44 protein-coding genes and 1 pseudogene (2 of these 45 only partly in view) are annotated in these 57,671 nt (G+C 69.3%); 16 read left to right on the top strand and 29 right to left on the bottom strand.

Translation table 11 applies throughout. From position 1 onward, the window contains the following. Nucleotides 1-332 carry the 5' end (the start) of an alpha/beta hydrolase gene (locus tag ACIBAG_RS01250; protein WP_399099585.1) on the bottom strand. The gene continues 643 nt to the left of window position 1, outside the view, so 332 of the gene's 975 nt are visible here — the first part of the coding sequence; its start codon is at nt 330-332; its stop codon lies off the left edge, out of view. Between the two features lie 252 nt (nt 333-584). Between ACIBAG_RS01250 and ACIBAG_RS01245 the strand changes: the two genes are divergently transcribed. Beyond that, entirely contained in the window at nt 585-1,550 is a 966-nt protein-coding gene (locus ACIBAG_RS01245; protein WP_399099583.1) for a TerC family protein, read from the top strand. A 192-nt stretch (nt 1,551-1,742) separates the two neighbouring features. Next, the gene (locus ACIBAG_RS01240; RefSeq protein WP_399099581.1) at nt 1,743-2,624 is read left to right on the top strand and encodes an LLM class F420-dependent oxidoreductase; all 882 of its coding nucleotides are present in this window, start codon (nt 1,743-1,745) and stop codon (nt 2,622-2,624) included. Here ACIBAG_RS01240 and ACIBAG_RS01235 read toward each other — a convergent pair. Beyond that, nucleotides 2,600-2,818 (bottom strand): hypothetical protein, encoded by a 219-nt coding sequence (locus ACIBAG_RS01235; RefSeq protein ID WP_399099579.1) that lies wholly within the window; start codon nt 2,816-2,818, stop codon nt 2,600-2,602. The two genes, ACIBAG_RS01240 and ACIBAG_RS01235, sit on opposite strands and share 25 nt — an antisense overlap. Before the next feature lie 130 nt (nt 2,819-2,948). Between ACIBAG_RS01235 and ACIBAG_RS01230 the strand changes: the two genes are divergently transcribed. Beyond that, nucleotides 2,949-3,854, top strand: coding sequence for a LysR family transcriptional regulator (locus tag ACIBAG_RS01230; RefSeq protein ID WP_399099577.1), 906 nt, complete (start codon nt 2,949-2,951; stop codon nt 3,852-3,854). Between the two features lie 51 nt (nt 3,855-3,905). Here the strand turns inward: ACIBAG_RS01230 and ACIBAG_RS01225 are convergent, their stop codons facing one another. Beyond that, a complete protein-coding gene (locus tag ACIBAG_RS01225) occupies nt 3,906-4,469 on the bottom strand; it encodes an NADPH-dependent FMN reductase (RefSeq protein WP_399099575.1) in 564 nt (187 codons plus the stop codon). A gap of 100 nt (nt 4,470-4,569) precedes the next feature. Here ACIBAG_RS01225 and ACIBAG_RS01220 point away from each other — a divergent pair, with 100 nt between their 5' ends. The 4 genes from ACIBAG_RS01220 to ACIBAG_RS01205 are packed head-to-tail and all read left to right on the top strand — an operon-like array spanning nt 4,570 to nt 9,037. Then, on the top strand, nt 4,570-5,244 hold the full coding sequence (locus ACIBAG_RS01220; RefSeq protein WP_399099573.1) for a TetR/AcrR family transcriptional regulator: 675 nt from the start codon (nt 4,570-4,572) through the stop codon (nt 5,242-5,244). Nucleotides 5,245-5,302: 58 nt separating this feature from the next. Continuing rightward, nucleotides 5,303-6,337: a LacI family DNA-binding transcriptional regulator gene (locus ACIBAG_RS01215; protein ID WP_399099571.1), complete on the top strand. Its 1,035-nt coding sequence runs from the start codon at nt 5,303-5,305 to the stop codon at nt 6,335-6,337. A 54-nt stretch (nt 6,338-6,391) separates the two neighbouring features. Further along, nucleotides 6,392-7,570: a 4-hydroxybenzoate 3-monooxygenase gene (locus ACIBAG_RS01210; protein ID WP_399099569.1), complete on the top strand. Its 1,179-nt coding sequence runs from the start codon at nt 6,392-6,394 to the stop codon at nt 7,568-7,570. A 30-nt stretch (nt 7,571-7,600) separates the two neighbouring features. Then, the gene (locus ACIBAG_RS01205) at nt 7,601-9,037 is read left to right on the top strand and encodes an aldehyde dehydrogenase family protein (RefSeq protein ID WP_399099567.1); all 1,437 of its coding nucleotides are present in this window, start codon (nt 7,601-7,603) and stop codon (nt 9,035-9,037) included. Between the two features lie 44 nt (nt 9,038-9,081). On the opposite strand, the gene trxA is transcribed toward ACIBAG_RS01205, so the two are convergent. Beyond that, on the bottom strand, nt 9,082-9,468 hold the full coding sequence (gene trxA, locus ACIBAG_RS01200; protein ID WP_031482176.1) for a thioredoxin: 387 nt from the start codon (nt 9,466-9,468) through the stop codon (nt 9,082-9,084). Nucleotides 9,469-9,600: 132 nt separating this feature from the next. Between trxA and ACIBAG_RS01195 the strand changes: the two genes are divergently transcribed. Then, nucleotides 9,601-11,034: a dihydrolipoyl dehydrogenase family protein gene (locus ACIBAG_RS01195; protein ID WP_399099564.1), complete on the top strand. Its 1,434-nt coding sequence runs from the start codon at nt 9,601-9,603 to the stop codon at nt 11,032-11,034. A gap of 23 nt (nt 11,035-11,057) precedes the next feature. Here ACIBAG_RS01195 and ACIBAG_RS01190 read toward each other — a convergent pair whose 3' ends face one another. Further along, a complete protein-coding gene (locus tag ACIBAG_RS01190) occupies nt 11,058-11,705 on the bottom strand; it encodes a peptide deformylase (protein WP_399099562.1) in 648 nt (215 codons plus the stop codon). Between the two features lie 162 nt (nt 11,706-11,867). Between ACIBAG_RS01190 and ACIBAG_RS01185 the strand changes: the two genes are divergently transcribed. Beyond that, nucleotides 11,868-13,268 (top strand): PepSY-associated TM helix domain-containing protein, encoded by a 1,401-nt coding sequence (locus ACIBAG_RS01185; protein WP_399099560.1) that lies wholly within the window; start codon nt 11,868-11,870, stop codon nt 13,266-13,268. Between the two features lie 60 nt (nt 13,269-13,328). Here ACIBAG_RS01185 and ACIBAG_RS01180 read toward each other — a convergent pair whose 3' ends face one another. The 3 genes from ACIBAG_RS01180 to ACIBAG_RS01170 all read right to left on the bottom strand — a co-directional run bounded on the left by ACIBAG_RS01180 (nt 13,329) and on the right by ACIBAG_RS01170 (nt 14,795). Continuing rightward, nucleotides 13,329-13,676: a tetratricopeptide repeat protein gene (locus tag ACIBAG_RS01180; protein ID WP_399099557.1), complete on the bottom strand. Its 348-nt coding sequence runs from the start codon at nt 13,674-13,676 to the stop codon at nt 13,329-13,331. Between the two features lie 64 nt (nt 13,677-13,740). Next, nucleotides 13,741-14,223 (bottom strand): MarR family transcriptional regulator, encoded by a 483-nt coding sequence (locus ACIBAG_RS01175; protein WP_399099555.1) that lies wholly within the window; start codon nt 14,221-14,223, stop codon nt 13,741-13,743. An 80-nt stretch (nt 14,224-14,303) separates the two neighbouring features. Then, nucleotides 14,304-14,795 carry a MarR family winged helix-turn-helix transcriptional regulator gene (locus ACIBAG_RS01170; RefSeq protein WP_399099553.1) on the bottom strand — a complete coding sequence of 164 codons (492 nt, stop codon included), beginning with the start codon at nt 14,793-14,795 and terminating at the stop codon, nt 14,304-14,306. A 113-nt stretch (nt 14,796-14,908) separates the two neighbouring features. On the opposite strand from ACIBAG_RS01170, the gene ACIBAG_RS01165 reads away from it, so the two are divergent. Beyond that, the gene (locus tag ACIBAG_RS01165) at nt 14,909-15,874 is read left to right on the top strand and encodes a pirin family protein (protein ID WP_399099551.1); all 966 of its coding nucleotides are present in this window, start codon (nt 14,909-14,911) and stop codon (nt 15,872-15,874) included. A 778-nt stretch (nt 15,875-16,652) separates the two neighbouring features. Here ACIBAG_RS01165 and ACIBAG_RS01160 read toward each other — a convergent pair. The 9 genes and pseudogenes from ACIBAG_RS01160 to ACIBAG_RS01120 all read right to left on the bottom strand — a co-directional run bounded on the left by ACIBAG_RS01160 (nt 16,653) and on the right by ACIBAG_RS01120 (nt 28,293). After that, nucleotides 16,653-19,757, bottom strand: coding sequence for an RICIN domain-containing protein (locus ACIBAG_RS01160; RefSeq protein ID WP_399099549.1), 3,105 nt, complete (start codon nt 19,755-19,757; stop codon nt 16,653-16,655). A gap of 235 nt (nt 19,758-19,992) precedes the next feature. Continuing rightward, nucleotides 19,993-20,991: an aldo/keto reductase gene (locus ACIBAG_RS01155; RefSeq protein WP_399100537.1), complete on the bottom strand. Its 999-nt coding sequence runs from the start codon at nt 20,989-20,991 to the stop codon at nt 19,993-19,995. A 59-nt stretch (nt 20,992-21,050) separates the two neighbouring features. After that, nucleotides 21,051-21,518: pseudogene (locus ACIBAG_RS01150) on the bottom strand (SDR family oxidoreductase); the annotation flags it as partial. Between the two features lie 167 nt (nt 21,519-21,685). Further along, complete coding sequence (locus tag ACIBAG_RS01145) at nt 21,686-22,576, bottom strand: amidohydrolase family protein (protein WP_399099547.1); 891 nt, start codon at nt 22,574-22,576, stop codon at nt 21,686-21,688. Nucleotides 22,577-22,613: 37 nt separating this feature from the next. Further along, nucleotides 22,614-22,961 carry an L-rhamnose mutarotase gene (locus ACIBAG_RS01140; protein ID WP_399099545.1) on the bottom strand — a complete coding sequence of 116 codons (348 nt, stop codon included), beginning with the start codon at nt 22,959-22,961 and terminating at the stop codon, nt 22,614-22,616. Continuing rightward, nucleotides 22,958-24,970: a hypothetical protein gene (locus tag ACIBAG_RS01135; protein WP_399099543.1), complete on the bottom strand. Its 2,013-nt coding sequence runs from the start codon at nt 24,968-24,970 to the stop codon at nt 22,958-22,960. The genes ACIBAG_RS01140 and ACIBAG_RS01135 overlap by 4 nt, the downstream gene beginning before the upstream one ends. An 83-nt stretch (nt 24,971-25,053) precedes the next feature. Then, a complete protein-coding gene (locus ACIBAG_RS01130; protein WP_399099541.1) occupies nt 25,054-25,908 on the bottom strand; it encodes a carbohydrate ABC transporter permease in 855 nt (284 codons plus the stop codon). A gap of 112 nt (nt 25,909-26,020) precedes the next feature. Then, a complete protein-coding gene (locus ACIBAG_RS01125) occupies nt 26,021-26,935 on the bottom strand; it encodes a carbohydrate ABC transporter permease (RefSeq protein ID WP_399099539.1) in 915 nt (304 codons plus the stop codon). After that, nucleotides 26,932-28,293 (bottom strand): ABC transporter substrate-binding protein, encoded by a 1,362-nt coding sequence (locus ACIBAG_RS01120; RefSeq protein WP_399099537.1) that lies wholly within the window; start codon nt 28,291-28,293, stop codon nt 26,932-26,934. The genes ACIBAG_RS01125 and ACIBAG_RS01120 overlap by 4 nt, the downstream gene beginning before the upstream one ends. A gap of 396 nt (nt 28,294-28,689) precedes the next feature. On the opposite strand from ACIBAG_RS01120, the gene ACIBAG_RS01115 reads away from it, so the two are divergent. Next, the gene (locus ACIBAG_RS01115) at nt 28,690-29,487 is read left to right on the top strand and encodes a FadR/GntR family transcriptional regulator (RefSeq protein ID WP_399099535.1); all 798 of its coding nucleotides are present in this window, start codon (nt 28,690-28,692) and stop codon (nt 29,485-29,487) included. A 408-nt stretch (nt 29,488-29,895) separates the two neighbouring features. After that, nucleotides 29,896-31,947, top strand: coding sequence for a family 43 glycosylhydrolase (locus tag ACIBAG_RS01110; RefSeq protein ID WP_399099533.1), 2,052 nt, complete (start codon nt 29,896-29,898; stop codon nt 31,945-31,947). A 386-nt stretch (nt 31,948-32,333) separates the two neighbouring features. Here ACIBAG_RS01110 and ACIBAG_RS01105 read toward each other — a convergent pair whose 3' ends face one another. The 3 genes from ACIBAG_RS01105 to ACIBAG_RS01095 all read right to left on the bottom strand — a co-directional run bounded on the left by ACIBAG_RS01105 (nt 32,334) and on the right by ACIBAG_RS01095 (nt 35,679). Further along, nucleotides 32,334-32,507 carry a hypothetical protein gene (locus ACIBAG_RS01105; RefSeq protein ID WP_399099531.1) on the bottom strand — a complete coding sequence of 58 codons (174 nt, stop codon included), beginning with the start codon at nt 32,505-32,507 and terminating at the stop codon, nt 32,334-32,336. A gap of 112 nt (nt 32,508-32,619) precedes the next feature. Next, a complete protein-coding gene (locus ACIBAG_RS01100) occupies nt 32,620-33,996 on the bottom strand; it encodes a glycoside hydrolase family 43 protein (RefSeq protein WP_399099529.1) in 1,377 nt (458 codons plus the stop codon). Between the two features lie 255 nt (nt 33,997-34,251). After that, nucleotides 34,252-35,679 carry a glycoside hydrolase family 43 protein gene (locus ACIBAG_RS01095; protein ID WP_399099527.1) on the bottom strand — a complete coding sequence of 476 codons (1,428 nt, stop codon included), beginning with the start codon at nt 35,677-35,679 and terminating at the stop codon, nt 34,252-34,254. A gap of 789 nt (nt 35,680-36,468) precedes the next feature. Here ACIBAG_RS01095 and ACIBAG_RS01090 point away from each other — a divergent pair. Together ACIBAG_RS01090 and ACIBAG_RS01085 are read left to right on the top strand one after the other, a co-directional pair. Then, nucleotides 36,469-36,915 (top strand): HEAT repeat domain-containing protein, encoded by a 447-nt coding sequence (locus ACIBAG_RS01090; protein ID WP_399099525.1) that lies wholly within the window; start codon nt 36,469-36,471, stop codon nt 36,913-36,915. 298 nt (nt 36,916-37,213) lie between these two features. Further along, a complete protein-coding gene (locus ACIBAG_RS01085) occupies nt 37,214-38,701 on the top strand; it encodes an alginate lyase family protein (RefSeq protein WP_399099523.1) in 1,488 nt (495 codons plus the stop codon). Nucleotides 38,702-38,998: 297 nt separating this feature from the next. Here the strand turns inward: ACIBAG_RS01085 and ACIBAG_RS01080 are convergent, their stop codons facing one another. From ACIBAG_RS01080 to ACIBAG_RS01050, 7 genes are all read right to left on the bottom strand, one after another. After that, nucleotides 38,999-39,472, bottom strand: a complete 474-nt coding sequence (locus ACIBAG_RS01080; protein WP_399099521.1) for a hypothetical protein — start codon at nt 39,470-39,472, stop codon at nt 38,999-39,001. Nucleotides 39,473-39,493: 21 nt separating this feature from the next. After that, a complete protein-coding gene (locus ACIBAG_RS01075; protein ID WP_399099519.1) occupies nt 39,494-40,993 on the bottom strand; it encodes an alpha-N-arabinofuranosidase in 1,500 nt (499 codons plus the stop codon). Between the two features lie 47 nt (nt 40,994-41,040). Next, nucleotides 41,041-41,919, bottom strand: a complete 879-nt coding sequence (locus ACIBAG_RS01070) for a carbohydrate ABC transporter permease (protein WP_399099517.1) — start codon at nt 41,917-41,919, stop codon at nt 41,041-41,043. Continuing rightward, nucleotides 41,916-42,896 (bottom strand): carbohydrate ABC transporter permease, encoded by a 981-nt coding sequence (locus ACIBAG_RS01065; RefSeq protein ID WP_399099515.1) that lies wholly within the window; start codon nt 42,894-42,896, stop codon nt 41,916-41,918. Before ACIBAG_RS01065 ends, ACIBAG_RS01070 begins: the two co-directional genes overlap by 4 nt. 99 nt (nt 42,897-42,995) lie before the next feature. Continuing rightward, a complete protein-coding gene (locus ACIBAG_RS01060) occupies nt 42,996-44,303 on the bottom strand; it encodes an ABC transporter substrate-binding protein (RefSeq protein WP_399099513.1) in 1,308 nt (435 codons plus the stop codon). Between the two features lie 67 nt (nt 44,304-44,370). After that, nucleotides 44,371-47,352 (bottom strand): glycoside hydrolase family 2 TIM barrel-domain containing protein, encoded by a 2,982-nt coding sequence (locus tag ACIBAG_RS01055; RefSeq protein WP_399099511.1) that lies wholly within the window; start codon nt 47,350-47,352, stop codon nt 44,371-44,373. A 109-nt stretch (nt 47,353-47,461) separates the two neighbouring features. Next, nucleotides 47,462-48,457, bottom strand: a complete 996-nt coding sequence (locus ACIBAG_RS01050; RefSeq protein WP_399100535.1) for a LacI family DNA-binding transcriptional regulator — start codon at nt 48,455-48,457, stop codon at nt 47,462-47,464. A 347-nt stretch (nt 48,458-48,804) separates the two neighbouring features. Between ACIBAG_RS01050 and ACIBAG_RS01045 the strand changes: the two genes are divergently transcribed. Next, entirely contained in the window at nt 48,805-51,612 is a 2,808-nt protein-coding gene (locus ACIBAG_RS01045) for a DNRLRE domain-containing protein (protein WP_399099509.1), read from the top strand. Nucleotides 51,613-51,796: 184 nt separating this feature from the next. After that, entirely contained in the window at nt 51,797-54,694 is a 2,898-nt protein-coding gene (locus ACIBAG_RS01040; protein WP_399099507.1) for a glycosyl hydrolase family 95 catalytic domain-containing protein, read from the top strand. 605 nt (nt 54,695-55,299) lie between these two features. On the opposite strand, the gene solA is transcribed toward ACIBAG_RS01040, so the two are convergent. Both solA and ACIBAG_RS01030 read right to left on the bottom strand, forming a co-directional pair. After that, entirely contained in the window at nt 55,300-56,445 is a 1,146-nt protein-coding gene (solA, locus tag ACIBAG_RS01035) for an N-methyl-L-tryptophan oxidase (RefSeq protein WP_399099505.1), read from the bottom strand. A 20-nt stretch (nt 56,446-56,465) separates the two neighbouring features. Continuing rightward, a protein-coding gene (locus ACIBAG_RS01030) for an NAD(P)/FAD-dependent oxidoreductase (protein WP_399099503.1) crosses the window boundary here: on the bottom strand, nt 56,466-57,671 show its 3' portion. It continues 198 nt past the right edge of the window; 1,206 of the gene's 1,404 nt are visible here — the last part of the coding sequence; its start codon lies beyond the right edge, outside the window; its stop codon occupies nt 56,466-56,468.

Genomic DNA, 57,671 nt, shown 5'->3' with positions numbered 1-57,671 from the left:
AGCGGCATGTCCACGCCGACCCGGTTGTTGCCGATGACCAGGCCGCCGCCGTGGACGTGGTAGATCACCGGCCGCGGAGCCGAGCTCGCCGGGGCGGCCGGCCGGCAGATCAGCAGGGAGATCTCGGGCGCGCCCTCGGGGCCGGGCACCGTCCGGTCCTCGACCTCGAAGAAGCCGTCCATGGTCAGGTCCAGATCGGCCAGCATCTGGATGCCCGGACCCTGGCGGACCTCGGCTATCTCGTCCATCGTCAGGCCGGGCGAGATCATGTCCTTGATGAGCTCCAGGGCGGCGGCGAGCTCGGGATCGAACGGGGGCGGGACCTGGGGCATGGCTTCTCCTCACACGGGGGTCACACAGGGGCACGCGTGCCCGGCGGCTCTGCGACTGTGCGGCCATGATCCGCGCACGCGCCCCGGCCGGAGCGCCGCCGTTCGGCGGAACCTGCCCGCCGTACGGCGGGTGGCTCCCCCGCGTCCGGGAGATTGCCACGCCATGACTCTTTGTTCACCTGCCGTCGGTGGAAGGCACCGCAGGTCGGCGATCACGCTGTCAGGGCCCCACCTGCACCGGGAGTAACACCTGTGAACGTTTCCCCCACCGTCTGGCTGCTGACCATCCTGGCCCTGTGCGCGCTGGTCGCCGTGGACTTCTTCATCGGTCGCAAACCCCATGACGTTTCGATCAGGGAAGCGGGAACCTGGACGATCGTCTGGGTCGTGCTGGCCTGTCTGTTCGGCCTCGGCCTCTTCTCCTACGGCGGCGCCCGGCCCACGGGTGAGTTCTTCGCCGGGTACATCACGGAGAAGTCGCTCAGCGTCGACAACCTCTTCGTCTTCGTCCTGATCATGGCGAAGTTCGCGGTGCCCTCGCAGTACCAGCAGCGCGTCCTGATGATAGGCGTGATCATGGCCCTGGTGCTGCGCGCCGCCTTCATCGCGGCCGGCGCGGCGATCATCTCCACGTTCTCCTGGGTTTTCTACCTCTTCGGCGCCTTCCTGATCTGGACCGCCTGGAAGCTGGTCCAGGACGCCCGCAAGGAGGAGCACGAGGAGGAGTACCAGGAGAACAAGCTGCTGAAGATGGCGGAGCAGCGTTTCGGCGTGGCCGACCGCTACCACGGCACCAAGCTGTTCATCACGGAGAACGGCAAGCGGATCATGACTCCGATGCTGGTCGTGATGCTGGCGATCGGTTCCACCGACGTTCTGTTCGCCCTCGACTCCATCCCCGCGATCTACGGACTGACCCAGGACCCGTACATCGTCTTCACCGCCAACGCCTTCGCGCTGATGGGCCTCAGGCAGCTCTACTTCCTGATCGGCGGCCTGCTGAAGAAGCTCGTCCACCTCAGCTACGGCCTGTCGATCATCCTCGGCTTCATCGGCGTCAAGCTCGTCCTGCACGCGCTGCACGAGTCCGGCGTCCACGTCCCCGAGATCAGCATCCCCTTCTCGCTCGGCTTCATCGTGCTCGTTCTCGCGGTGACGACGGTGACCAGTCTGCGCGCTTCGAAGAAGCAGGAGCAGGCGCAGGCGACACGCGGGTGAACAGCTGCCGGGTCGGCGCCTGAGGGTGCTGCACGCCACGGGACTCGTCACCCGGACCCGGGTCGGATGGAGAGTGCTGTCCGGGCGCACCCCTTCGGGCGACCGACTCGCCGGGCGGCCTTGACTTCGAGAGCGCTCGAAGAACTAGCGTCGTCCGGGTCGGTGAACGGTCCGGGTGAACGGAGACAGGCCATGCGGGTCGGGGTGCACATCAACCGTTTCGACCATTCCGGTGGAGGCCCCGCGCTCGGTGCCGAACTCGCCGCCGCGGGCACCGCCGCCGAGGCGGCCGGTGTGAGCTGGCTGTCAGTGATGGACCACTACTTCCAGATGGAGTTCAACGACCGCGCCGAGGACCCCATGCTGGAGGCCTACACGACCCTCGGCTACCTCGCCGCCCACACCTCCAGGGTCCGTCTCGGCGCCCTGGTGACCGGCGTGACCTACCGTCATCCCGGCCTGCTGGCCAAGATCGCCACCACCCTCGACGTGCTGTCCGGCGGCCGGGCCACCCTCGGGATCGGCGCCGCCTGGTACGGCCGCGAGCACGAAGGTCTCGGCGTGCCGTTCCCGTCCGTCGCCGAGCGCTTCGAGCGGCTCGAGGAGACCCTGCGGATCTGCCTCCAGATGTGGGACCCGGAGACCGACGGCCCCTTCGAGGGCAAGCACTACCGGCTGGCCGAGACCCTCTGCGTACCGGCACCTATCAGCACTCCGCACCCCGAGATCATGATCGGCGGGGGCGGGGAGAGGAAGACGCTCCGGCTGGTGGCCCGGTACGGCGACGCGTGCAACCTGTTCACCACCTCGCCGGAGGAGGTCAGGCACAAGCTCGATGTGCTGCGCCGCCACTGCGAGACCGAGGGCCGTGACTACGACGGGATCCGCAAGACCGTCGCCTACGGCGGGGACCCGGCCACCCGGGGCGACCTCGACGCGTTCACCCGGGAGATCACGGGCTACACCGAGCTCGGGATCGACACCGTGATCCTCTCCCCGCGCCTGGGCGAGACCGCCGCCTGGATGGAGAGCTTCGTGGCTCCGGCCGTTCAGCGGCTGGCTGAACTCGACTGAGCCTCGGCGGGACGGCTGCGGGAGACGACACGCGTCCCGCGGCCGTCGACGACCCGCATCTGCAGCGATCCGCAGCCGCAGCGCGTCCAGAGCGTGTGGCCGGCGGCGGTGCCGTGCCGGGAGAGCACCTGGAAGGGCTCGGCGCCGTCGGGCCAACCGCAGTGCGGGCAGACGGTGGCGGTCGGGCTGGTCATGGCGACTCCTCGTACCTCGTGGCTGGTCGGCCGTGTGGCTGGTTGACCGTCGCGACACCACCAAGGGTGCGATGCGCGTTCATACACGTCCAGGTTGACTTTCCGGACCTCACCTTGAAGCGTGGGCTTCATGATTGACCTGCGCCGACTGCACGTACTGAGGGCCGTGGCGCACTACGGCACGGTCACCGCCGCCGCCAACGCCCTGCACTTCACCCCCTCCGCCGCCTCCCAGCAGATCCGCCAGCTCGCCCGCGACCTGGGCGTCGACCTGCTCGAACCGCAGGGCCGAGGGGTCCGCCTCACCGCGGCCGCCGAGAGCCTGCTCGCCCACGCCGACGCGATCGCGGCGCGCTGGGAGGAGGCCGAGTTCGACCTGCGCGCCGAACACAGTGCCCCCGCCGGACAGCTGCGGGTCTGCGGTTTCTCCACGGCCGTGTCGGTGCTGCTGGCGCCGATGGCCGTACGGCTGCGGGAGAGGCACCCGAGGCTGACCGTGCGCATCCAGGAGACCGGCGTCCCGGCGAGCTTCGACCTGCTCTTCGCGGGTGAGATCGAACTGGCGGTGGTGGAGGTGACCCCGCACAACCCGCCGCTGGGCGACGCCCGCTTCGACCAGCAGCCGCTGCTCGACGAGCCGTACGACCTGGTCGTTGAGCAGGATCATCCGCTGGCCCGGCACCAACAGGTGGACCTGGCGGAGGCCGCGCACGAGGACTGGATCGCGCCGGTGCCGGACAGCCCCTGCCGTCCCCATGTGATGTCGGCGTGCGGGGCCGCCGGCTTCACCCCGAACGTGATCCATCACGCCGTGGACTGGAACGTCACCGCCCACCTGATCGCCCACCGCCTCGGTGTCGCCCTGATCCCACGGCTGGCCCAGTTGCCCCCGCACCTGCCGATCACCCGGATCCGCTGCGCCCGCGAGCCGCGCCGCAGGCTGCTCACCTGCACCCGCCGGGGCGGCCGGGAACGCCCGGCGGTGGCCGCGGCGCTGGGCGTGCTGCGGGAGCTGGCGCCCACGGCGGTGGCCTGACACGAGGAGAGGCCGGAGCCCAGGGGGCGCCGGCCTCTGTCAGGGAACCGATCAGGCGGCGACGGGCTCGCCCGCGTTGCCGTGGACGCGCGCGATGACCTCGGTCAGCTGCGCGGCGACCTCGGCGTCGTCGACGGGGTGCGTCTCGGCGAAGCGGACCACGGAGCCGGGGATGGACAGCTTGACGTCCTCCAGAACCTTGCCGCCGGCGATGCCCACGGCCTTGCGGGTCTCGTCCTGCGCCCACACACCGCCGTACTGGCCGAAGGCGGTGCCGACCACGGCGACCGGCTTGCCGCCGAAGGCGCCGGCGCCGTACGGGCGGGACAGCCAGTCGATGGCGTTCTTCAGCACGGCCGGGATGGTGCCGTTGTACTCGGGGGAGAAGAGCAGGAACGCGTCGGAGGCCTGCGCGGCCTCGCGCAGCTTGGTGGCGGCGGCCGGGACGCTGCCCTCGACGTCGATGTCCTCGTTGTAGAACGGGATGTCGGCCAGGCCCTCGAAGAGCACGACCTCGGCGCCCTCGGGAGCGAGCTTGACGGCCGCCTCGGCCAGCTGACGGTTGTGCGAACCGGCACGAAGGCTGCCGACGAGCGCGAGGATGCGAACAGACATGCGAACTCCCAGGGATGCTGAAACACTGCCGTTACGATCCGGACCGAGGTCCGTTTTCTTTCTAGCACCTCAAGCGGACCGCGGTCCAGTTTCATTCCCGATGCTCTACGCTGGCTTCATGCCCGCCGACCTGCCGTCCTTCCCGCAGCCTCAGGAGCCCCTCGACACACCCCAGTTGCTCGAGGTCGGCTCCGACCTCGACGAGCCCTGCCTGCGCGCCGACGCGGCCCGCAACCGCGCCAGGCTGCTGGAGGCGGCCGCCGAGCTGATCGCGGAGCACGGCGCGGCCGGGGTCACGATGGAGGCGGTGGCCGCGGCGGCCGGCGTGGGCAAGGGCACGGTCTTCCGCCGCTTCGGCGACCGCACCGGCCTGCTGACGGCGCTGCTGGACCACTCCGCGCGCAAGCTGCAGGCCGACTTCCTCGGCGGCCCGCCGCCGCTGGGCCCGGGGGCACCGCCGGTCGACCGGCTGCGCGCGTTCGGCGTGGCGGTGCTGTACCGCACGGCCGAGCAACTGGACCTGCACCTGGCCGCCCAGCCGGAGCCGACCCGGCGCTTCAGCCACCCGGCGCGCCGGGGGCTGCACACCCACGTCACGGTGCTGCTGCGGCAGATCATGCCCGACGCCGACTGCGATCTCCTCGCCCAGACGCTCATGGCGTATCTGGACCCCGCCCTGATCAACCACCTGAACAGGCAGTGCGGAATGCCGATGGAGCGGCTGGAGAAGGGCTGGACCGACCTCGTCGCCCGCGTGACGAGCACGGGGACGTGAACGGGCGGGGGCCCTGAGCTGAGCCTCGCTCAGAGCTTCTGCAAGGATGCGCTACGTCATGGTGCAGATACCGAAAACGCCCGCGCCCGCCTCCCCCGCACCGCGCTCGGTACCCACGAGCGCCGATGTGGCCCGCCTGGCCGGCGTCTCGCGCGCGACCGTCTCCTACGTCCTCAACAACACCAGCGCCGTCCGGATCAGCGAGCCCACCCGTCGCCGCGTCCACGAAGCCGCGAAGGAACTGGGGTACGTCCCGCACGCGGCCGCCCGGAGTCTGCGCGCCGGGCACAGCCGCATGGTCCTGATGCCCGCCCCGAGCTTTTCCGGCGGCCCGCTCTACAGTCGGTTCCTGGGTGACCTCCAGGCCGCGCTGGGCCGCCTCGACTACACCGTCGTACAGCACGCAAGCGTCGGTCTGCACGGCGACGAGGCCGCCCGCGCGTGGGCCGAGCTGCGTCCGGTCGCCGTCCTGGTGCCGGGCTCCGGGCTCTGCCCCAAGGGTGTGACCGTGCTCAAGCGGTCCGGCGCGCGGGCCGTCGTCACCATCGGCCCCGAGTCCGTCGAGGGCGCCCACGCGCTGTTGATGGACTACGAGGCTGTCGGCCACTGCGCGGGACGCCACCTCTACGACCGCGGCCGGCGGCGTATCGGCGTGGTCGTGCCCGAGGAGGAAAGGCTGCAGTCCTTCTCCGCGCCCCGTCTCGAAGGCGTACGCCGCGCCCTGAACGGCACGGACGCCACCGTGACCCCGCTGTCCCTCGCCTACGACGAGGAGTCGGCGGCGCGCCTCGCCGCCCGCTGGCGCGACCTCGGCCTCGACGCCGTGTTCGCCTACAACGACGAGTACGCGATGCTGCTGATGCGCGCCCTGCAGGACGAGGGCCTGCGCATCCCCGCCGACACGGCCGTCATCGGCGCCGACGACCTGATGCTCGGACGGCTGCTGCGGCCTAGGCTGAGCACCGTCCACATAGAGCTGCCGTCCGGCCGCGACCTCGCGGAACTGGTCGACCGCGCGGTGCAGAGCCCCGGCGCCGCGCCCCAGACGCACAAGGTGCTGGGGGCGTCGGTGGTGCACCGCGAGTCCAGCTGAGTTACCGCGGGTCCGGCCGGCGCGGGAGGCACCGCCGAGGCAGGGAGACGTGGCATGCGCACCAGGGTCGGCATCATCGGCGGCGGCCCCGCCGGCCTGCTGCTCGCCCGCCTGCTGCACCGTGCCGGCATCGACTGCGTGGTCCTGGAGAGCCGGACGCGGGAGTACGTCGAGCAGCGCCAGCGGGCCGGGATGCTGGAGCAGGGCACGGTCCACGCGCTGCAGGAAGCCGGCGCCGCCGAGCGGCTGCAGGCCGAGGGGCTGGTGCACCAGGGCATCGAGCTGCGCTTCGCCCGCGAACGCCACCACATCGACTTCCCGGCCCTCACCGGTGGCCGTACCGTGACGATCTACGCCCAGACCGAGATCGTGAAGGACCTCGTCGCCCTCCAACTCGCCGACGGGCCACCGCTGTTGTTCGAGGCCGAGGCCCTCGCGGTCGAGAAAGCGGAGAGCGACGCACCCGTCGTCCGGTTCCGGCACGAGGGTCGCGAGCAGACGCTGACCTGCGACTGGGTCGCCGGCTGCGACGGCTTCCACGGCATCTCCCGCGAAGCCATCCCGGCCGGGGCCGGGCGGTCGTACGCGCACGACTACCCGTACTCGTGGCTCGGCGTGCTGGCCGAAGTGCCGCCTTCCTGCGACGAGTTGATCTACGCGCGCGGTGAACGCGGGTTCGCCCTGCACAGCATGCGCTCACCGTCCGTGTCCCGGCTCTACCTCCAGGTCCCCAACGGCACCGACCCCGACGACTGGCCCGACGACCGCGCCTGGGACGAACTCGCCGCCCGCTTCGCCGTCGACGGCGACTGGACGCTGCACCGCGGCCCCATCACCAGCAAGTCCGTGACGACCATGCGCAGTTACGTCCACGAGCCGATGCGCCACGGCCGGCTCCTGCTCGCCGGGGACGCCGCCCACATCGTCCCGCCGACCGGAGCCAAGGGCCTCAACCTCGCGGTGTCGGACGTACGGGTCCTGGCCCGAGCCCTCACCGCCCTGTACCGCACAGGGAGCGCGCAACTTCTCGACAGCTACTCCGCGTTGTGTCTGCAACGTGTGTGGCAGGCCACCCGTTTCTCGGACGACATGACTAGGATGTTGCATGCTCAACCAAATGGGGATGCGTTCGACGACCGGATGCAGCTCGCAAGGCTGCGCCGGATCACCGCATCCCGTCACGCGGCCGCCGAACTGGCGGCGAACTACTCGGGACTTCCGCTCCCCGTGTGAGTCCCGCCGGTGATCGAACGGAGAGTCGCAATGCCGTTGCTCGACCCCAAGACCTGGCAGTCCAGCTCCCTGTCGGGAGACGAGTACGCCGTCACCGAGCCCGCCACCGGCGACACCCTCGGCACCGTCACCCTGGCCACCGCCGAGGACGTCGGTACGGCCGCCCAGGCCGCGCGTGCCGCCCAGTCCGAGTGGGCGCGCGTGCCGCACTTCGTGCGCGCCGGTGTACTGCGCAAGGCCGGAGACCTGTTCGCCGCGCACGCCGAGGAACTGCGCGACTGGATCGTCCGCGAGTCGGGGTCGATCCCCGGCAAGGCCGACTTCGAGCTGCACGTTGCTGCCCAGGAGTGCTACGAGGCCGCTGCCCTCGCCTCCCGTCCGGCGGGTCAGATCCTGCCCAGCGAGGCACCTCGCCTGTCGTACACGCGCCGGGTCCCGGTCGGCGTCGTCGGTGTGATCTCGCCGTTCAACGCCCCGCTGATCCTGTCCATCCGCTCGGTCGCCCCGGCCCTCGCGCTCGGCAACGCGGTGGTGCTGAAGCCGGACCCGCGCACCGCGGTCTGCGGCGGGCTGTCGCTGGCCGCGGTCTTCGCCGAGGCGGGTCTCCCGGAGGGGCTGCTGCACATCCTGCCGGGCGGCCCCGAGGCGGGCCAGGCTCTGGTGGCCGACCCGCGGGTGCCCGTGATCTCCTTCACCGGGTCCACGGCCGCGGGCCGCGCCGTCGGCGAGGCCGCCGGGCGGCATCTCAAGCGCGCGCACCTGGAGCTCGGCGGCAACTCCGCGCTGATCGTGCTGGAGGACGCCGACATCGACGCGGTGATCTCCACGGCGGCCTGGGGATCCTTCTTCCACCAGGGCCAGATCTGCATGACGACCGGCCGCCACCTGGTCCACCAGTCCCTGTACGCGGAGTACGTCGAGCGGCTCGCCGCCAAGGCCGACTCCCTCGCCGTCGGCGACCCGCACCGCGCCCAGGTCCACCTCGGCCCCCTCATCGACGCCGGCCAGCTGGGCAAGGTGCACGGACTGGTGGAGGCCAGCACCTCACGGGGCGCCAAGCTGGCGGCGGGCGGCACCCACGAGGAGCTCTTCTACCGGCCGACCGTGCTCGCGGGCGTCGACGACGACACCCCCGCGTACGCCGAGGAGGTCTTCGGCCCCGTCGCGCCCGTTCGCCCCTTCAGCACCGCCGACGAGGCCGCCGCGCTCGCCGCCGCGAGCTCCTACGGTCTCTCCCTGGGCATCGTCACCGGGGACGCCGCCCGCGGCCTCGACCTGGCCGAGCGCATCCCGACCGGCATCGTGCACATCAACGACCAGACCGTGAACGACGAGGCCGTCGCCCCCTTCGGCGGCATCGCCGCCTCCGGCACCGGCGCCCGGTTCGGCGGCGAGGCCAACCTGGAGGCGTTCACCGACGTGCGCTGGACGACGGTGCGCGGGGACGTGGCGGCGTACCCCTTCTAAACGGGTCCGGACGGGGTTCCTGCCGGTCCTCCGGACCCTGGGCCCTACTGGCCGTTCTGCTCCGCCTGCTCCTGCTGGGCGGCAACGGCCTTGCGGACCTCGTCCATGTCCAGCTTCCGGGCCTGCCCGATGACGTCCGTGAGGGCGGCCTCGGGCAGGGCACCAGGCTGCGCGAACACGGCGACACGGTCACGGACGATCATCAGCGTCGGAATCGACTGGATACCGAAGGCGGCGGCCAGCTCCGGCTGCGCCTCGGTGTCCACCTTGCCGAACACCAGGTCCGGGTTGTCCTCGGCGGCCTTCTCGTAGACCGGCGCGAACTGACGGCACGGCCCGCACCAGGATGCCCAGAAGTCGATCAGGACGAACTCGTTGTCCGTGACCGTCTGGTCGAAGTTCTCCTTGGTGAGCTCCACGGTGCTGCTCATGGCGATATCCCTCTTCCTGGTATCGGGGCGAAGCCGTCGGCGACAACACGGCCGTACGGTTGCGTATTCCGCTGGGTATTCGGCGCGCGTACCCGTGTGGCCACGCCGCACACCACCCGCAAGACTGACCCCATGACGGAAACGGATTCCATCGCGTACGACGTCGTGGTCCTCGGGGCCGGGCCCGTGGGGGAGAACGTGGCCGACCGCACCCGTGCGGCCGGACTGACCACCGCGGTCGTGGAGAGCGAACTGGTCGGCGGCGAGTGCTCGTACTGGGCGTGCATGCCCAGCAAGGCCCTGCTGCGCCCGGTCATCGCCCAGGCCGACGCCCGCCGCCTGCCCGGCCTCAGCCAGGCCGTGCAGGGCCCCCTCGACTCGGCCGCCGTCTTCGCCCGGCGCAACGAGTACACCTCGAACTGGCACGACGACGGCCAGGTCGGCTGGCTGAACGGCATCGGCGCCGACCTCTACCGCGGCCACGGCCGCCTCACCGGACCCCGCACCCTGGAGGTGACCGGCCCGGACGGTGCCCGGCACGTCCTGACCGCCCGCCACGCCGTCGCCGTGTGCACCGGCAGCCGGGCCGTGGTGCCGGACCTGCCCGCACTCGCCGACGTCAAGCCGTGGACCAGCCGCGAGGCCACCGGCGCCCAGGACGTGCCCGGGCGGCTGGTCGTGGTCGGCGGGGGAGTGGTCGCCACCGAGATGGCCACGGCCTATCAGGCGCTCGGCTCCCGGGTCACGCTCCTCGTCCGCGGCAAGGGACTGCTGAACCGCATGGAGCCCTTCGCCGGCGAACTCGTCGCCGACGCGCTCACCGAGGCCGGCGCCGACGTCCGCACCGGGACCTCGGCCGAGTCGGTGACCAGGGAGAACGGCACCGTCGTGGTCGTCACCGACCATGGCGACCGGATCGAGGCCGACGAAATCCTCTTCGCGACCGGGCGCGCCCCGCGCACCGACGACATCGGCCTGGACACGGTCGGCCTGGAGCCCGGCTCCTGGCTGGAGGTCGACGACACCCTGCGGGTCACCGGCAGCGAGTGGCTCTATGCGGTGGGCGACGTCAACCACCGGGCGCTCCTCACCCACCAGGGCAAGTACCAGGCCCGCATCGCGGGCGCGGCCATCGCCGCCCGCGCCTCCGGCGTCCCCCTGCTGGAGTCCGACCCCTGGAGCGCCCACGCGGCCACCGCCGACCACGCCGCCGTCCCCCAGGTCGTCTTCACCGATCCCGAGGCCGCCGCCGTGGGCCTGTCCCTGGCGGAGGCGGAACAGGCCGGCCACCGCGTCCGCGCCGTGGACTACGACCTCGCCTCGGTATCCGGGGCGTCGCTGTACGGCGACGGCTACCGCGGGCGCGCCCGCATGGTCGTCGACCTGGAGCGCGAGGTCCTGCTCGGCGTGACCTTCGTCGGCCCCGGCGTCGGCGAACTCATCCACTCGGCGACCATCGCGGTCGCCGGGCAGGTGCCGATAAGCAGGCTGTGGCACGCGGTCCCGTCGTACCCGACGATCAGCGAGGTGTGGCTGCGGCTGCTGGAGTCGTACCGCGACAACTGACGTACCGCCGCCGACCGGCGTACTCACTCGGGCAGTTGGAAACCCAAGGCCTTCGCCGCCTCGCCCGGGGCCGGCTGCGCCCAGTACTCGGCCACCGCCTGGTTCGAGGACAGTGAACGCAGCTCGGCCCGGTCCAGGTAGAGCAGGCCGTCGAGGTGGTCCGTCTCGTGCTGCACGATCCGGGCGGGCCACCCCGTGAACACCTCGTCGACCGCGCGCCCGCGTTCGTCCTGGCAGGTCAGCCGTACCTCGGCGGGCCGTGCCACCACCGCCTGATAGCCCGGGACGCTCAGACAGCCCTCGAAGAACGCGGCGCGGGCGGAACCCACGGGTTCGTACGCCGGGTTCACCAGCACCCGGAACGGCTGCGGCACTCTCCCGCGCGTCAGCCGCACCTCCTCCGGCACCGGGGCCGGGTCCTCGATCACCGCGATCCGCAGCGGCACACCGACCTGCGGTGCCGCGAGGCCGACGCCCGGCGCCGCGTGCATGGTGATCCGCAGGGCCTCGACGAAGCGGCCCAGCAGCGCCGGATCCAGTTGGCCGTCGAAGTGCTCGGTGGGACGCCGCAGCACCGGATCGCCGGCCGCCACGATGGGCAACGGGCCCTCGGATGCGAGGAGTTGCTCGATCTGCTCGGCCAGGGGTGCGCGGTCGCTCGGAGGTGCCATCGCGCCAGCATGCCATGGCTCCTGTGGAACCGGCCGATTCTCGTGTGACGCAGGCCACTTAACGCGTCCGGAACTCGAGGGACCTCTCATCCGACTACTGGACCGCTACAGCAGAGAGAAGAACGTCCCCGCTCCCCGTCCCACGCCCCGGAGATGCCGCCGATGTCCACCGCTCCCTCGACCGCCACGGAGGAGGCGTCGCAACCCGACGCCCCGGCGTCGCCGCCCAGCAGATGGGCACCGCTGCGTCCGCTGATCCTGCGACTGCACTTCTACGCCGGAGTGCTCGTCGCGCCCTTCCTGCTCGTCGCCGCGGCCACCGGCTTCCTGTACGCCGGAGCGTTCCAGGCCGAGAAGCTCGTGTACTCCCACGAGATGACCGTCCCCGTCGGTGACGCGAAACTGCCGATATTCGAGCAGGTCGCCGCCGCGCGCAAGGCCCATCCCGAGGGCACGGTCTCGGCGGTGCGGCCCTCGCCTGCGGACGACGCCTCCACCAGGGTCCTGCTGTCCGGTGTCCAGGGCGTCAACCCCGACCACACACTCGCCGTGTTCGTCGACCCGTACACCGCCGAGGTGCGCGGCGCCCTCGAACAGTACGGTTCGACCGGCGCGCTGCCCCTGCGCACCTGGATCGACGAGTTCCACCGCGACCTCCACCTCGGCGGGACCGGCCGCCTCTACAGCGAGTTGGCGGCGAGCTGGCTGTGGGTGATCGCGGCCGGCGGCCTGGTGCTGTGGTTCACCCGCCGCCGCGCCCTGCGCAAGGTGCGGGGCACCAGCGGCCGCCGCCGTACGCTCGGCCTGCACGGCACCGTCGGCGTCTGGGCCGCGATCGGGTTCCTCTTCCTGTCGGCGACCGGCCTGACCTGGTCGGCGTACGCCGGTGCCAACATCGACGAACTGCGCACCTCGCTCGGCCAGGCCACCCCGTCCGTCTCGGCCTCGACGGGCGGCGACCACGGGGGTCACGGCGCCGCCGCCGGCACCGGCGGGAGCGGCGAGCACGGTGTCGGCCTCGACAAGGTCCTGGCCGCCGCGCGCGCCGAGGGTCTGGGTGATCCCGTGGAGATCGTGCCGCCCGCCGACGACTCGTCCGCGTACGTGGTGAAGCAGGTGCAGCGCAGCTGGCCGACGAAGCAGGACTCGGTCGCGATCGACCCGGCCACCGGCGAGGTCACCGACGTACTGCGCTTCGCCGACTACCCCGTGCTCGCCAAGCTGACCCGCTGGGGCATCGACCTGCACACCGGGGTCCTGTTCGGGCTGGTCAACCAGATCGCTCTGATGCTGCTGGCGCTGTCGCTGATCCTGCTGATCGCGTGGGGCTACCGCATGTGGTGGCAGCGCGGTCGCGGCTCCGCCTTCGGGCGGCCCGTCCCGCGCGGCGCCTGGCAGCAGGTGCCTCCGCTGATCCTGGTCCCGCTGGTGGCGGTGGTCGCCGTGATCGGCTACTTCGTGCCGCTCCTCGGCATCTCGCTGGCCGCCTTCATCGTCGTGGACGTCGTGCTGGGCGAGGTGGCCCATCGGCGGGGGAAACGGACGCCCGCGGCAGCGAAGTAGGGCAGGGAACCAGAAGACTTGGGGCCCGGTTTCCGGGGGGATCCGGGCCCCTCGCCATGCTCAGAGCTGCTCGAAGTCGCCGGCCAGCGCCGAGGCGAGGCGCATGTGCGGCTCCGCCTCCGCGTGCTGTCCCTGCCGTTGCAGGGTGCGGCCCAGCATCAGCCGGGCGTACTGCTCGACGGGGTCGCGCTCGATGACGACGCGCAACTCGCGCTCCGCGCGCCGCAGTTGGGCCGAGTGGTAGTAGGCGCGCGCCAGCAGCAGCCGCGGTCCGGTCTGCTCGGGCGCCTCCTCGACCAGCTTTCCGAGGACGCGCGCGGCGGCGGCGTAGTCCTTGGCGTCGAAGAACATCTGCGCGCGCTCCCAGCGCTCGGCCGGTGTTCCGTGGTCGTAGTACGTCGTGTCCACTCGTGACCTCCTTCGACTTCGACGCCGTCAACGGAGGGCGATAGTTCAATATTCCATCACTGGTTCAGTGGGTCATGGCGGCGAGTTCGGCGTCGGCCCGCTCGGTGATGAGGGCCAGTACGCGTCCGGCGGCGGCAAGATCCTCGGTCGGGATGCCGGCGTAGATCCGGGCGGTGATGGGTGCGGTCTCGGCGGAAGTGCTGTCATGGAGCTCCCGTCCGGCGTCCGTGATCCGTACCCGGGACCCCTCCTGAGGGGCCAGCAGCTCCGCGGTGGTCAGTTCGTCGATCACGGAGCGAGCCTCTGCTGCGTCGATCTTGAGTGCGCCCACGACACCGTCGACGAGGTGGTCGCGCTCGACCGGTCCGTCCGCGACGGCGACGAGCCGGAGGGTGACGGACTGCTGGAATGTCGCGCCGTGGCGGGCCAGGACACGCTCGAGGAGCGCGCGGCCGGCGTAGTGGGCCAGGGCTATTACTCGGGGGCCGAGCAGGGGAGTGGTGGACATCGGGGGGTTGGTGCCGGCCGAGGCATTGGCGGTGGTCATGGCTGCTCCTTGTCGAACTCGTCGAACTCATCGAACTTGTGGAAGTCGTCGAACTCGTCGAACTTGTTGAACATGCCGAACTATCGGGACTGTTCGGCTGACTCGGTGTCGAGGGCGAGCGGGTCGAGAGGTGCGTCGAGCAGGAGCGCCAGGTCGTGCGTGAACTCCCTGGTGCGCGCGCTGTCCAGTCCCCCGAGCGGCGCCAGCAATTGCTCCAGCAGCCCCTGGACGACCTTGATCGCCTGCCGGGTCCGCTCACGGCCCTGCTCGGTCAGTGCCAGCTGCACCGCACGCGGGTCGCGGGGATCCCGCGTGCGTTCGAGGAGGCCGGCGCTCTCCAGTGATCGCGCCAACTTGGAGACGTAGAGCGGTTCCAGCCCGGTGTGGTCGGCGAGACGCCGCTGGCTGGGGCGTTCCCCGCGGCGCTGCATGCCGTACAGCGAGGCCACCAGCGCGTACTGCGCATGGGTGAGTCCCAGCGGGGTCACGGCCCGGTCGACCGCGACCCGCCACTTCGTCGACAGACGCCACACCAGGAAACCGGGAGTGGCCTTCTCGGAACTCTTGCTCATGGGCGATACAGTACATGGCTACTATATCCATGGCTACTATTTTCTGAACCGCATCGAGACAGCGCCGGGTGACGGACTGACGCGGCGGCCCCGGCGGGGCTAGTTTGGGCGCCATGAGCAATCTTGATCGCGAGGCGGTGCCCGCCATCTGCGGCGGCCGTGGTTTCGTTGTGGCGGAGCCCGTACGCGAACTTCTCAGCCCTCGCCACGTCAAGCTCGGCGAGTCCACCGAAGTGCGTCGGCTGCTGCCCAACCTGGGCCGGCGTATGGTCGGCGCCTGGTGTTTCGTCGATCACTACGGCCCCGACGACATCGCCGACGAGCCCGGCATGCAGGTGCCGCCGCACCCGCACATGGGTCTGCAGACGGTCAGCTGGCTGCACGAGGGTGAGGTCCTGCACCGCGACTCGACCGGCAGCCTGCAGACCATCCGCCCGCGGGAACTGGGCCTGATGACCTCGGGCCGGGCGATCAGCCACTCCGAGGAGAGCCCCAGGTCGCACGCCCGTTTCCTGCACGGCGCGCAGCTCTGGGTCGCCCTCCCGGACGGCCACCGGCACACCGACCCGCACTTCGAACACCACGCCGAACTGCCCGTCGTCACGGCACCGGGCCTGCGGGCCACGTTGATCCTCGGCGACCTCGACGGCGCGAGCTCGCCCGGCACGGCGTACACCCCGATCGTCGGCGCCGACCTGACCCTGGCGCGCGGCGCGGACGTACGCCTCCCCCTGGAACCGGACTTCGAGTACGCCGTCCTGTCCATGTCCGGCGAGGCCCATGTGGACGGCGTACCGGTACTGCCCGGCTCCATGCTCTACCTCGGCTGCGGCCGCACCGAACTCCCGGTGCGCGCCGAGTCGGACGCGGGTCTCATGCTCCTCGGCGGTGAGCCGTTCGAGGAGGAGCTGGTCATGTTCTGGAACTGGATCGGACGGTCGCAGGAGGAGATCGTCCAGGCCCGTCAGGACTGGATGGAAGGGTCGAGATTCGGGGTGGTGAAGGGGTATGACGGGGATCCGCTGCCTGCCCCCGAACTGCCGCCGACGCCTTTGAAGCCGCGAGGAAGGGTGCGTTGACCTGCGGAAATGGCGGATTGGTGGCGATGGGTGGGTGACGTACCGTCGGGGCTCCGCGCCCGCCCATCGATCACGCGGGGGAGGGTGGCTGGGGCTGTCGCAGGTCCGATGCGGGGTGCCGAGTGATTCCAGGGTCTGATTGTCTGTGGGCAGCTGTGGCAGGACTCTTGCCAACCCAATGCCAACTTTCCTGACGCTTCGTCAGGTGGCCTTGGGGCTCCATGCCGCAGCTTCGTTGCTCGTAGTGGTGTTTCCGGGGTGGGCCATGGCTGGGTGGATGTTGACCTGGCGGCCACTTCGGTCGCACGTTGGCGGGGGAGGTCGGTGCTCTGCCTGGCGCCTTGTAGAAGGTCGACAAGTCTCGGCGCGATAGGGTCGCCGCTGGAAGTCCCGAGGAGATCGTTGTGCGCGGGCACGCCATCTGCTGACGCAGACCCCGCCGCGGACACGGGCTCCATGGCGAACCACCGGGTGACCTAAGCGGACGGCAAGCGGATCAACACCATCCTGAGCAACACTTACTGCCGCTCAACCGGCTCCGGCGTCTGACAGGACGGGGCAGAGCTGTGGGCTGGAGCGGGGCCGGGGATCGGGGTACGTGTCTTCGCCGTTGACGTTCTCGGCTGGTGAGCGCGCCGGCGGTGCCCAACGGAGACGAACGGTCGTGATCGACTGGGGCCGACAGACGGTGAACCCGGGGAGGTGCCGTGACGAGGCGTCCACCAACGGCCCCGGACCCGCGGCGCATCGCACGCCGCGGGTCGCGGTGGCTGGGGGATCAGTCCACGATCACCGCTCGCCACAGCTGGCCGTCGGCGTTCGTGTCCGTCGTCTGCACGAGTTGCGTGCCCGCCGTCGAGTTGGACGCCGAGAGCAGCTTGCCGCTGTTCACGTTCTTGATCTTGTAGTAGCCGTTTCCGTCGGCGACCGGCGTCCAGTGCTGACTCGCACCGTTGTCGTCGGCCTGCTGGACGATGGTCGCGCCGTCCGCGCCCGACCCGCCGGTGACGCCCAGCAGCAGACCGCTTTTCTGGTTGACGATCTCGTAGCTGCCGTCACCCACCGCGACCCACCGCCAGAGCTGGTTCGGCGCTCCGGTGTCGTTCCACTGGATGACGTTCGCCCCGGCGGAGGTCGATCCGCCCGAGACGTCGATCGCCTTGCCGCCGTTCTTGTTGAGGACCTTGTAGAAGGCGCTCTTCGCGGGGAAGGCGATGGAGGCGAACGCGTCCAGCGCGCAGACGGTGTTGGAGGCCGACGCGTTCTTCGTTCCGGTGCACACGACCTTGATCGTGTGGGGTCCCGCGGCGAGGTCCGTCTTCTCGAACAGCACCACCTGCTTCGTGACGGTCGGGGCGTACGCGTCGATGCCCGCCTGTGCCAGGGTGCCGTCGATGTAGACGTCGACCTTGCCCATGTTGGGCTGCTTCATGCTGAGATACCGGATGGCCGACCCGGTGAACGAGTACTGGACGGAGTCGCCCGCCCTGCTCGCGAACTTCTCGGACCCATTGAAGTCTTTCGAGTCGTTCCAGTTCGACCAGCCCGAGGAGTAGGTGACGGAGGAGTCCTTGTCGTCGACGTAGGCCCAGAGCTGCCGTACGAGCGACTTCGACGCGGGCGAGGCGTTCCCCTGGGCGTCCACGACGTAGAGGCGGTAGTCGCCGACCGTCGGCGGGACACTGATGGCCGTCGCGGTGCCGGCGGCCTTCGTCATGGTGGGGCCGACGGCGAACGTCGTCGTACCGGAGGGAGCGAGCCACAGAGTCCTGGTCCCGTCACCGACGGTGCGGACGGGGACGGACGACACGCCCTTGCCGGCGAACGTGCTCGCGGGCAGCGCGTAGTCCTGCAGGGCCACTCTGCTGCTGGGGACGAGGTCCTTGTAGGCGTCTTCCAGGCCCGCGTTCACGGCGATGGCGTACGCCTGCGACGGCCACACGTTGTCCGCGTAGGCGCGCACGTCCTGGATGGTGCTGTTCGGGACGTTCTTGTCCCAGATCTTGTTGACGGTGCCGTAGGTGTTGGTGATGCTCAGGTCGTGCTGGCGGCCCCATGTGCCGGAGTGGATGACGGACCTGAGGTCCTTGTCCACGTCGAACACGTTGTCGTGGTAGTTGATGAAGGCGGAGCCCTCGTCGGGGTGGAGTCCGTACTTGTGGCCGGCCGGAACGCCCTGGATGTAGTTGTCGCTTATCTCGGTTCCCGGCTGCGCTCCCAGGGTGTAGATGCCGCCGGAGTCGCCGAGCGTCTGCATCGGGTCGAGGATCTGGTTGTGGCGGATGGTGTTGTTCTTCGCCGTGGTGGTCGGGTTCCCGGGATTGACGGAGTTCGTCGAACCGTCGAAGTTCCACCATCCCCAGCCGAGCGTGATGCCGGCCCACGGGGACTTCTCGATCCGGTTGTGCTCCACGGACAGGGAGTCCACGAAGTACGCCGACACGGGGCTGGAGGCCTCGAACAACACCCCGCTGTCGTAGAGGTAGTTGTTCGTGATCGAGATGTTCTTGCAGACTCCCTCGACGTTCACCGGGTACTTCTCGTTGTTGGTCGAGGTGTAGTCCCCGATGTACACGTGCTGGGGGTGCCCTGCGGTGATCGCGGAGCCGGCTATGTCATTCGTGACGTTGCCGATGAGCTGCGAGTCGGTCACGTCGTTGACCATGTTGATTCCGTCGGCGCCCGTGTGCTGCACCGTGTTGCCTCGCAGGGTGATGCCGTCGGCGTTCTCGATCTGGATGATGCCCGGCGGCAGGTCGACGTTGCGGTAGGTGTACGCGTGGAAGTTCTTCCTCGCGTACACGGTCGAGATGGTGTTGCCCTGCTGGCTCTGCCGGAAGACGGAGGCCGCCACGTCGGTCAGGTTCCAGTCGGAGTGCTCGACCGTGAGCCCGGAGAACGTGATGTTCCGCGCGTGGTCGGTCCTCGACGTGCCGGCGATCTTGAGGAGGGTGGACACGTTGTTCGGCGCGAAGACCTTCGCCGTGGTCATGTTCTCGGAGCCGGACTTGTAGTAGTACAGCGTGTGGGTCGTCTTGTTGAAGTAGAACTCGCCCGGCTTGTCCAGGAACTCGTATGCGTTCATGAACGTGTGACTGCCGTCGGCCTTGAACGGGCCGTACGGCGCTGCCTGGGCGATGGCCGCACCCGGCTGCTGGAACTGGGCCACGCGGTTGGCGCCGTCCGAGCTCGTGGTGATCTGCCGGACGCCCACGATGGCCGTGGTCCAGGTCGTGGCCGACTTGATCTCGACGTCGTCCTGGTTGGCGGCGATGGCGGGCAGGTCGGAGAGGCTGTACTTGGCCCCGTCGCACTGCGAACCCGACTCCCAGGCCCAGGGGGCCTGGCCGGCCGTGACGGTGTAGGTCCCGTGGCATCCGGCCGAGTTGATCGTCTTCGAGGCCATCTGGGCGCGCTTGCCGTTGACGTAGAGCGCGCGGAGCTTGTCGTCGCGGTCCAGCGACGCCTTCCAGATGTTCCCGCTGTGCTGGGTCCAGCCGGTCACCGGCACGCCACCGTTCAGCACCGGCTTCTCGTTCTGGTACGCGGCGTACACGACACGGTGGCCGTTCGTCCCCGAATCGGCCGACGTGAAGTCGATGGTGCTGCTCACGGGGTAGTTGCCGCCGCGCAGATAGACGTTGATGTCGCCGGTCATGTCGTCGTTGACCGTGCGTACGACGTCCCGTGCGTGCCGCAGGGTCTTGAACGGCGCGGAGATCGTCCCGGCGTTGGTGTCGCTGCCGTTGGGGGCGACGTAGTAGGTGGCCTGGACCGCGGCCGAGGCCGGGGTCGACAGCGTGAGGGAGGTCAGCGGCGTCGCGCAGAGGGCCATGGCCAGCACTGCCGACAGCCTGCGGACGGTGGAGGGGAAGGGCTTCATCGTCTGCCCCTCCTGCTGGATCGGTCGGTCGGGAAAGCGTTCATGTGGCGGCTCCGGGGCGTTGTCGGTGCGGCTTCGCGGACGGGGGCGACTTCCTCAGTGCTTCCTCAGTGCTTCCTCAGTGGCAGAAGCGGTACGGGTTTCCCTGGCGACGGACGCGGAGTGGCCCGGGTAGTCGGTCGGGTCGGTGGAGGGCGAGCGACCGGACGTGGTGCGCCCTCGCCCCTCAGCGGCATCAAGGGAGGCCGGCGGCAGGGACGGGGACGTCCTGCCTGATCAGCCCTCGATCGCGGAGGTCGTCCCAGAGCCCCCGGGGTACGGCGCTCCGCTGGAGCGCCACGTTCTGCGTCACCTGTGCGCGGTCACGCATGCCCAGCGTGACGTTGACGGTGCTGGGATGGGTGGTCGGGAAGGCGATGGCGGCGGTGGGAAGGCTGGTGCCGTGCTCCTCGCAGACCTCCGCGATCGCCCGTGCGCGGGCGACCAGTTCCGGTGGGGCGGCCCGGTAGTCGTACTTCATGCCTTCGGCGGGCCGTGGACGCGAGAGCAGCCCGGAGTTGAAGACACCGGCCGCGACGACGCTCTTGCCCGCTTCCCGCGCGGCGGGCAGCACGTCGTCCAGCGCCGACTGGTCGAGGAGGGTGTAGCGCCCGGCGAGCATGACCACGTCGGCGGCGGTCTCCCGCAGGAAACGGGCGAGCATGGCCGACTGGTTCATGCCGGCGCCGATGGCCCCGACGACCCCTTGGTCGCGCAGCTCCGCCAGCGCGGGCATGGCCTCGTCGGCGGCCTGCCGCCAGTGGTCGTCGGGGTCGTGCACGTAGACGATGTCGAGCCGGTCCAGGCCGGTGCGGCGCAGGGAGTCCTCGATGGAGCGGAGCACGCCGTCGCGGCTGAAGTCCCACTGCCGGCGCAGGTCGTCCCGGACGACGAAGCCCTCACTGTCGACGCCCTGGGGACGCTCGTTGGGGACGAGGAGCCGGCCCACCTTGGAGGAGACGACGTACTCGTCCCGAGGACGCTGCCGCAGGGCAGCCCCGAGGCGCTGTTCGGAGAGCCCGAGGCCGTAGTGCGGCGCGGTGTCGAAGTACCGGATGCCCGCGTCCCAGGCCGCGTCGACGGCGGCCGACGCGTCGGCCGCAGAGGTGGTGCGGTACAGGTTGCCGATCACCGCCGCGCCGAACCCGAGGGCGGTGAGTTCGACGGACGTGCGGGCGACGCTCCGGCGTCGCATGACGTCCTCCTCGTGGACGCGGACGTCGACGTGGACCGGCACGGAGTCGGTGCCGCCGCTCATCGGCCGAGCCATCCGCCGTCGACGGGCAGGGTGGTGCCGTGGATGTAGGCGGCGGCGTCGGAGGCGAGGAAGACGGTGGCGCCGGCCAGGTCGTCGGCGCTGCCCCAGCGTCCGGCGGGGATGCGGTCCAGGATCGCCTTGCTGCGGACGGGGTCGTCCTGGAGGGCCTGGGTGTTGTCGGTGGCGATGCAGCCGGGCGCGATGGCGTTGACGTTGACGCCGTGCAGTGCCCATTCGTTGGCGAGGGCTTTGGTGAGTCCGGTGATGCCGTGTTTGGCGGCGACGTGTTGGTGACCGGCGCGGCAGGCCGGGCAGGTGCCGTCCCAGCGCAGCGGCATCACGGTCACCTCGTCCCCGACCTGCCAGCCTTCCACTTCGGGGCCGACGCCGACGATCCGGCCGGACATCTCGTGCCCGAGGACGGCGGGCGTGGCGACGCGGGCGTCCATGTCGCCGTGGAAGATGTGCAGGTCGGTGCCGCAGATACCGACGTAGGCGCGGGCGAGCTCCACCTCGCCGGGGCCCGGCTCCACACTCGGTGCGGGAGCGGTGCCCAGGGTGCGGGCGGCCGTGTAGTGGACGGCGAGTGTCATCGTTTTCTCCAAAGTCCTCTCGGCACGGGCGCTGTACGTCAGCCGCGGGCGGGGAGGCGGTAGAAGGCGGTCGCGGTGCCGGCGAGGAGCGCGTGGATCTCGCTCTCCGCGCAGTCGGTGAGCAGTTCGTCCACGGTGGCGGCCCAGCGGTTCCAGCCGCCCGCGAGGTTGGCGACCGGCCAGTCGGAGCCGAACATCAGCCGGTCCGGGCCGAAGGACGTGAGCAGGACGTCCCAGACCGGACGGATGTCGGAGGTGGTCCAACTGTCGTGGTCGGCCTCGGTGATGAGTCCCGACAGCTTGCAGACCACGTGCTCGTGCGCGGCCAGCCGTCGCACCTGCTCTCGCCACGTTGCGAGTTCGCGTCCGGCGATGTCCGGCTTGCCCGCGTGGTTCAGCACCTGGGGCAGGTCGGGGAAGCGTTCGGCCAGCCGGATCGCCTGGTCGAACTGGTGGTTGCGGATCAGGACGTCGTAGGTGAGCCCGCGGTCCCTCGCCGCCGCCAACCCCCGTTCGACATCGGGGCGTTGCAGCCAGGCCGGTTCCGTCTCGCCCTGGACGAGGTGGCGCAGGGAACGCAGATAGCGGCCGCCCGGTCCGGCGAGCAGCCGGTCGAGCGTCTCGCCGATCACCGGCGACGTGAGGTCCGCCCAGCCGACCACCGCCTCGATCAGCGGCTCCCGCTCCGCGAGGGCGAGCAGGTCCTCCGTCTCGGGCACCTCCGGCACGCACTGCACGGCCACCGTTCCGTGGAGGTGACGGCCCGCGACGGGGCGGGTCGCGGTGGAGCGCAGGTCGTCTGGCGTGAAGGTGCGGCGGATCGACGTCAGGCCGGGGTCGTCGAGCCAGGGCTGCGGACGCTGGTCGAGGTCCCACAGATGGTGGTGCGCGTCGATGAGAACGGCGGCGGGGGAGGGGGCGGAGGTCATGGCGGTTCCAAGTCGGGTCGGTCCGGCGCGGTCCGTGTCAGACGGTGGCGTCCTCACCGGGCGGGTCGAGGTGCCAGATCTCGGTCAGTTCCGTCCACTGGCGGGAGTCGCCCCGGTCGGGCCAGGGCTCCTGGCAGGGGTCGGTGAGCTTCCACCACTCCTGGGTCTCGGGGTCGGCTTCCAGGGCGGCCATGTCGGCCTCGAAGTCGTCGCCGTGGTACTCGAAGAAGGCGAACAGCACGTCGCCGTGGAGGAAGATGCTGTAGTTGCGGATGTTCGCCCGGTGCAGGGCGGCCTCCACGCCGGGCCAGACCGCCGCGTGGAGTCGCAGGTACTCCTCCCGGTGCTCGGGGCGGAGCCTTATGGTCTGCGCGATGCGCTTCATGCGCGTTCTCCTTCCGTGCCCTGGGAGGGCGGGCCCGCCGGGGTGTCGAACGGGGTGCGGTAGCTGGGGGTGCGGGAGCGCAGCTGGAGGCGCAGAGTGAGCCGGATACGGGTGGACGCGGGCAGCCGTACGGCCAGGAAGGCGCCGGCGCAGTCCTGCTCCGCCTCGGTGACGACCGGCTCGGTGTGGCCGTAGTCGTACATGTCGCCGATCCAGCCGTCGTCCGTGCAGGTGGTGTACCGGACAGCCGTGATGGTGTGCTCGGCGAAGGCGCCTGCCTGGACGATCACCGTGCGGTCCGTCTCGGGGGCGAGGTTGACCAGCTCGACCGTGGTGGCCTCGGGGTCGATGGAGGTGACCAGTGCGGCCACGTCCGGCGGCAGGCCGGCGCGGCGGGCCTCGGCGTCGTGGTAGCGCAGCCGGGCCTGCTGGAGGCCGCCGTTGTAGAGCACCTGGGGGCCGCCCCAGGTCAGCTGGACAAGGGCTTCGGTGACGACGGGGTTGGACTGCTGCCAGACGTGGATGTCGGCCTCGGGCACGTCCAGGTCGCGGTAGCGGTCGATGCGGCGCAGGCGGTGGCGGATCTGGGCCTGGGCGGTGGCGAGGATGCGTTCGGGGTAGCCGGGGTCGTCGCCGGCGAGGAAGGCGAACCATGCCTTCTCGTGGCCGGACTCCTCCTTGGCGCGGAACGGCCGCAGGGTGCGCCAGTCGATCGCCTCGGCCTCGCGCAGGTCCTCCAGCCGCTCGCGGTCGTGGTCCGAGGCCGAGTGGTGCCACAGGGCCACCGGTACGGGCGGGGTGGTCGGGTTGTAGTCGAACCAGCCGGTGTCGTTGTGCCGGAACGGCACGTGGAGCGTGGGGATGTCGGCGTCCGGGCCGAGTTCGACCGCCCACTTGGCGGGCAGGCTGGAGTCCGCCTCGGTGTGGGGCATCACCTTGCCGCGGGCGATGAGCGAGTCGAGCGTGGTGCGGACCATGGACAGGAAGTCGTCGTCCCCGGTGACCGTCGCCGCCGCGAGCGCCGCCACGCAGGCCGCGGTTCCGATGCTGTGCCAGCCGTGGGGCCAGGACCAGCCGTAGTGGCCGCCGTACCAGCGGCCCTCGAGGAGGCCGCCGACGACTCCTTCCGGGCTGACGTTGTCGGGGATGACACCGTCGTTCGCCTCGGTTCGCTCCCGCCATGCGCCGACGTACTCGACGATCCAGTCGCGGTAGCGCTCGTCGCCGGTCAGGATCCAGGCGTTGAGGACGAGACCGGTGGCGCCGAGGTTGAGCGCGGTGTCTCCGACGCCCATCCGGTCGCGCATCTGCGCGCCGAGACGCGGGTCGGAGGAGAGCGGGAACGGGCCGCCCTGCGCCTCGGGGATCCACTCGAGCGGGTACCCGTAGGTGTCGGCCTCCTTCTGGAGCCAGGGGTAGACGTCGCCGTCGAACAGGCCCGTGCGGTCGGGGTCGCTGCCGTTGTGCGGGCGGGTGATGATGCGGTGCTCGGGGTCGTAGTTGCCGTGGGCCGGGTCGACGTACAAGTCGGCGAAGCGCAGGGCGCGCTCACGCCAGCGGTCGGGGGCGGCCATGCACAGGAAGTAGAGCAGCAGCAGGCTCTCGCCCTGGTGAAACCAGTCGTAGCCGCGCTCGAACTCGTCGCGCAGCATGCCCAGTTCGGTGAGCTGCCGGGTGACGCCTTCCCAGTGTTTCTCGCTGGCGGGCAGCAGGTCGTCGGCGCCGCCGAGGAGGTAGAGCTGGGGCCAGTTGAAGAACACCTCGTAGAAGTCGTCCACGCCGTCGCGGGTGGTGAGCGGGCCGGAGTAGTTCAGGCGTCCGTCGGGGCCGGTGAAGTCGCGGGCGAAGCGCCGCCAGGCGTGGTCGAGGAGGTCGAACAGGGACCGCTGGGCCACCGCCCAGCCGGGTGGTTCGAGCAGCGGCACCCCCGCCTCGATGTGGGGTGGCGGGGCCGGCTGGTCGCAGGGGGCGGCCTCGGCCGAAGAAGGGTCGGCGGAGCTTTCGGGCATGGAGGATCTCCGTTCGGGGTGGGCGGCGGGGCGGCGCACGCCGGGGACGACGGCCAGGCGGACGGGCCGCTATTCCTTGGCGCCTATTCCTTGGTGGCGCCGGCGAGCATCCCGCTGACCAGGAAGCGCTGGGCGAAGAGGAAGACGATCAGTACGGGAGTGATGGCCACGAGCGTCGCCAGAGCCAGCTGCGGCCGTTCGATCGCGAGGGAGCCGGCGGCCGGGTTGAAGGACGGCACGTTGCTGAGCAGGGTGCCGACGCCCACCTGGATGGGCATCTGGCTGCTCTCGGGGAGCATGACGTAGGGCAGGAAGTAGTTGGTCCAGTTGGCGACGAAGCTGAAGAAGCCCACGAGTGCGATGACCGGCGTCGCCAGCGGGAGCGCGATGTGCCAGAAGACGCGCAGTTCGGAGCAGCCGTCCATCCGTGCCGCGGCCAGCAGGTCCTTGGGTACGGCGGTGGTGAAGTAGATGTACGTCAGGTACACGCCGAAGGGGTAGAACGAGTACGGCAGGATGATCGACCACATGGTGCCGATCAGATGCACCGCGTTGATCTCCAGGAACAGCGGGACCACCAGGGTGGCGTTCGGCATGAGCATCACGACCAGGGTCGCGATCAGCAGGCTGTGCCGGCCGCGGAACTCGGTCATGGCCAGGGCGTATCCCGCGGGAATGGCGACGGCGAGTGTGATGACCAGCGAGATCACCGCGTAGAGGGCGGAGTTGCCCAGCCACTGCATGACGGCGTTGTCCTGGAAGGCCGTCAGCGCGTCCCAGTTGGCCTTGAACGCGTGCCACGAGCCGAAGGAGAGCGGGTTGTCGTGGACGAGTTGCTGGTCGGTCTTGGTCGCCGCGAGGACGAGCCACAGCACCGGCAGTACGAAGAAGGCGAGGAACGCGGCCAGTACGGATCCGGTGAGCAGCCGGGATGCCATGTGCCCCACGGGCCTGCGGCGGTGCGGCGGCCGGTGCTGGTGAGACCGGCTCGTTCGGGGCGCTTCCCGTTCCCGGCTCGCCGTGGTGGTGGCGACTCGGCCACCGGGGGTTTTAGTCGGCATCGAAGAACCCTGACCGTGCGACGAAGAGGGCGGCGGCCGACACACTGACGACCAGGAGCTCCACCGAGACCGCGGCGGCGCCGTTGATGTTGTTCATCTGGAAGGCGAAGTCGAAGGTGAGCTGGTTGAGGGAGTAGTCGCGTCCGGCCGTGCCGACGCTGGCCAGGGAGAGCAGTTGCGGCTCGACGAAGAGCTGGGCGCCGCCCGCGAACGCCAGGATCACCATGTAGACGATCCACTTGCGGAGCATCGGGATCTGCACGTGCCAGGCGGTCTGCCAGGCGTTCGCGCCGTCGATGCGGGCGGCTTCCATGACGTCCGTGGGGATGTTGTTGAGTGCGCCGTACATGACGACGATCCAGCCGCCCGCGCCGGTCCAGAACGCGATGATCGTGAACAGCACCGGCAGGTTGCCGGGCGCGATCACCTCTCCGAAGGTGTCAAAGCCCAGCGCTTCGAGCAGTGAACTGACCGGGCTGACCGTCGGGTCGAGCATGAACAGCCACACCAGCACACTCGCCGCGCCGGCGAGCGCTCCCGGGATGTAGTAGAGGAAACGCAGCGTCCTGCTGGTGGAACCCGAGGACAGGCGGTGCAGCAGCAGCGCCAGGGCCACCACGAACACCACCAGGGACAGCAGCCAGAAGACGAGGTAGAGGGCGACATGGCCCACCGCGTCCAGGAAGCGGAAGTCCTGCGCCGTGGTGACGAAGTTGGAGAAGCCGGTGAACGTGCCCCCGGCGTCGGTGAAGGCGAAGTAGATGGCGTAGCCGGTCGGAAGGACACCGAAGGCGATCAGCAGGACGACGTAGGCGGCGACGAAGGCCATGCCGGCCCGGCTCTGCCGGGCGGCGCCGCGAGGGCGCCGGGTGGCAGAGCCGGCCGGGGAGTGGGTGAGGGTCACTGGGAGACCTTGTATCCGTTGGACTGGGCGTACTTGACGATGGAGTCCTGCCAGGCCGGCAGCAGCGATTCGATGGTCTTGCCCTGGGTCAGGCCGGGCTTGACGGTGGCGGCCCAGATCGCCTCCTGGCTGAACTGGCCCGACCCCCAGCCCTTCCAGACCTGCGAGGAGGCGTCCTTGAGGGCGCTCAGGTCGGTGGCGAAGTAGCCGGCCGCGTCCTGGCCCTTCAGCCAGGCCTCGGCCGCCGGCGCGTAGGCGGGGAAGCCCGGCGCCTGCTCGCCCTGGTAGGCGTTGTCGGTGGTGACCCACTTCAGGAAGTCGGTGGCGGCCTTGATGTGCGTGGAGTGCTGGGACAGCAGCCAGGTGCCGCCGCCGACGTTGCCGGTGGACGGCGAGGTCTCGCCCTGCCACTGCGGCATGGGCGCCGCGCCGATCTGCTTGGCCGGGGTCTTGAAGGTGTCCCTGAACACCGCGCCGCCATACCAGGCCGGGCCGGGCATGAGCAGGACCTTGTCGGCGAGGTTTTTGCCGAAGTCGGTGCTGAAGACCCCGCTGATGGACATCGACTTGTTCTTGATCAGTACGTCCATGAGCCTGGCCATCTTGGTGCAGGCCTCGCTGGTGGTGTTCACCGACACGGACTTGGGGCCGGTGATGTCGTTGGCGCCGCACTTGCTCGCCCACAGGTAGATCTCGGGGGTGAAGGAGTCACCGGCGTCGCCCACGAGATAGCCGGGGTGCTCCTTGGCGACCTTCTCGCCGAGCGCCTGGTACTCCTCCCAGGTCGTCGGGACCGTGTAACCGAACTTCTTCAGCAGCGGCGCGTTGTACCAGAGCACCGTCTGGGAGAGGTCGTTGCGCAGACAGTAGACGGTGCCGTTCACCGTGCAGACGTCATTGGCGCCCTTCGCGAACCGTCCCAGGGTCGACTCGGGGATCAGGCCCTTGTTCAGCGGAGCGGCGAACTTCGCGTCGACGGCCCAGGTCACCTCGTTGTTCTGGGAGCTGAAGACGACGTCCGGCCAGCCCTTGCCGGTGCGGTTGAACAACTGGACCTTCGTCTGAAGGTAGTTGGACCCGTTGGCGTTGCCGTCGTAGGTGACGATGTCCAGCTTCACGTCCGGGTGCAGCTTCTGGTACAGCTTCGCGGCCTCCACGCGGGTCGCGTCCACCCAGACGGTCAACGCCCCGTCCTTCTGCGGCGCCTGGGCGAAGCCGTCCTTGGTGGTCCTACCGGCGGTGCCGCCGCCACAGGCCGTCACGGTCAGCAGCACCGTGACCGCGCACCCTGCCAGCGATGCCGCTCGCTTCCTGCCGAAGGCTCTCTTCGGGCTGGACGAGGACTGGTTGACGGTCATGAGTCACTCCACTGGGTGTGCGGGTGCCCCGAGCAGATGGGGGGCAGGCGGCTCGAGCGGGTGGGCGAGTGGCGCGAGCCGGGACGACGCTGGGCGGCCCGGAGACGCGACGGAAACGGAAGAGGCGGCTGCGCTGCGATCGGTGTGGAAGAAATTAGCCGCCTTATCGAGTGGTACGTCAAGGGTGCGTGCAGCGTTCCATTGCTGAATTTCCGGCGATGGGCGAGCAGTTGCGCTATCTGTGCCCGATAAAGGTTACTTCCGCACTCGGATGGTCATGGCTCTCGTCATGGATCTTGGTCGGAATGAGTACGACTTATATCTCCTGTGCGCTACGATGATGCGGCTCCACCGCGATCAGTCGCGTGAGCAGAAGTCACCCGGGAGGCAGCGCAGATGGACGACATGCCAGCGATCGAAGCGGCCTTGCCGGCTCAAGTCCCTGCTGCCGCGCCCGCGGGGGTGGACGGCTCGGACGGGCGGCGTGACTACCGTCCCGGGTACGAGATCGTGGCGGAGCGGATCCTCGCGTACATCGCCGAGGAGCGACTGGTGCCGGGTGACCGGCTGCCCACGGAGATCGACCTCGCCCGGACGCTGGACACCAGTAGAGCGGTGGTGCGGGAAGCCGTCAAGATCCTTTCGGCGCTGGGTCGGGTACGGGCGCACAAGGGGCGGGGTCTGTTCGTCGCGGACGACGAAGGCATGCTCGTCACCAGCCGGTGGGGAGGCTTCTTCCGCCCCGTCGACCTCGACCACGTGCTGATGCTGTTCGAGTTCCGCAGGGTCCAGGAGATGGCCGCCAGCAGCCTGGCGGCCACCCGCGCCACCCCCTCGGAGCTGCGCACCATCGAAGTCGCCATGGAGCAGTGCCGGCACGGGTTCGTCCACGGTCAGGTCGACGTGTTCAACCAGGCGGACGAGGACTTCCACACGGCAGTGTCGGTGGCCTCGCACAACACGTTCCTCGTCAGCGCCGTGCGGGACGCGCGACGCCTGCAGCGCCAGTCCAGCGCCATCGGTATCCACGACTCGTTCGGGGAGAACACCGAGGCGGCCATCGAGGAGCACGGGGCGATCTACCGGGCCATCCGTGACGGCCGCCCCGAGGAAGCGGCGCAGGCCACCGCGGCACACCTCGACCGGACCCTGGAGGACTACCGGCGCGAGATCCAGCGCCGTCTGTTCGGCTGACGCCGTCTGTTCTGTTCGGCCGACGCCGCCCGTCGGCGTGCCGTGCGTGCACTGTCCCTGCCGACGCACGTCTCGGAAAAACGCGCACGATCCGTTGACTTCTGTGCGGCCGGGACTCTAACTTCGGCGTCGATCGGTTCGGGAAGTCGTTAGCCGTTCGATATATCGACCAGTCGTCATTCCGTCCTCGGTCGCCGTGTGTCCCAAAGGACCCGTTGCCCAGGCGTCCTGGGATGTGCCTTCGTCATGCCGCCACCCCGCACAGCGCGGGTGAGGGGCGTCAGCCCGCCGGGACGCGGCACGCACGACGCGAAGGCCGTGTCCCTTCCACGTTCTCCCTCCCGCGTTCTCCTCGCGGTGTCCACCCATCGCTCCCGCACCTGATGACCTCCAGCCAAGGACTGCATCGTGGACCTCACCAGAAGACAACTCGGCCGGCTCGCCGCGGTCGGTACCGGCGCCCTCCTCCTGCCGGGCCTGCTCCCGTCGAGCGTGGCGGCGGCAGACTCGTTTCCGGCCGGCACCTGGGGTGACCAGGGCGACGGCACCTACGCCAACCCGATCGTCCCGGCCGACCTCAGCGACTGGGACTGCATCCGGGTCGGCTCCGACTACTACGGCATCACCAGCACGTTCGGGTACTCGCCCGGCATGGCCGTCCTGCACTCGAAGGACCTGCTCAACTGGCGGACGCTCGGCGGTTCGGTCGGCGATGTCACCCGTATCGGACCGGAGTTGAACTGGGACCGGATGAACCGCTACGGCCGGGGTGTGTGGGCCGGGGCCATCCGCTTCCACGCGGGGCGGTACTGGGTGTACTTCAACACGCCCGACGAGGGCTTCTTCATGACGTCGGCCCCGTCGCCGACCGGGCCGTGGGAGCCGTTGCACTCGATGTGGCGGACCTCCGGCTGGAACGACGTGTGCCCGTTCTGGGACGACGACGGCCAGGGCTACCTGGTCACCACGCACTACTCGGACAACTACAAGATCCACCTGTACAAGCTGTCCGCGGACGGCAAGTCGCTGGTCGGCCCGGCCCCGGTGATCCACCAGTCGTCGCGCAGCGAGGCCAGCAAGCTGTACAAGATCGACGGTGTCTACTACCACCTGTTCAGCGAGGTGAAGCCCGAGGGCCGGGTCCTCATGATGAACCGCGGCTCCAGCATCTACGGCCCCTTCGAGACCCGGCAGTTGCTGCACGTCAACACCTCGGTGGACCGCGAGCCCAACCAGGGCGGGCTGGTGCAGACCCCGGGCGGCGACTGGTACTTCGTGACCCACCACGGCCACGGCGGCTGGGAGGGGCGCGTGCTGTCCCTGCTGCCGGTGACCTGGGTGGACGGCTGGCCGATCATCGGCACGGTGGGCTCGGACGGCATCGGCACCATGGCGTGGACGGGCCGGTTGCCCGACACCGGCACCCCCGGCCTCCCCGTCGACGCGCTGCCCGCCGTCGTGACCAGCGACTCGTTCACCGACACCCGCCTCAAGCCGCAGTGGGAGTGGTACTACCAACCCCGCTCGGGCTACTGGTCGTTGACCGAACGCCCCGGCTATCTGCGGCTGAAGGCGTTCGCACCGCTGGCCGGGGACAACCTGACGAAGGTGGGCAACACCCTCACCCAACGCGTGCTGCGCACCGCGGGCGGCGCCACGGTGACCGTCCGCCTCGAACTGGCCGGCCTCGCCGACGGCCAGCACGCCGGGTTGTGCCACTACGCCGCCACCTACGCCGGACTGGGTGTCCGACGCTCCGGGACCACCACCACGATCGAGCACAACGCAGGCTCCACCCTGACCAGCGGCGCGGCCATCACGCAGAACGCCGTGTGGCTGCGCACCACGTGGGACGTGAACGGGGTCAGCCGCTTCTCCTACAGCCTCGACGGGAACACGTTCACCCAGGTAGGTGGCACCTACCAGCTCACGTGGGGCGGCTACCGCGGCGACCGGATCGGCCTCTACACCTACAACCCGAACGGCACCGGCCACGTCGACGTCGACTCGGTGCAGTACACCATCGCACCCACCCGGGCCTACAAGTGCGTCAGCGTGCGCAGCGGCAAGGTGGCCGAAGTCTCCGGTGGGTCCGGCGCGGACGGCGCCGCCGTGATCCAGTGGACCGACAACGGTGCGACGAACCAGCAGTGGGCCTTCCAGTCCACGGCCGACGGCTACCACACCATCACCTGCGTCCGCAGCGGCAAGGTGCTCGACGTGGCCGGATCCTCCACGGCGGACGGCGCGCGGGTCGTACAGGCGACCCCCGACGGCAGGGCCAGCCAGCAGTGGCAGCTGCGCCCGCTGTCCGGCGGTGTGTTCCAGGTGGTCAACCGCAACAGCGGCAAGGTGCTCGACGTCAGCTCCGGCAGCACGGCCGACGGCGCCGCGCTGATCCAGTATGCCGACAGGGGCAGCACCAACCAGCAGTGGACGTTCCGCCGGGTCACCGGCTAGACGGACATCGATCCCGCCCGCCGGCTGATACGAGCGGGCGCGGTCACGGCCCGGCCCGACGGCTCCTTCGCCGTGCGGCCGGGCCGTCATGCATGGGGCGCGGTGTCCGGTGGCTCCGCGCACCCCGTCCCCGCGACCCGACCACGGCACCAGGGGCTGTCGTCAAACTCCTGTCGTCGCCCGGAGGGCGGCCCTGCGGCGTCCGGTGGGTGCTCTCGGCGCGCAGGGCCGAAGTCCTCGTACTGGGCGTACTCGAGCTTTCGCCCGGCGTGGCGAGTGGGGGTATCCCCTGCTCGAAGAGCTTGGGGGAGCGTGCCGGGCGCCGCGGGGCTGGGGGCACCTCCCACGCCTTTAGGGCAGTGGGGGAGGGAGTTTCCCGACAGCCCCTAGAACGCCGCGAACCACAGCAGGGCGAGAACCCCCGCCCCGGCCGCCGTCATCAGCATGGTGCTGCGCTTGTGCCCCAGCCAGAGCAGGAGCACCGCGGCGGCGACCGCGAGCACCCGCACCTCACCGTTGAACACGAGCAGCACCCCGAGAATCGCCGACGCCACCCACATGAGTCCCCCTCCCCCGACCTGCCGGCCTCCCTCCCCGAGAGCTGCTCACGCCAAGAGATCGACATCCCCCGAACCGCCACGAGCCGGGCGCACTCGGAGCGTGCGCGCCGCCTCAGTACCAGACGGAGAACGTGGCGTCGGCTCTGCCGGTGGCGGTGGAGATCGGGTCGATGCGCAGCGCGTAGTTGAAGTGCCGGATGTAGCGGTCCGGGTGGCTGTGAGAGCGGAACGACGACCAGGACGGGTCGGCGAGCCCGGCGGTCCTGTGGAAGGTGGCGTCCTGGGCGAACCTCGTGGTGCCGTCGTTGGCGTCCAGACGCAGCTGGTAGTAGGAGTGCCGCAGGTAGCGGGTCGGCTGGTTGAGGGACTGGAAGGAGACGCCGGAGGGGTCGGCCAGCCCCGGCACCAGCTTCCATTGGGAGTCGGTGTAGGGGTCGAACGGGTACGGGTCGATGCGGCCGAGGAAATCGACGTGCCGCCAGTATCTGTCCGGGAAGTTGTAGGACTTCAGCCGGTTCCAGGCAGGCTTTCCCCACTTGGCGACCATGTTGTCGTACACCGTCTGGGGGATCGGCTTGATGTCGGCGTGCTTGGAGTTCAGCGGCTGGGTGTAGACGCGCCGGTCGGTGGAGGTCCAGGTGCCGGCGGAGAGGTCGTTGGTCTGCCAGGTGTAGAAGAGCGCGTTGGCATCGCCCCACAGGTACCAGGTGCCGGAGGCCTCGGCGAGGATCGGGCCCTCGATGCCTCCCTGCGGCGCCAGGCCCGAGGTGAACTGGGTGAATCTGCCGGGGGCGAGGGAGGTGGACCTCGCCCCCACCAGGCTGTTGCGGCCCTTGTAGTACAGGTAGTTGACGCCGTTCACATCCTTGGCCAGGGTGCCGTCGATGATGTCGTAGCCCGGGTCGAAGAAGACCTGCGGCGCCGTCACTGTCCCGAAGTCCGTGGTGTAGTTCACCATGATCACGTTGTGTCCGCTGCTGTTGACGGCCGAGTAGATGAGGGCGTACTGGCCGCGGGAGGGGTCCCAGAAGGCTTCGGGCGCCCAGGTGTGGGTGTCCATGTCGTGCAGTTTCAGCAGACGGTAGTTGTCGAAGGAGCGCAGGTCGGCGGAGTCCCAGACGTGGATGTACGGGGTCTTCTTGGTCCAGTCGGTGCCCTTCAGATTGGTCGCCATGACGACGAAGGTGCCGTCCTGCTTGGGCAGGATGAAGGGGTCGCGCAGACCGCCGTCGCCCGCGGTCGGGGTCACGACGGGGTTGTTCTGGTTCAGCGGCATCCATTGCAGTGCGTCGGTGCTGACCGCGAGGTGCAGGCCGTAGTCCGTGCCGAGGTTTCTCGGTGACTGGGTGAAGTAGGCCATGACGAACGGGGAGGTCGTCGCGGCGCTCGCGGACCGGCTGCCGAGGGTGAGCACGCCGGTGGTGGACAGCGGCATGGCCGCGGCCATGCCGAGGAAGAGCCGGCGCGACGGGAGGGATGCTGCACTCATCTGGTGCCTCCGGGGCGTAGGAAAGGTGCGGGCGGATCCAGAACCTGTGGGCGGCCCCGGCCTGGAGCCGCCCACAGGTTCGATCCCTCGTCAGCTCCAGGGAGCCGCGGTGAGCCAATTGGTGCCTGGGCCAACGCTCTCGTGCTGTCCCAGGCCGCCTTGGTGCCGCCATGAGGGCCATGCGGACGTGGGGGTTGGGGTGACGCATCCGTGCCGGCGCCGGCCTGGAGGCGCCGGCGCTCCTGGCGATGCGGGTCAGTTCGTCACACGGAAGGTGGCGTCACTGCGCCCCGTCGCGGTGGTGATCGGGTCGAGGCGCAGCTGGTAGGCGTAGTGGCGGATGTAGCGGTCGGGGAAGTTGTACGACTGGAACGACGACCAGGTGGAGTCGGCGAGCCCGGCGACCTTCCGGAAGGTGGCGTCCGCGGCGAACTGGCTGCTGCCGTCGTTGAGGGCGAGCTGGAAGTCGTACCTTGCGTGGCGCAGGAAGTAGCCGGGGTAGTTCACCGACTCGAAGGAGACGGTGCCGGTGCCCGCCAGGCCGGGCCTGATCCGGAACTGGGAGTCCTCGACAGGGCTGACGTTCGGGTCGATGCGCACGTCGAAGTCGATCTGGCGCACGTACCGGTCCTGGAAGTTGTACGACTGGAGCCGCTGCGCCGGGGTGTTGGGCCAGCGGGCGAGCACGCGGCTCTCCTCGGCGGCCGTGAGGGTCATGATCGCGCCGTGGCGCTTGGCGGTGCCGCCCATGTCGTAGCTGGTCGTCGGCTGCAGCCGGTAGGTGCTGACGTCGAACGGGTTTGTCGTCAGGATCGGCCTGTACTCGCGTACGCCCTGCGCGTTGTTGTGGTCGATGTAGAGGGCCCACTCGTCGCGGTCCCTGAACTTCATCCAGACCGGGCCTTCGACCACGTTGCCGGTGAGGCCGATGCTGGAGAGGTTGCCGAGGTTGGTCCACGTCCCCAGGATCGAGTTGCTGCCCTCGACGTTGTTCTGGCCGTCGCCGGAGACCCTCAGGTAGCGGTAGGGGCCGGTACCTGCGGGCACCTCGGTCATCTGGGTGTCGACGACCGGGGTGCTGCCGGGCGGGTCGATCCAGATCTGCGGGGTGGTGATGGTGCGGAAGTCCTTGGTGCGGGCGGAGTAGATGCGGTACTTGAAGACGCCGTTGACCGTGGCGTTCGTCGACCAGTACAGGACGTAGTCGTTGGTCTCGGGGTTCCAGATCGCCTCCGGCGCCCACGCGTTCTTTCCGCCGGGGACCAGTGAGGCGGCGGCGAGCAGCCACGGCTTGGACCAGGTCACCAGGTCGGTCGACTCCCACACCACGAAGTTGGGGCTGCCGTTGGTGTACGTCGAGCCGCAGCGGACGCACAGATCGGTCGCGATGATCCAGTACTTGCTGCCGTCGGGGGAGCGCACCAGCGCGGGGTCGCGCACTCCCTTCGTGCCGATCTTCGAGTTGAGGATCGGCGCTCCGCCGTTGAGGTCGTTCCAGTGCAGGCCGTCCGTGCTGTGCGCGAGGTACAGCATCTGACCGGTCGCGGAGTCGGCGGTGAAGTGCACCATCAGGTAGCCGGGGTCGGCGGCGGCCGCCCGCTGGGGTGTGGTGAGGGCTTGGCCCGTGAAGAGGAGGCAGACGGCGAGCAATATCACCGTCAGCCGGGCGCGGAGCGCAGACATCGGATCTCCTGTCGGGTGCGGGTGCCACCGCCGGGCGAAGGGGGAGCCGGGTGGCGGGGGCAACTTGGTCTCGGAACGGGCGGGACAGGACCCGGACACCGCGCGGGCCGGAAGGGGGGATCCGAACGACGGTGTTTCACCGCTTCGCCCAGGGCGCCGTGGTGACGGCGGGTCAGGGCGCGTGAGCACGTACGTCCGCCCAGGTGGGGCGGTTGTGGCGCGGGCCGGGTGGCTGTGCTTCTCAGCGTCCGTGACGACGTTTCAGGTGGGCGGAGCTTCGGCCGGAAGCCTTCATCACCAACTCACTGTCCAATCAGGGACGTTGAACGATATATCGAACGCTGTTCGTGAAATCGGGCAGAGGTTAGATCCGGAAAAGAGAGCGCGTCAATACATCCGACACATCCGATTGATCGAACGCACAAATGAGCGATCCGGCACTCACCCGGCCCCCTGGGCGTGGCGCGCGACGGGAGACGCGACGCGGCACATCCGATCACGACCGACGGCCCCGTCGCCGCACAGGACCGACCGCGACTACCGGCGATCGACATCCCCCGAGCCCCCCGAGCCCCCACGAGCCGGACGCGAACGAGGGCGCGACAGCGCGGAGAAATCCCTGGCACACCGGCGGGACCGGCGACGAGACTGCTCGATGAGCGCCTCCCCCTCGTCCTGCCCCTGCCTCTGCCGCTGCCGCGGGCATCGCGTGCTGGAAGCGATGCCCGGCTCGTACGAGATCCGCCCCGTCTGCTGGTGGCTCCCCACGCCCTGGCGCCGGGACCACCCATGACCACGCACATCGAGAGACTCGTCCAGCAGCTCGACGACGCGACCGGCCCGTCGTACGACGCCCGCGCGGAACTGATCGACATGGGCGCCGACGCCCTCCCCGCCCTCATCGACGGGTTGCCCTCCCTCGGCGGCTTCGGGCAGCTGACCGCCATCGAGGTCTTCGAGGAGGTGGGCGACCCCCGCTGCGGTCCCGCCCTCATCGGGCTGCTGAACAGCGACAACCCGACCGTCCGCGAATGGGCGGCCATGGCCTTGGCGAGCCTGGACGTCGAGGGTGCGGTCGAGCCCCTGCGCCGCGCCCACCGCGCGTGTCCGGAACGTGCGACTCCGCCCGACTGGACCGAGCCGGGCGGCATTCGCTGGGCCCTGACCGAACTGGGCGCACTGCCCGCGAAGTGCCCGGAATGTGGACCGCCCCTGGCAGATGGCCCTGTGGATTGAGACCGTAGCTCGTGCCGTTTGCCCCGGTGACGGTGGAGCGCCTCTGCGTTCCGTGTCGCGGATGACATCGAGGCCGTGTGTCTTCACCTGGAGTTGCCGGCCCACGGGGGAGTTCCTGGGAGCGTCCGCCATCGGCGACCTGCCTGTCCAGATGCGTCCGGGTGACGCTGAGTCCCATGACGGAGGACGTCAAGACCACTGCCTTTCATCGGTGGTGCCCACTTTTTTGTTATCGCCCGCTCCGTATCACGTCTCCCTACGTAGGCACTGTCCCCACGAGAGCCCGAGGAACGACGCAGTGACTCATCGGATCAGCCGACGCAGCATGCTCAAGGCCGCGGGAGCGGCGACCGGCGCGGTCGGTATCGGTATCGGCGCGGGCGTGGCAGCCTCCCCCGCGACGGCGGCGCGCACGTCCTTCGCGCACCCCGGGATGCTCCACACCCGGGCCGATCTCGAGCGCATGGCCGCCAAGGTGAAGGCGGGCGCCGCCCCCTACACGGCGGGTTTCGCCAGGCTCACCGCCAACCGTCACTCGCAGAGCACATGGCGGCCCAACCCGCTGGCGACCCCGACCCGGGGCGGGGGCGGCCCCCAGAACTACGGGGCCCTCTACCACGACGTCCACGCCGCCTACCAGAACGCGCTGCGCTGGAAGATCACCGGCGACACCGCACACGCCGACACCGCACGGGACATCTGCAACGCCTGGTCGGGGACGCTGAAGGTCATCGGCGGAGGCTCCGAAGTCGTGCTGCTGGCGGGCATCTACGGGTACCAGTTCGCCAACGTCGGCGAGCTCTTGCGCGGCTACCCCGGCTTCGACCTGGCCCGTTTCCAGGACATGCTGGTCAAGCACTTCTATCCGATGAACCGCCACATGATGTACCGCGAGACCAATTGCATCGGCCACTACTGGGCGAACTGGGACCTGTGCACCATGGCCTCGATCATGGCCATCGGCATCCTCTGCGACGACCGGGCCAAGTTCGACGAGACGGTGGACTACTTCTACAACGGCGAAGGCAACGGCTCGCTGGCCAAGGCGATCCCCTACGTCTACAACGACGTGGGCCTGGCCCAGTGGCAGGAGAGCGGGCGCGACCAGGCCCACAGCATGATGGGTATCGGCCTGATGGGCACCATCTGCGAGATGGCCTGGAACCAGGGCGTCGACCTCTACGGCGCGGAGGACTCCAAGTTCCGCAAGGCGTGCGAGTACGTCGCCCGGTACAACCTCGGCTACAAGGTGCCCTACACCTCCTACACCTGGACAAACGGCGTGCATTGCTTGAATACGGAGGAGAAGGTCATCTCCGAAGGCGGCCGTGGCGGTGGGCGCCCGGTCTGGGAGCGGGTCTACAACCACTACGTCAACAGGCGCGGCATGGCCATGCCGAACACCCGCGAGATGCTGGCCCGCAGCGGGCCCGAGGGAGGCGGCGGCGACTACGGCCCGAACAGCGGAGGATTCGACGAACTCGGCTTCGGCACACTGGCGTACACCCGGGACAAGGCCACCGCAGCCGAGGTGGCGGCCTCACCGTCCCCGTCGAAGTCGACGGCCGCCAAGTCCGGTACCTCCGGGTCATCCGGTTCGTCCAAGTCCCCGGCCGGGCAGTCCTCCGGGGACGTCAGCACCCAGGGCGGAAAGAGCGGCGAGGACCTGGCCGCCACCGGCGCCTCGGACCTCGCTCTGTGGACGGCGGCGACCGGCGTCACCGCGGTAGCCGGCGGCCTCCTGCTGCTCCGCCGCCGCGGCCAGGCCCGCCGCGACGCGGAGTAACACCCGCGGTGACACAAAAAATCCGGTGACTGACCGCAGTCGGGCTCCCTGCGCGCGGTGTGCGCCACCGCACGCGGTTCGGGTTCGGGCCTCCTCCGGGACGGTCGACCCCGCCGCTTCCGGGGCGCTGGAGAGCCCGCCGAACGTCCCCCACGTCGAAGTGTCCGTTGCGGAAGACGGCTCTGCCCGTCTGGTCAACGGCCACCTCGCTGTCAAGGCCCTGCCGGACGGCCGGCTGAGGTTCCTGCACTCCGCCTCGGGCCGTGAACTCCTCGCCGACAAGTCCCCGTACACCCATCATCCCGGCCCCCGCGTCCATGCGGCCGCGCCCAGCAGCAGCGCGGTGCGCGGGTCGGTGGTGCGCAGCGCGTCTGCCACGTCGGCGACCTGGCGGGCCGCTTCCTGGGTGCGCCGGCGCGCGTTGTCGGCGTAGGCCTGCCAGATGGCGAGGGCCGTCAGCAGCGCCACCGCCAGGACGGCGGACAGCCACACGGCCAGGATGCGGTGCCTGCGGCTGATCCGGGCCGCGACCCGCCGCTCCGCCGCCCGGGCGTCCGGCGCGGCGGACAGGAAGTCCCGCTCCGGCAGCGTCAGCGCGGGGTCGGCCGCGTGGTCCGGAGAACAACTCCTCGGCGCGGGCCGGCCGGTTGCCCCGGTGCAGGTCGCCCTGGTCATCGCCGAGCGGGCCGAACTGGCCCAGACGAGACTGATCGTGGAGAACCGTTCACGCAGCAGCGCCAGCAGTCGGTGAGCGCCGTCTCGGTCTTGCATGCCGGCAGCGGTGACAGTCACTCAGCCCAGCGCAATTGCGGTCCACGACACCGGCGGCAGCTCGATGCTGAGCAGCCCGTCGGACAGGATCGCGCTCGGGTTCGCGTGCGGGGTCACGCGGTTCTGCTCGGTGAGTGTGTTCTTCGCGTACGCATCCTTGTCGGCGAGTGTGACCGCCTCCAGAATCCGCGAGGAGCCGAGGCTGCGCACGTCGACCGTGACCTGAGTGGCCTGTGTAAGCTCGCGGTTGACGAGGAAGACCGCGGCCCGGTCCTCGTCGACGGTCGCGACGGCGTCGACGACGGACGCCTCGCCATGGCGTGCCGTCGTGTACGTCGGCGCCTCGACAACGGGCCGGATCACCTCACCGGCGGCAAGCCGGCTGGTGATCGAGAACGGGTAGAAGGTCGTCTGCCGCCAGGCAGGGCCGCCGGGCTCGGTCATGATCGGTGCGATCACATTGACCAGTTGCGCGAGCGAGGCCGAGGTGACGCGGTCGCTGTGCTTGAGCAGCGTCATCAGCAGGTTGCCGACGACCACGGCGTCCGCCACCGAGTAGACGTCCTCCAGCTGCCGCGGAGCGTGCCGCCACTCGTCGTTGACCTCGTCGGACTCGTGGAACTCCTTCTGGTACCAGACGTTCCACTCGTCGAACGAGATGTTGATCTTCTTCTTGGAGCGCTTCTTGTACCCCACGTGGTCGGCGGTCGCGACGACGGTGTCGATGAAGTAGTCCATGTCGGTCGCCGAGGCGAGGAAGGAGCCCAGGTCGCCGTCGAGCTCCTGGTAGTAGGCGTGGCAGGAGACGTAGTCGACGTGGTCGTAGGTGTGCTCGAGCACCGTGCGCTCCCAGTCGCCGAAGGTCGGCATCCAGGAGCCGGAGGAGCCGCAGACCACGAGTTCGAGGTCCTTGTCGGCCATCTTCATCGCTCCGGCGGTACGGGCGGCGAGCTTGCCGTAGTCGTCGGCGTTCAGGAAACCGGTCTGCCAGGGCCCGTCCATCTCGTTGCCGAGGCACCACATGCGGATGTTGTGCGGCTCCGGCGTGCCGTTGGCGATACGCAGATCCGAAAGCGCCGTACCGGAGGGGTGGTTGGCGTACTCGAGCAGGTCCAGGGCGGGCAGGATGCCGCGTGTGCCGAGGTTCACCGCGAGCATCATCTCGGAGTCGGTGAGCTTGAGCCAGCGGGCGAACTCGTCCAGGCCGACCTGGTTCGACTCCAGCGAATGCCAGGCGAGGTCGCGGCGCACCGGGCGCTTGTCGCGTGGGCCGACCGAGTCCTCCCAGCGGAAGCCGGAGACGAAGTTGCCGCCCGGGTAGCGGACGGTCCTGGTGCCCAGCTCCCTGACCAGTTCGACGACGTCCATACGGAATCCGTCGTCGTTCGCGGTCGCGTGTTCCGGCTCGTAGAGCCCGGTGTACACGCATCGGCCGAGGTGTTCGACGAACGATCCGAAGGTGCGGCGTCGGACAGGAGCGATGACGGCCTGCTTGTCGAGAGTGACGTGGGCGCGAGGCATTGCAGTGGTCCTTTGCAGGTCAGGAGCGGCGTGGGGCAGCGAAAGCGTTACTTGACGGAGCCTGCGGTCAGGCCCTTGCGCCAGAACCGCTGGAGACTGACGAAGGCGACGAGCAGAGGGATCAGCGACAGGAACGCACCGGTGATCGGCAGTAGCAGTGGCACTCCGCTGGCGAACTCCGAGCGCCACTGCACCAGGCCCACCGTGACGGGCTGCAGTGAGGGGGTGTTGAGCATGAGCGAGGGCAGCAGGTAGTTGTTCCAGATGGCGACGAACTGGAACAGGAAGACGGTCACCAGTGCCGGGGACATCAGCGGCAGGGCGATCCGGAAGAAGGTGCGCTGTTCGCCTGCTCCGTCGAGCCGTGCGGCCTCAAGGAGTTCGTCCGGGACGGACGACGCGGCGAAGATCCGGCACAGGTAGACGCCGAACGGGCTGACACAGCTGGGCAGCAGCACCGACCAGTAGGAGTTGGTGATGTCCAGCTTGGCCATGAGCAGGAACAACGGCAGGGCGAACATCGGCGCCGGGATGAGAACCGAGGCGAGGATGACGTTGAACACGCTTTCGCGGCCGCGGAAGCTGAACTTGGACAGCGCGTAGCCGGCCATCGCGGACAGCAGGGTGCCGACGGCGGCGCCGACGAGGCTGTACAGCGCGCTGTTGGCGAGCCAGGTGGAGAAGATGCCGTCCTCGAAGCTGAACACGTTTCTGATGTTGGTGACCAGGTCGAAGTGGGAGAACCACAGGGGCGTACCGGTGTAGAGGTAGCCCGAGGCCTTGGTCGAGGAGACGAACAGCCACCACAGCGGGATCAGCGTGTACAGGGCCATCAGGCCCAGCACGCCGTTGACGACGATCTTGCTCGCGATGTCGGTGCCGCGACGCGCCGGTCGGGTCGGTCGGCCGGCCGGAATCACGCTCATGCCATCGCTCCCTTGCGCTGGTTGTACTTGAGGAATCCGAACGAGAGCACGAGGGTGATCAGCGCGAGTACGACGGACTCGGCGGCGGCCAGGTTCTGGCCGCCCACGTCCATGCCCAGGGTCGTGTTCATGATCGGGGAGAACTTCGGGTCGACGCCCGGGATGCGGGCGCTGACCAGCACCGCCGGCTCGGTGTACAGCTGCGCCGTCCCGATGATGGAGAAGACCGTGGTCAGCACCAGCGCGGGACGCACCAGCGGAATCTTCACCGCCCACGCCAGACGCCAGCCGGTGCAGCCGTCGAGCGCGGCGGCCTCCGTCACCTCGGCGGGGATCGTCTGCAGCGCGGAGTAGATGATCAGCATGTTGTAGCCGGTCCAACCCCACGTGAGCATGTTCCCGATCGAGGCCGGAACCCACGACGGTGACAGGAAGTCGATGTGGATCCCGATGTGGGACAGCGGTCCGGTGAACGGCGAGAGGTCTTTCACCAGCAGGAAGGACCACATCACCGCGGCGATCGCACCCGGCAGCGCGTACGGCAGGAAGAACGTGAGCCGGTAGGTCTTCCGCAGCCGGGCCGAGCGGGAGTCCAGCAGGAGCGCGAGCAGGAGGGCGAGGCCGAGCATGACCGGGACCTGGACGCAGCCCAGCAGCACGACCCGGACGATCGACGCCATGAAGTCGTGGTCGCTGAAGGCGTCGGCGTAGTTGGACAGTCCCGCGAACTCCGTGGTCTGCGCACCGCCGAACAGCCCCGCGCGGCGGACGGTGAAGAAGCTCTGGTAGATCGCGTAGCAGATCGGCGCGACCATCATGGTCAGGAAGAGCACCGCGAACGGCGCCAGGAAACCCGACGCGGTCAGCGCGCTGCGGCGGCCGGTGCGCCGCGGCCGGCCCGCGGGGGAGACGCGGCGGGTGACCGCGGGCGCCTGCCGCGGTGGTGACGCGGTCCGGGTGCTGCTGGGACTGCTCATGGAAACCTCGCTGGGCGGTTCGTCGTCAGGGAGCGGGTTCCCGCGGCGCCGGATGCGGGCGGCCGCGGGATCCTTCGGGGCGGCTGGAGTTCCGCCGGCTCAGCCGTTGGTCACCGACAGTCCGAGCTTCTTGATCGCGGCGACCGTCGAGGCCTGGACCTTGGTGACCGCGTCCGGCAGGGTGCCCTGACCGATGGCTCCGGTGAAGTCCGACTCGACCTGCTGGAAGGTCGGGCCGTTGGTCCAGGTGCTGGGCACCTGCGCGGCGGAGGCCTTGTACACGTCACCGACCTTCTGGCCGCCGAAGTACGGGTCACCCCCCGTGAGTGACGGGTCGTCCTGTCCGGCCTTCGAGGCGGGGTACAGCCCGGTTTCGATGCCCGTCTTCACGGCCTGCGGGTCACTGGACAGAAAATCGGCGAACTGTACTGCTTCGCGGGGCGTCTTGCACCCGGTCATCACCGAGGTGGCCGAGCCGCCGCTGCTGGCGCTCTTGCCGTCCCCGGCCTCCCAGGTCGGCATCGGGGCGACCCGCCACTTGCCGGCCAGGCCCTTCAGATCCGACTTCAGACCGCCGGCGGCCCAGGCCGCGTTGACGAACGTCAGCACCTTGCCGGATTCGGAGGCCTTGTTGAACTGCGGGTCCCAGGCGTTGCCTCCCTTCGTCACCAGACCTTCGTCCTTCAAGTCCTGCCAGAATTCGGCGACCTTCCGGGTGCCGGGGTTGTCGATGCTGACGGTCCAGCTGTCGCCCTTGGTCGAGTACCAGGACTGGCCGGTCTGCAGGCTGAAGGCCGCCATACCGTTGCCGTCGCCGGGCGCGTCGCCGAACTTCACACTCGGATCGGCGGCGGCGACCTTCTCGGCGTCGGCCTTGTACTCGGCCCAGGTGGCCGGCGGCTTGGTGATGCCGTACTTGGCGAAGAGGTCCTTGCGGTAGAAGAGGACCATCGGGCCGACGTCCACCGGGATGCCGTAGATCTTGTCGCCGACGCTGGAGGCGGAGACGGCGGACGGGACGTACTTGTCCATGTCGTCGCTCGCGTACTGCGTGATGTCCATGACCATGTTCTTCACGAGCATCGACGGGATGGTCTGGTACTCGATCTGGGCCAGGCACGGGCCCTTGCCGGCGGTGATCGCGTTGCTGATCTGGGTGTAGCCGCCCTTGGCGCCCGACGGGATCTTCTTGAAGGTGACCTTGGTGTCCGGGTGGGAGGCGTTCCACTGGTCGACCATCTTCTCGTAGCCGGCCCAGCCCCAGAACTCCATGTTCACCGGCCCGTTCTGGCCCGATCCCTCAGCGGAGTCGTTCTTGTCGCTGCTGCACGCGCCGACGCCGAATGCCATGACTGCCGCGGTGGCGAGCGCCAGGAGTCTGCGGGTGCGTATGGTGGTGCTGTCCATGTGAGGGAAACCCTTCGTGATGGGGACTGACTTGCTGGGCTGTCGGTGGGCGGGCGGCCAGGCCCGCCTACCGACCGGTGCTGAACTCCACGCGGAACACCGTCGGGACCGCGGCCAGGACGTCCGATGCCAACGGGCCCGGGCCGCAGGCCGCGCTGCCGAGGCCGTGGTGCGCGTGGTCGAGGTGGAGATGGAGTCGGCCGTCGCCGGCCAGGTCGTGCTGGTGGGAAGCGGCAGCCAGGGCCGCGGTGCTCCAAGGACGCACGGTCAGGTCGATGACCGGGTCGCCCGTGATGAGGAGGGTGCCGTCCGCGGTGGTGATCCGGGCGCGGCGGACTTGGTGGCGATTGCCGTTCTCCTGCGGGCGGACACAGGGGGTCTGCATCGCCGAGACAGTCGACCGGTGGCGGCCTGTGCGAGCGGCGGTACGGGAGTCGCGGTACGCCTCGCCGGGACCGAGGCCGAACCACTCGACCTCGGCGTCGGTGCCGGGCAGCGACATCGCGACCCCCAGCCGGGGCAGCGGCACCGACCATGCGCCGTCAGGGGTGACGGCGCATTCCAGCCGGAGCCGGGTCTGAGCCGCGTCCGGTCCGTCGCATGCCGTCCAGCGGTAGACCACGCCGAGCGCGGAGGAGGACCCGGCGGCGGCGAGCCGGGCGGTGACCGTGAGCCCTTGGGCGTCGGGCTCGACGCTCAGGACATCGTGGCGCATCCGGTTCAGTCCGGCAGTGAGCCAGGTGGTGATCTGCGGCTCGCCGAAGGCGTTGAGCAGGTCGTTGTCGATCGGGGCACGCCAGATGTCCAGCCTGGGTCCATCCAGCTCCAGGTCGCCGAGCCGGATCAGCACCCCGCTGCGGGCCTCGAACCGCGCGGGGCCCAGGGTGATGCCCCCGTCGTGGGCGATCACCGGCGCCGGCGTCGAGGGGACCGGCGAGGCGGCGGGAGCCACGAGCAGCCCCTGCGCCCAGGCGATCTCATGGCCGGCCCGGGCCCAGGTCTCGTCGGCGGCGAGCACCGCGGTCACGGTCAGCCACACCTCGTGGCCGGAGTCGTTCTTGCGCGCCGCATCGAGCGCGGCGGTGACGTCGGCGGACCATTCGACGGCTGTCGTGGCGCCCGGCGCGGTCGCGGGCACGCTCAGGCGGCCGGAGCCGGCCAGCTCGCCGCCGTCCTCGACGGTCCACTGGAAGTCCAGGTAGCCGGTGTCGCGGACGTGGTGCAGGTTGTGCACGGCGATCCGCCGTGCCGCCGGGTCGATGTGGATCCGTACCGGCTCGATGACCTTCTTGTACTCGACCAGGCCCGGCGACGGCGTGCGGTCGGGGAAGAGCAGCCCGTCGGCGACGAAATTGCCGTCGTGGACCTCCTCGCCGAAGTCGCCGCCGTAGGCGTAGTACGAGCGGGGGTCCTCCTGGTGAGGGCCCTCCTGCCCGGTGAGCCGGGCGATGCCGTGGTCGATCCACTCCCAGATGAATCCACCGGCCAGGCGCGGATGTGCCTCGATGACCTGTTGGTACTCGGACAGCCCGCCGGGTCCGGTGCCCATGGCGTGTCCGTACTCGCACAGCACGAACGGCAGGGCACGGCGGTGTGCGTCGTCGGCCGGATCGGCCGTCGGTGCCTCCTGGCCGCGTCCCACGGCGGCCAGCTCGTCCACACCGATGTACATGCGGGAGTACAGGTCGACGTACGCGCAGCTCGCGAAGTCGCCCTCGTAGTGGATCAGGCGGCTGTCGTCGCGCTGCCGGATCCACGCGGCCGCGGCGGCCAGGTTGGCTCCGGTGCCGGACTCGTTGCCCAGCGACCAGACGATGACCGAGGGGTGGTTCTTGTCGCGTTCCACCAGCCGCGCGGCCCGGTCCAGGTACGCCTCGCGCCACGCGGGGTCGTCGCTGGGATTGCGCCGCCAGCCGCCGGGTTCGAAGCCGTGCGTCTCGAGGTCGCCCTCGCAGAACACCCACAGCCCGTGCTCGTCGCACAGGTCCAGGAAACGGTGGTCCGGCGGATAGTGGGCGGTGCGCACCGCGTTGATGTTGTGCTGCTTCATGAGCAGGACGTCGGCCACCATGGCGTCCTCGGTCAGGGTCCGCCCGGTCAGCGGGTGCCATTCGTGGCGGTTGACGCCCCGCAGCGAGATCGGCCTGCCGTTCACTGTCAGGACGCCGTCCACGACCGCCACGGTGCGGAAGCCGATGCGCAGCGGTATCCGCTCCCCGGCCTCGGAGACCAGTTCCCCCGAGTACAGGCGCGGCCGCTCGTCCGACCAGGGCTCGATGCCGTCGATCAGGTGCGGGCCGGCCGGATCGGCGGCGGATATGCCGAGCTCGGGCACCGACAGGGACACCCGGGTGGGGGCGGTGACGTCGACGGACAGGGTGCCCTGCCCCGTCGTGTGGTCGTAGGCGGCGTGGACGAAGAAGTCCTCGACACCGCGGGCGGCCACGGACACCGACCGGAAGATCCCGGACAGCCACCACATGTCCTGGTCTTCCAGGTAGCTGCCGGACGACCACTGATGCACGCGGACCGCGAGGACGTTCCGGCCGGGCCGCAGAACGGCGGAGACGTCGAACTCGGTGGTCAGGCGGCTGCCCTTGCCGTCGCCGAGCCGGACCCCGTTGAGCCACACCGCGAACGCGGAGTCGACGCCCTCGAACCGGAGCACCGCAGCCGATGCCGGGAACCCGTCCGGAACGTCGAACTCACGACGGTACTCGCCGGTCGGATTCTGCCGAGGCACCCGCGGCGGGTCGACCGGGAACGGGTACAGGATGTTGGTGTAGGCCGGGGCACCGTAGCGCGGCTCGCCGGGCAGGCCGGTCATCTGCCAGCAGGACGGCACGGCGAGCAGGTCCCAGGCGGTGTCGTCGAAGTCCGTTGCGGCGAAGTCCCCGGTGAGGTCGTCCAGCCCCGACGCCAGCCGGAATCTCCAGTCGCCGTCGAGCGCGATCGTGGGCAGGTCGGAGGCGAACGCGGCGCGCGGGCGCAGCCGTCCGGTGCCCGGCGACCGGTCTTCGACGTAGGCGTTGGGGTCGAGGACGTTCATCAGCAAAGGTGTTTCCTCTCAAAATGCCCCGTGGTGGCGGGAAACGGCTGGGAAGGACTGCGCCGGCGGCTCATGGGGTGTGCCGTGGCAGGTCAGGCGGTACCAGGCGCTAAGCGGTCGCCCCGGGCGGGGGGCCGCTGCTGTCCCGGATGGTCAGGGTCGGGCGCAGCAGCGATACGACGTTGGTCGGCGGTCGGCCGGAGTCGACAGCTCGCAGCAGGAGTTCGACGGCCTGCTGGGCCATCTCGCGTTTGGGGAAGGTGACCGTGGTCAATGCCGGTCGGATCCGCCCGACTTGGGCGATGTCGTCGAAGCCCACGACGCTGACGTCGTCGGGGACCCGCCGCCCGGACCGGACCACCGCTTCTATGGCACCCACGGCCAGGACGTCGTGGGTGGCGAAGATCGCCGTCAGCCCCGGATCCGCCTCCAGTGCCGCGCAGGCCGCGGCGAAACCGCCGGCGGCGTCGTCGCTGGTGCAGGCGAACACCATGCGGTCGTCCAGCCCGTCGGCGGCGAACGCCCGGCGCAACCCCGCGACGCGCGGCGTGTGCGCGGGGAGGTCGGCGATCACCGCGACCTTCCGGTGGCCGAGATCCCGCAGGTGGCAGCCGGCCAGAAACCCTGCGTGCTGGTAGTCGATGGACACCACCGGCAGTGTGGTCGGCGGGTCGCCCTCCCAGGCGAACAGCGCGACCGGGAAGTTGGCCTCGGCGAGCATCGGCACCTGCTGTTCGACGCCGTTGTCCCCGGCGACCAGCAGTGCGTCCACCGAGCGTGCCGTGAGGTTCTCCAGGTGGGCCCGGGTGTAGTCGGGATCGTCGCGCGTCGTGGCGAGCAGCAGGTTGTATCCGCGGCCGACCAGGAGATTCTCCACCTCCTCGACCAACTCCGCATAGAACGCGTTAGCCACCGACGGCACGAACAGCCCCACCGTCGACGTGCTGCCCGTGCGCAGGGAGCGCGCCACCAGGTTCGGCTTGTAGCCGAGTTCGGCGATCGCCTTGTTCACCTTCGCCAGGGTCTCCGGCCGCACCTTCTTGCCCGAGACCACGTTGGAGACGGTCTGTTTGGTGACGCCCGCCCTCGCGGCCACGTCCGCCATTGTCACCACGTAGTCTCCCCGAAACATTTATCGATCCACGAAAGTGGCGTCACTGTAGGACGGCTCACGCGGCAGGGCAAGACTTTGCGCCATGGCAGTGCTTCAGCCGTTACGTAGCACGGTGAGGGCGCCATGCGCAGGTCGTGATTGTTTTCGCGACTTGACATGCGCGGAGCATTGACGGCTCCGGAAATACGGCAGTAACGTCCCCGCCACGCTAGATCCCATGGATCGGTCAACGTGGTGCTGTTGTCACCCTGGCCCCTCGCGAATGCTCCGCCCCGTCTCCAGCAGGCGGTGAGCGCCTGAACAGACCTGGAAAGGTCTCGTCCGGAGGAGAGACAGGCATGATCAGACCGGCCGGCGGCAACGCCGACCCCAACCCCGTCCCGGCGCGCCGCAGATCGCGCGTGAAGCGCTTCATCGCGGCCGCTGTCGGCGCCACCCTCGCGGCGGCGAGCCTCATGCTCACCGGCACCGCCCCCGCACACGCCACCACCACCGTCCACACGTACGCGCCGACGGGAGTGGGTGGCGGTACGACGACCTCACCGGACGTGGCGTCCACCAAGTACCAGGTGCAAGTCGCCGGCACGCCCGTTCAGGCTGTCAAGTACACCCAGAACGGCCACAACTTCGACATCGCGCGCTTCGCGTCGGACTCCCGGACACCGACGATCACGGTCACGCTGCCCAGCACCACGATCGACACGGTGAACATCTATCCGGCCCGCTACTACCCGTCCGGCAGCGTCTCGGTGAGCGCGGACAAGCACACCCTGACGTTCCGGATGTCAGCCGACGCCGGGTTGAACCAGGCGATCGTGATGGTCAACGGCGACTCGACCAACGCCACGGGACAGCCCTACCTGGCGGTCATCAACGACCCTCTGGAAGACCCGGCGCGGCGCCCGAACACCACGAGCGCACCGGACGGTTCCGGCGTCAACCTGCAGACCGGCGTCCTCAACTTCCAGCAGTTCGCCGCGAAGTACCTCGCGGCGAACCCGAACAGCGCGGCTCAGAAGGCTCCCGCCGCGACGACGAGCTCCATGGCCGGCAAGACCGTCAACGGCACCGCCATCCCTGCCGGTCAGAAAACCTCGGCCGGGAGCCTGGTGAGCGCGAGCAGCGTCAATGTGCGGTACCCGAATGTGCGGATGATGGCCGCAGGCGACGTCACTTACGCCCTGCAGGCCGCCCTCGACACCATCAAAGCCAACCCCACGGCACTCAACACGCTCTACTTCCCGAACGGCACGTACGTGTGGTCCGGTCTCCTGGTCAACGGTCTGGACGGCAGCAAGCTCAAGGGCGGCAAGCTGAGGATCTACACCGACGAAGGTGCCCTGCTGAAGAACCGCATCCAGGCGTACATGGAGGCGTTCGAGCCGGCCGTCGGGATCATCAACTCGAGCAACATCGAAATCTCCGGCCGCGGCGTCTTCGACGGCAACGGCGTGGCGAACTACAACGCCCGCAGCAGCGGTGACCTGCACGACGCCTACCGCAGCCAGCACCAGGGCGGCGTCATGGTCATGCACTCGTCGGACATCACGTTCAACGACACCTACGTGCGCGACGCGAAGCAGTGGAACTACGAGACCCACACCGCCACCAGGGTGACGTTCAACAACATCAAGGCCCTCACTCCATACCGCCAGCCATGGGTCGACGGCACGGACTTCGCGAGCGGCCAGGACATCACCGCCAACGGCGTCTTCACCCTCGGCAACGACGACGCGTTCGCCTCCGGCCACTACAACCCCAGCGACGGCTTCACCCCGCTGGCCTCCGGAGTGTGGAACAACTTCCAGCTCGGCGCCTCCACCCCCGACGTCCAGGGCTATGTCAACGCGGTAGGCGCCCATGACACCGTCGCTGACGAGCTCGGGTTCGACAACTACCACTGGGACACCGCGGACACGAAGAACATCTCGGTCAGCAACACGCTGAACTGGTCCGTCGCCGCCGGCAACGCGATCCGCATCGGATGGCACGCGTACGGACACCGGCTCACCAACTACACGTTCGACAACTTCAACTCAGTGTCGGCGCCGGCCGGCGGCATCGTCACGCACAACAGCCCCAACCCGTACCCGCGCATCCAGAGCATCGTGGTGAAGAACAGCTCGATCGACACCTCCCGCTACACCAAGGGACCGGTCGGGATCAACGGCGGCAACGGATCCACCCAGACCATCACCGCCGAGCAGCAGGCGACCTACGGGTACGCCCCGAACCCCGACGGGTCGGGCACCGCGTACACGTACACCAGGGCTCCGATCGGCACGTTCACACTCGACAACGTGTGGTTCTCGAAGCAGAACACGAGCAGCAGCTCGATAACCGGCGTCACGAACGCGACGCTGAAGAACCTTCGCGTCGCGGGCCAACTCGTCAGATACACCGGCCAGTTCCCGCTGACGACGAGCGGGGTCTCCACGCTGACCAGCACCTACACGGATGCGAACGGCCAGACCCAGAACGTCAAGCCCGGCGCCCTCACCAACGGCGACACCTGGGTAGGTGCGTGGTGGGGCGACCAGACCAAGAACAACTCCTCGGACCTGACCCTCATCACCCGCAACACCGGGGTCGGCCTGATGGGCGAGCAGTACACCACAGGATCCGGAGACGGAAAGCTCTCCTACATCCAGTTCCCCCTCAACAGCCTCACCAAGGCGCCGAGCCAGGCGACACTCCATCTCACCTACGTCGGCCACCGCTATGCGTCGGTCCCGTCGACCGACACCGACCAACTCCTCGTGCAACCCGTCAGCGACAGCACCTGCACCGGCGGCGGCACGTCCTGCCCGATCAACACGATGACCTGGCAGAACCGGCCGAGCTTCACCGCCACGAGCTCCTCCGTCGCGAAGTCGGCCCCCTTCACCCTCGGTTCGACGATCATCCCCGAGGGCGGCGGGACCCACCAGGGCAACGCCATCGACGGCCGTGACATCACCGTCGACATCACCTCCTTCGTCCAGAACGCCTACGCGGCCAATCAGTCCACGCTCCTGCTCGCCGTCGGCAACGCGGGGGGCACCAATCACGAGCTGCGCTTCGTCAGCTCCGAAGGCGCCACCGGCTCCGGGAAGCTCACCAACGGGACCGCCGATATGGCGCCCGCGCTGACCGTGACCCCGTAGGCACTCGAGGCCGGTCCGTCCCCGCGGGGCGGGCCGGTCTCAGCCGTCCGGTTCTGCCGTCGACGGCTGATGCAGCCACCGCATGCCTGGCAAAGCGCTGTTGTCCACCACCGCACCCGCACCGGTGGATGCCGCGGCACCCCTGGGCCCAGTTGCACTCACCGTCCGACAACGGAGTCGCCCCATGTCGCTGCCCGACCTTCCCCTCAACCGTCGGCGTTTCCTCACCACGGCCGCCCTCGCCGCCGGCGCCACGGCCCTGCCCGGCTTCGTCTTCGCCGACCGGGCCGCCGCTGCCGTACCGCCCCAGGTCACCCTGCCCGACCGCGGCATCTGGGACAACGCCACCGCCTCCGCCTGGACCGACGGGTTCCTGAGCGGAAACGGCGAGTACGGGGCCGTCTACTACGGGACGCCGACGCTCGAGAAGATGATCTTCAATCATCACCGGTTCGTGCTGCCCAACGGCAGCCGGAGCGTCATGCCTCCGGTGATCTCGCCGTATCTCGAGACCGCCCGGGACCAGGCGCTGGCCGGCGACTACTCCGGCGCCTCCGCCACCTTCGCCCACGGCTGGAGCCTGCGCTGGACCCAGACCTTCCACCCCGGCTACGAACTCCAGCTCAGCACCCCGGGCATGACCACCGTCAACGACTTCGCCCGCATCACCGACTTCCGCACCGGCGAGATCACCCACACCTGGACCGACCGGTACGGCACCTGGAAGCGCCACGTCTTCGTCTCCCGCGCCGACCAGGTCATCGTCCACGAGCTGCTGCCCGCCACCGGCCGCACCGTGGACACCACCATCAGCGTCAACACCGCTCTTACGGGCGTGCCGACCAGAGTGTCCTTCTCCACCACCGCCACCGTCACCAGCGGCGACGGCTACCTGAACCTACGTGGCACCTACCCGTCCGGCGGTGCCTACGGCTACGAGGGCGTCACCCGCGTCGTGGCCTTGGGCAGCGGCTCCTCCGTCACCGCCGACGGGCAGACCCTGGTGGTCGCCAAGGCCACCAAGGTGCTGCTGCTGACCAAGCTCGGCCGGTACGAGACCTCCACCGGCTGGAACAGCCGGCCCCTGCAGACCGCCCTCGCCGCGCTGACGGCCGACTACGCCATCCTCCTGGGCCGCCACGCCCCCAGTCACCAGGCCATGTACGACCGCTCCAGCATCGACCTCAACGTCTCCGCCGCCGACCGCCGGCTGGCCACCAGCGAGCTCATAGCCCGCCAGAACAGCAACGCGTCCGCCATCGACGTCGCACTGCTGGAGCGGATGTACGACTCCGGCCGCTATCTCTTCATCAGTTCCAGTGGCGTCCTGCCACCACGCCTGACCGGCATCTGGACCGGCACCTGGAACGGCTCCTGGGCCGACGACTTCACCACCGACGCCAACATCAACCTGCAGGTCGCCGGCGGCAACATCCTCGACCTCACCGACGCCATGCAGGGCTACTTCGACCTCGTCCTCGGCCAGCTCGCCCACTGGCGCGACAACGCCACCAACCTCTACGGCGCCCGCGGCTTCCTCGCCCCGTCCCGGACCGACGGCGAGTACGGGCACATGCTGCACTTCAACAGCGGCAGCTTCCCCGGCGAGGCCTGGACCGGCGGCGCCGACTGGCTGCTCTACCCGCTTCTGGAGTACTACCAGGTCACCGGCGACAGCGCCTTCCTGAAGAACAAGCTCGGCCCGGCCCTGATGGAACTGGCCCTGTTCTACGAGGACTTCCTCACCCGCACCGACTCCAGCGGCAAGGCGGTCTTCGTCCCCTCCTTCTCCATGGAGAACTCGCCGACCAGCACCGGCCAGGCGTTCTCCATCAACGCCACCGGCGACATCATGGCCGGCCGGCACGCGCTCCAGGCGGCAATCGACGCGGCCGACACCCTCGGCCTGGAGCAGGGCAGCGGCCAGGGCGTGCAACGCTGGACCGCCCTGCTCGCCAAGCTGCCCGACTACACCGTCAACAGCGACGGGGCGCTCGCCGAGTGGTCCTGGCCGGGCCTGACCGACCGCTACGACCACCGGCACGTCCAGCACCTGTACGGCGCCTGGCCGCTGCACGAGATCAACCCCGAGGACAAGCCCGACCTGGTCAAGTACGCGGCCAAGGCCCTGGACAAGCGAGGCGACCAGAACTACTCGGCCCACGGCAGCCTCCACCGGGCGCTGGCCCGCGCCCGCCTGAAGGACGGCCCCGGCGTCTACGGCAACCTGCTGAAGATGTACGGCAAGAACATGGTGTGGCGGTCCCTGATGACCTCCCACAACCCCAACCTGGACATCTACAACTGCGACGCCGCCAACGCCATCCCCGCCGTCCTCGGCGAAGCACTCGTCTACACCCGCCCAGGCGTCCTGGAGATCCTCCCCGCCCTCCCCGACCAGCTGCCCAAGGGCACCATCAAGGGCGTCCGCGGCCGCAACCGCATCACCGTCCAGTCCCTGACCTGGGACACGGCGGCCCGCACGGCCACCGTCACGCTCACCTCCGACATCGACCAGAACATCACCTTCATCTGCCGGCGCGGCATCACATCCCTCAGCACCGGCGCGACGGTCACCACGTCGTCGCTGGGCAACCACGCCCGCACCGTGAAGCTGACCGCAGGAACGAGAACCACGATCACGATCGGCCTGCTGACCGGCCCCTTCAAGCTGGTCAACCGCAAGAGCGGCAAGGTCATGGACGTCTCCGGCTCCTCCACCTCCGACGGCGGGCCCGTCATCCAGTACACGTGGTCCGGCGGCGCGAACCAGCAGTGGAAGCTGCTCCCCGACTACGACGGCTCGTTCCGCCTGTCCAACGTCAACAGCGGCAAGGTGCTCGACGTCCCGGGCGGCTCCACCAGCGCCGGCACAGCCCTGGACCAGAGGTCGGACACCAACGGCACCAACCAGTGGTGGAAGCTCGTTCCGGCGGCCACCAGCGGCTACTACCGCCTCGTCAACATCAAGAGCGGGCTGTGCGCGGACGTGCAGAGTGGATCCACCGCCGACGGCGCCAAGATCATCCAGTGGCCCGCCAACGGCGGCTCCAACCAGGAATGGCAGCCAGTGGGGCTGTGACGGCCCTGGGCACGTGACCGGCGGCGATCCGACTCGCCGCCGCGGCCTGGCCCCGGCATCACAGGATGGCCAGGTGGCGGCCGGTCAACGGCACGGGCCGACTGACTGGTAGTCATCCAGCGCGGGCCCAGAACGCCACCAGCGCAGCCCGCCCTCAAGAAGACCCCACCTACTCCGACGCCGACACCGAAGCGACAGACCGCAGCGACGACGCAGACCCACCCCGGAAATCATGAACACGGGCCGGGACGGACTACCTCCGTCGCGGCGTCTCCGGCGCCACCATGCACGACAGGCTCGGACTGAAGGCCGCCGGTACGCGGGATCCCACCGATGCGCTCGCGGCGCGGCCCGCATCGCCGGCGACCGGCCAAGCTCCACGCCGGCAAGAGTTGCGACCCCCGCTGCCCGCTCCGATGCCTCCACCGGCCGGGCATCCTCCCTCACATCGCCCGCAAGGTCATCGAGTCCTCGCACTGCCGCCACGAGTGCAATTCAGCAGATGACATACGGCCGTCCCGGGACATCAGGAGATGAGTCCGCAACGACCGTCAGCCGAACGACGATACCGAGGCTCCTGCGCGGAGGTGGCGGTAGCGGGTGGGCTACCTGGTCCTGAACCGGTCCGGACGCACGAAGTCCAGGCCTTCGACGGTCTGTTTGCCGAGCGCCTCGTGTGCGGCGATGTGGCCGTAGCCGGTGGCCATTTTGAAGCCCTTTCCGGAGAATCCGGTGGCGCAGTAGACCCTGCTGTTCTCGTCCAGCCAGCCGAGGAGAGGATGCCTGTCCTCGGTGAAGAGGTCGGGGAAGGCGTCGGAGCGCACGATGGTGGGGGTCAGACCGGGAAAGAAGTCGGTGACGATATCGGTGACCTTCTCGACTTCTTCCCGGGTGAGTTCCCTGGGCACGCAGTCAGGGTCGGGGGTTTCCCTGCCGCGTCCGTCCAGCGGTCCGTCCACCGATGCCTTGACCGTCACGCCGTCGACGGCGGGTGCGCCGTACATGGAGCGATTGCCGTACAACCGGCTGAAGACGGGGAAGCTCTCCGGCGAGAACTGCGTGCCGTCCTGGGCGATGAACCAGGTCAGGACGATCCGATGGGTCTCCGTGACGGCCTTGAGATGGTCGGGCATGAGCCTTCGGGACCAGCCGCCCGAGGCGACGATGACCTTTTCGAACGTCCAGGTTCTGTCGCCCGAGGTCACGACCACGCCGTGGTCGGTGTCGGTGATGCTGTCCACGGGTGTGTTCTGAAGGACGGTGGCGCCGTTCGCCTGGGCCGCCGCGACGGCGGCGCTGACGGCGCGGTCGGTGCGCAGGACGCCGGCGTGGGGGTCGTAGACGGCGCAGTCGTCGGGGCGGAGGTTGTGCTGGGGGTAGCGTTCGGCCATGTCCTCCCGGCTGAGGACGCTGTGCTCGGCTCCGGTGACGCGCAGGGCGTCGAGGAGGCTGTTGATGTAGCTGCCGTTCGCCGTCCCGATGGACAGACCGCCCGTGGTCGTGAGGATGTCCTGTCCGGTTTCCGCTTCGAGCTCGGCCCACAGTTTGTGGGAGCGTTCGATGATGGGGTAGTAGTCGGGCCTGCCGAGGTAGATCATGCGGAACAGGCGGGTGTCCCCGCCCACGGCACTGCGGCCGTGGGCCGGGGTGGCGGCCTCGAAGCCCACTACCGAGTCGGACAGCCGGGACGCCTGCCACAGGGCCATGCTTCCGATGCTGCCCAAGCCGATGACTGCGAGTTGTGCGTCCATGAGAGCAGGTTCCTTTTCGTCTACTCGTGAAGTCCGGCGAGCCTGCTGCCGAATCTGGCCAGGAGTGAGGTCTTGCTGGAGCCCCTGCGTTCTTCCCACTGGTCGGCAATGCCGAAGAGCCGGTACATGGCGTGAACGCCCAGCCAGCGAATGGGTTCCGGTTCCCACTTCCGCGCCCGGTAGCCGACCCAGGGAAGGGTGGTCCGCTCGGTTTCCTTTTCGAAGGCGAGCTCCACGAGAGTCCTGCCGCCGACGTAGGCCGACGTGACGCCGTGTCCCGCGTAGCCGGTGGACGACCCGATCCCGGACGCCGGGTCCCAGTGCACGCCGCCGTTCCAGTCCCGCGTGACGCCCAGGACTCCCGACCAGGCGTGTTCCACCTCGAAGGGGATACCCGGGAAGAAGGAACTGAGCTTCTGCGAGATCAGGTCGATGGTGGATTGGGCGGTCGCACCGTCTCCCCCTGTGCCGGACCCGAAGCGGTAGGGGACACCCCGGCCCCCCATGGCGATACGGCCGTCCGACGTCCGTTGGGCGTAGATGAACGTGTGCGCGGAGTCGTTGAGGCACTGCGGCCCGTCCCAGCCGATCTGTTGCCATGCCTTCTCCGGCAGCGGCTTGGTCACGATCAGCGAGGAATTGACCGGGATCAGGCTCCGGCGGCCGAGCAACCGTCCCGAATAGCCTTCGGTGCAGATGAACGTCCTGGCCGCGGTGACACGACCGTTGGCCAGGGTGAGGGTCTTGTCCGCGATGCTGTCCACCCGGCTGCCCTCGTAGATCCTGACCCCCATGGAGGTCAGGGTCTCGGCGAGGCCGTAGACGAGCTTCGCGGGGTGGAACCGCGCGCAGTGCTTGTAGAAGAGCCCGCCGTGGACGGTGGAGATGTTGATCCGGGACTGGAACTCGTCCCGGTCGAGCATATGGACTTCGTCGTCGGTCAGCCCGTACTTCAGGTCGGTATCACGCCTGGCCACCAGCCGGCCCAGCCCCGCCCGAGTGTGAGCGGCGACGAGCGCGCCACCCTTGTGCTGGTCGGCATCGATGCCCTCGGCCTCAAGGATGTCCAGGACCGCGTCGACGCCGGCGACGAACTCCTGCTGCAGCGCCCGGCTCGCCTCCAGACCTCCTCCGGCGCGGGCGAAGGTGGCACGGTTTCCCGGCGGCATCGCCGAGAGCCAGCCACCGTTGCGCCCCGATGCGCCGTAGCCCACCTGTTCGGCCTC

The organism is Streptomyces sp. NPDC051243 (assembly GCF_044455405.1).
In the GTDB taxonomy this organism is placed as follows: Bacteria; Actinomycetota; Actinomycetes; order Streptomycetales; family Streptomycetaceae; genus Streptomyces.
This window is presented reverse-complemented; position numbering and strand designations above follow the sequence as displayed.

Excerpts from the sequence above, each read along its gene's own strand:
- ACIBAG_RS01045 (WP_399099509.1), top strand. The coding sequence starts at position 48,805 with ATGATCAGACCGGCCGGCGGCAACGCCGACCCCAACCCCGTCCCGGCG.
- ACIBAG_RS01190 (WP_399099562.1), bottom strand. The coding sequence starts at position 11,705 with ATGGCACCTCCGAGCGACCGCGCACCCCTGGCCGAGCAGATCGAGCAA.
- ACIBAG_RS01120 (WP_399099537.1), bottom strand. The coding sequence starts at position 28,293 with ATGACCGTCAACCAGTCCTCGTCCAGCCCGAAGAGAGCCTTCGGCAGG.
- ACIBAG_RS01080 (WP_399099521.1), bottom strand. The coding sequence starts at position 39,472 with ATGCAAGACCGAGACGGCGCTCACCGACTGCTGGCGCTGCTGCGTGAA.
- ACIBAG_RS01040 (WP_399099507.1), top strand. The coding sequence starts at position 51,797 with ATGTCGCTGCCCGACCTTCCCCTCAACCGTCGGCGTTTCCTCACCACG.
- ACIBAG_RS01115 (WP_399099535.1), top strand. The coding sequence starts at position 28,690 with ATGGACGACATGCCAGCGATCGAAGCGGCCTTGCCGGCTCAAGTCCCT.
- ACIBAG_RS01160 (WP_399099549.1), bottom strand. The coding sequence starts at position 19,757 with ATGAAGCCCTTCCCCTCCACCGTCCGCAGGCTGTCGGCAGTGCTGGCC.
- ACIBAG_RS01055 (WP_399099511.1), bottom strand. The coding sequence starts at position 47,352 with ATGAACGTCCTCGACCCCAACGCCTACGTCGAAGACCGGTCGCCGGGC.
- ACIBAG_RS01210 (WP_399099569.1), top strand. The coding sequence starts at position 6,392 with ATGCGCACCAGGGTCGGCATCATCGGCGGCGGCCCCGCCGGCCTGCTG.
- ACIBAG_RS01175 (WP_399099555.1), bottom strand. The coding sequence starts at position 14,223 with ATGACCACCGCCAATGCCTCGGCCGGCACCAACCCCCCGATGTCCACC.
- ACIBAG_RS01170 (WP_399099553.1), bottom strand. The coding sequence starts at position 14,795 with ATGAGCAAGAGTTCCGAGAAGGCCACTCCCGGTTTCCTGGTGTGGCGT.
- ACIBAG_RS01225 (WP_399099575.1), bottom strand. The coding sequence starts at position 4,469 with ATGTCTGTTCGCATCCTCGCGCTCGTCGGCAGCCTTCGTGCCGGTTCG.
- ACIBAG_RS01075 (WP_399099519.1), bottom strand. The coding sequence starts at position 40,993 with ATGCCTCGCGCCCACGTCACTCTCGACAAGCAGGCCGTCATCGCTCCT.
- ACIBAG_RS01145 (WP_399099547.1), bottom strand. The coding sequence starts at position 22,576 with ATGACCTCCGCCCCCTCCCCCGCCGCCGTTCTCATCGACGCGCACCAC.
- ACIBAG_RS01215 (WP_399099571.1), top strand. The coding sequence starts at position 5,303 with ATGGTGCAGATACCGAAAACGCCCGCGCCCGCCTCCCCCGCACCGCGC.
- solA (WP_399099505.1), bottom strand. The coding sequence starts at position 56,445 with ATGGACGCACAACTCGCAGTCATCGGCTTGGGCAGCATCGGAAGCATG.
- ACIBAG_RS01090 (WP_399099525.1), top strand. The coding sequence starts at position 36,469 with ATGACCACGCACATCGAGAGACTCGTCCAGCAGCTCGACGACGCGACC.
- ACIBAG_RS01235 (WP_399099579.1), bottom strand. The coding sequence starts at position 2,818 with ATGACCAGCCCGACCGCCACCGTCTGCCCGCACTGCGGTTGGCCCGAC.
- ACIBAG_RS01240 (WP_399099581.1), top strand. The coding sequence starts at position 1,743 with ATGCGGGTCGGGGTGCACATCAACCGTTTCGACCATTCCGGTGGAGGC.
- ACIBAG_RS01220 (WP_399099573.1), top strand. The coding sequence starts at position 4,570 with ATGCTCTACGCTGGCTTCATGCCCGCCGACCTGCCGTCCTTCCCGCAG.
- ACIBAG_RS01105 (WP_399099531.1), bottom strand. The coding sequence starts at position 32,507 with ATGTGGGTGGCGTCGGCGATTCTCGGGGTGCTGCTCGTGTTCAACGGT.
- ACIBAG_RS01205 (WP_399099567.1), top strand. The coding sequence starts at position 7,601 with ATGCCGTTGCTCGACCCCAAGACCTGGCAGTCCAGCTCCCTGTCGGGA.
- ACIBAG_RS01050 (WP_399100535.1), bottom strand. The coding sequence starts at position 48,457 with ATGGCGGACGTGGCCGCGAGGGCGGGCGTCACCAAACAGACCGTCTCC.
- ACIBAG_RS01100 (WP_399099529.1), bottom strand. The coding sequence starts at position 33,996 with ATGAGTGCAGCATCCCTCCCGTCGCGCCGGCTCTTCCTCGGCATGGCC.
- ACIBAG_RS01095 (WP_399099527.1), bottom strand. The coding sequence starts at position 35,679 with ATGTCTGCGCTCCGCGCCCGGCTGACGGTGATATTGCTCGCCGTCTGC.
- trxA (WP_031482176.1), bottom strand. The coding sequence starts at position 9,468 with ATGAGCAGCACCGTGGAGCTCACCAAGGAGAACTTCGACCAGACGGTC.
- ACIBAG_RS01135 (WP_399099543.1), bottom strand. The coding sequence starts at position 24,970 with ATGCCCGAAAGCTCCGCCGACCCTTCTTCGGCCGAGGCCGCCCCCTGC.
- ACIBAG_RS01185 (WP_399099560.1), top strand. The coding sequence starts at position 11,868 with ATGTCCACCGCTCCCTCGACCGCCACGGAGGAGGCGTCGCAACCCGAC.
- ACIBAG_RS01230 (WP_399099577.1), top strand. The coding sequence starts at position 2,949 with ATGATTGACCTGCGCCGACTGCACGTACTGAGGGCCGTGGCGCACTAC.
- ACIBAG_RS01070 (WP_399099517.1), bottom strand. The coding sequence starts at position 41,919 with ATGAGCGTGATTCCGGCCGGCCGACCGACCCGACCGGCGCGTCGCGGC.
- ACIBAG_RS01065 (WP_399099515.1), bottom strand. The coding sequence starts at position 42,896 with ATGAGCAGTCCCAGCAGCACCCGGACCGCGTCACCACCGCGGCAGGCG.
- ACIBAG_RS01060 (WP_399099513.1), bottom strand. The coding sequence starts at position 44,303 with ATGGACAGCACCACCATACGCACCCGCAGACTCCTGGCGCTCGCCACC.
- ACIBAG_RS01165 (WP_399099551.1), top strand. The coding sequence starts at position 14,909 with ATGAGCAATCTTGATCGCGAGGCGGTGCCCGCCATCTGCGGCGGCCGT.
- ACIBAG_RS01130 (WP_399099541.1), bottom strand. The coding sequence starts at position 25,908 with ATGGCATCCCGGCTGCTCACCGGATCCGTACTGGCCGCGTTCCTCGCC.
- ACIBAG_RS01140 (WP_399099545.1), bottom strand. The coding sequence starts at position 22,961 with ATGAAGCGCATCGCGCAGACCATAAGGCTCCGCCCCGAGCACCGGGAG.
- ACIBAG_RS01155 (WP_399100537.1), bottom strand. The coding sequence starts at position 20,991 with ATGCGACGCCGGAGCGTCGCCCGCACGTCCGTCGAACTCACCGCCCTC.
- ACIBAG_RS01195 (WP_399099564.1), top strand. The coding sequence starts at position 9,601 with ATGACGGAAACGGATTCCATCGCGTACGACGTCGTGGTCCTCGGGGCC.